Genomic DNA, 56,974 nt, shown 5'->3' with positions numbered 1-56,974 from the left:
CGCGGCTCATCTTCTCATGCAGCTTGATCGCCTCGCCGATCTGGTCGCCGATCGTCATGACCGGGTTCAGCGAACTCATCGGCTCCTGGAAGATCATCGCGATGTCGCGGCCGCGGATCTCGGGCAGTTTCGTCTTCGGCAGATCGAGAAGGTTGACGCCTTCAAGCTCGATACGCCCCTCGGCGATGCGGCCCGGCGGATTGGGGATGAGCCCCATGATCGCCAGCGACGTGATCGACTTGCCCGAGCCGGATTCGCCGACGATACCGACCGAACCGCCCGCCTCGATTTCGAAGGAGACGCCGTTCACGACGCGGATCGGAGAAGCCTTCGGGCCGAATTCGACGGCGAGGCCCTCGACCTTGAGCAACGGTGTCTGTGTTTTGGACGTCATTGGCTCGTCTCCGGATCCAGCATATCTCGCACCGCATCGCCGATCAGGTTGAAGGACAAAACCACGCAGGTGATGGCGAAGCCGGCGGCGATGATCGGCCAGGGTGAGCCGAAGAGGTTGTTGAGGCCATCGCGGATGATGTTGCCCCAGCTCGGATTGGGCGCGCGCGTGCCGATGCCGAGGAAACTCAGCGAGGCTTCGAGACGGATGGCTGAAGCGACCCACAACGTCATCAGCACGACGATGGGGGCGGCAATATTCGGGATGATGTGCCGGAAGATGATGACGGGCGTGCGCACGCCGACGGCAATCGCGGCTTCCACGTAGGGTTCCTGCTTGACCGACAGGGTCGAGGCGCGGGCCACACGGGCGAATCCGGGAACGAAGGCAACGGTGATGACGGCGATGATGTTCCAGAAGGCGCCGCCGAGCACGGCTGCGATGATGATGGCAAGCAGCAGTTCCGGGAAAGCGAGCAGCAGGTCGATGAAGCGGCTGATGATACGGTCGATCAGCCCGCCGAAATAGCCGGCGGTCACGCCGAGCGCGGTGCCGAGCAACGCAGCGAGGGCCGGAGAGATCAGGCCGAAGAGCAGCGAATTGCGCGAACCGTGGATCATGCGCGAGAGAACGTCGCGCCCGAACTGGTCGGTGCCGAGCCAATGGGCGGCCGACGGCGCCTGGTTGATCGACAGGATGCTCTGGGCCAGAGGGTCATAAGGCGCGAGCCATGGTGCAAGCACTGCGACCAGAAAGAACACGAGCGCGATCGCCAGTGCGAAGATCGTCGAAGGCCGATGCAGAAGGGTTCTGGAAAATAGCGACAGCAGGCCGGGGGCGGGTGCCAGCAAGGGCTGCTCGGATGCCTGCAAGGCAGGGGCCGGCGTTTGAGTGACGATGCTCATTATTTCACCCGGATGCGAGGATCGATGACGATGTAGAGGAGATCCATCACCAGATTGATGAGAAGGACGAGGAGCGCGAAGACAACGACGCCGCCCTGGATCACGCCGTAGTCACGCTCGTTGATTGCCTGGATCAGCAGGCGTCCGAGACCGGGCCGGTTGAAGACCAGCTCGACGGCGACCGAGCCCGAGAGCGTGGCAAGCAGGCTGAGCCCCATGCCGGTCGACAGCGGCAGCAGCGCGTTGCGCAGGCCGTGGCGATAGATGACGCGTGGTTCGCGGGCACCCTTGGCGCGGGCGGTGCGGACATAATCCTTGCCGAGCGTTTCCAGAAGGGCTGTTCGCGACAGCCGGCCGATGAAGGCGGCCTTGACGAGCGCAAGCGTCAGCGCCGGCAGCACGATATGGTACAGGCGATCCATGAAACCTTCGCCGCCGCCGTTGATCGGGAACCAGCCGAGGTTCAGGGCGAAGCCGATCAGGAGCAGCGCACCGAGATAGAAATCCGGTATCGCGTAACCGAGCAGGGCAAAGACGCGCATGCCGGAATCCGGCAGCCGGTCACGATGGGTTGCGGCCAGCACGCCGAAGGGTACACCGGCGCCGACACCGATGATCATCGCCGCAACAGTGAGTTCGATCGTATAGGGCAGATTGGCGGCAATCAGCTTCAGCACCGGCTCGTCGTTCATGTAGGACTGGCCGAAATCGAGGCTGAGCACACCGACGAGGAAGTTGATGTATTGCTGCCAGAGCGACACATCGAGCCCCATCTTGTGGCGGAAGGCTGCAAGCTGCTCCGGGAGAGCCATGTCTCCCAGAGCCGCGATCGCCGGATCACCCGGCAGGATTCGCATCGCGATGAACACGAGCGTGAGCACCAGCCAGATTGTCGGAATGGCGTCCGCCAGCCGGAGGAGAAAATATCTAGCCATGTTCATTCACTCGCATTCATCGCGATCTGCGATCAGGCTGTCTTCGTGGCGCGGTGGAAACGCCAGCGCGCGTAACCGCTCTGCACCTTGTAACCGAGGTCGAGGCGGGCATTGCGGGCGACCGTGAAGGAGAGCGTGGACATGCCGATCAGCGGCAGGTCACGCAGAACCTGAAGTTCGATCTGCTTGCAGTAGTCGACATAGGCGTTGTAGTCGGTCGCCTGCAGCGCCTTGGCGAGCAGGTCGTCGATGCCGGGCATGGCGACGCCGTAGTGACTGTAGTTGATGCCGCCCGATCCGTCCGGCTTGACTTCCGCCTTCGTCGACAGCTGCTGGATATAGAGCTGGGTCGGGATCGGCGGATAGCTCGAGGAATGCAGGGCCAGCGTGTTCTTGTCGTGCTGGTTGTCGGCGTGATAGGCGGTGTGGTCGCCGATATGCAGGTTCATGCGCATGCCGACGGCCCGCAGTTGCTCCTGCACGATCAGCATGATCGACGCATAGTCTTCACGCTGGCTGATATTGCTTTCGAAGTCGAAACCATCGGGGAAGCCGGCTTCGGCCAGCAGCGCCTTGGCCTTGTCGGGATCGTAGTTGTACTGAAGCTCCGGCGGCAGGTCTTCGGTCTTGAAGCCGCCGGGGAAGAAATCGGGCTGCAGGCCGGCCGTAAAGCCGCCCATCGGCTTCAGCGCATTGCCGACCGCATGACGATCGACGGCGTACATGATCGCCTGACGCACCTTGATATTGTCGAAGGGCTTGCGCTTCAGGTTGATATGCAGCGTGTTGAACGAGCCCGGCGACGTCATGTCGAATTGCAGCGTGGAGTCGCGCTGCAGCATGGAATCGACCCAGCCCGGGGCGCGGACGGCTTCGATCATATCGACATCGCCCGACAGCAGCGCGAGCGTGCGGGCGGTCGTATCGGCAATATAGACCGACTCGACCTTGGCGACCTTCGCCTTCTCGCCCCAGTAGCCTTCATGGCGCTTCAGCGCCGTGCCCCACTGGCTGTCGAAACGGGTGAGTTCGTAAGGACCGGTGCCGACAGCGTCGGTCTTGAACTTGTCCGCGCCGATCTGATCGTAGGCCTTCTTGGAAACGATCGAGGTGTTGTTGAGGAAGATCGTGGTTCCCAGGAGGTTCACGTCGGAATTCTTCAGCGTGATGACGACCTCGTAGGGGCCGTTCGCGACCACATCGGCGACATTCGACAGGATCGGCTTGTTGGTGCCGTCGGCCATGGCGCGCTTGAAGGAAAAGACGACGTCTTCCGACGTCATTTCGCCGAAGCCCTTGTGGAACTGCACGCCCTGGCGCAGCTTGAAGGTCCAGGTCTTGGCATCGGGGGACGCCGACCACTCGGTAGCGAGCGTCGGACGATACTGGTCGGGCGTGGTGGCGAAAGTGCCGTCATCCGGGCGCACGAGCTGTTCGTACATCTGCTCGGTTGCCCAGTTGTCGCCGCCCTGCGTCGTGTAGTTCGGATCGCTGCTGCGCGGACCGCTCGCTGCGATGCCGATGCGGATCGTATCAGGATCGCTCGCAGCGCGCGCGAAAGCGGGTCCAAGCATGCTCATTGCAGCGGTGGCTGCAGTCAGTTCCAGAAACTGGCGTCTTCTCAGGTTCATGTCATTTCCTCCCATGTGTCAGAATATTCAGCTGCGCCGTCTGTCGAGCTCGGCATCGTTGACGATCAGGCCGAGACCGGGGCCGGACGGCACCTTGAACTTGCCGTCTTCCGGGATCGGCGGATTGGCGAAGCCGACATGCATGCGCGTCGACGGATCGGAGAATTCGGCGGGTTTGGTATTGTGCATCAGCGTGGCCAGCACGTGCAGGTTCGCCACATGCGCAATCATCGGCTGGGTCTGGTGCGGAACGAGCTCGACGCCGTGGGCAAAGCAGATTGCGGCGCACTGCATGAGGCCGGTAATGCCGCCCATCTTGACGATATCGGGCTGCACCATGCGCACGCCGGCATTGATCATGTCGACGACGGCCTGGGTCGTGTAGGACTGTTCGGCGGCCGAAACCGTGATGTCGAGACGCTGGGCAACCTCGCCCATGGCGCGAACGTTATAGTGCTGGACCGGCTCCTCGAACCAGATATAGCCGAGTTCCTCGAGCGCGCGGCCGACGCGGATGGCGCCGCCGACGGAATATTGGTTGTTGGCATCGAAGGCGAGCGGGAAATCGTCGCCCACGAGCTTGCGCACGGCCTTGGCCTTGGCGATATCGCCTGGAATATCATAGTCCTGACGGGTGCGGTCGCCATCCCAGCGGATCTTGATGGCGGCCGGCTTTTCGGCCTTCCACCGCTGCTCGACGACACGAACCGTTTCATCGACGGTGCGGCCGGCATTGTTGCCGACCGAAGCATAGAAGGGCAGCTCCGTGCGCCAGGCGCCGCCGAGCAGCTTGTAGACCGGCTGGTTGAAGTGCTTGCCCTTGATGTCCCAGAGGGCGATGTCGAGCGCGGCAAGCGCGCCGGTGACGGCGCCTTCCGGGCCGAGCTTCACATATTTATGCAGCAGCCGGTCGTAGATGACCGCCTGGTCGAGCGCATCGGCACCGACGAGCGAAGCGGCGAAATCCCTGACGACGCCGAGCGAATGCTCGCCGCCCATCATCGGCGAGGCCTCGCCGTGGCCGACAGTGCCGTCTTCGGTCGTCACCCGCACAAAAGCGGTGCGGCGGCCCGGCGGCTCATTGGGCTCCCATTTCACCTGAAAAGCTTCGACGGACTTGATGATCGTACCCACTGGCATTCCCTCAAAGAACGGACGTTTTAAGCGCCGGCATTGTCGTTGGAGGGAGCATCTTCCAATTTGCATCCGTATGCAACACGGTGATTGAATTGAAATTGGAACAGCTTTTATGTCAGAATCCGCAAAAATGACTTCGCACCGACATCATATATAAGAATGTCATACAATTCCTTATTTTATCGGCCATCCGAATGTTGCAGCGCATATAACACGCGCCACCATCAGGACGAAAAGCCGCCGAAAGAAGAATTGACGGCCAAGCGCAGGAAGCAGTTGAAATTGTTGCATCCGAATGCAAAAAGGGTGAGCAGGGTAGAGATTGGCAACGGGGAAGCACGATGCGCAAACAGGGATCGCCGTCCTTGCAGGGGGAGCCGCCCGGCGACGCACTGAGCCGAAAGCCGATTACGGCGCGCGAACTGGCGCGCATGCTCGGAGTGAGCCAGTCGGCCGTGTCGCGCGCCTTCACGCCCGGCGCCAGCATCGCGGCCGATCTGCGCGAACGCATCCTGAAATATGCGGCGGAAGTAGACTATCAGCCGAACGCAATCGCCAGCATGCTCTCGAAGAGCCGCACAAACATCATCGGCATCGTCGTCTCCGATATGCAAAACCCCTTCTATCCGGGCCTGATCGAGAAACTTTCCCGCTCGCTGCAGCGCATCGGCCTGCAGAGCCTTCTCTTCAACATCACGAAGGGGTCCAATCTCGAGGAGCAGCTTTCGGCGCTGCGACGTTACAATGTGGATGCGGTCATCGTGATCTCAGCGACAATCCTGTCGGGCAGCACGCTGAGCTGGGCGACGGAAGGCAGGCCGGCCATCCTGATCAACCGCGTAATCGAAGACACGAACCTCAGCTGCGTCGCCTGCAACAATGTCGAGGGCGCGCGCGCCATCGCCGATCATTTCCACAGGCAGGGCGCCCGCAGGGTCGCCTATGTCGCCGGTCTCAGCCACACGACCACCAACCGCGAACGCCAGAACGGTTTCGTGACGCGCATTGCCGAACTCGGCATGACGCTGAGCGCCCAGATCGAGGGGCGGGAATACAGCTATAATGCCGGCCGCAGGGCCGCGCTTGAAATCGCCGCCAGGAAAAGCACCGACGCGATCTTCTTTGCCAACGACATCCTGGCAATCGGCGGCATCGACGCGCTCAGGGAGGAGGCCGGTTGCCGCGTGCCCGACGATATCCTCGTTGCCGGTTTCGACGATATCCCGATGGCCGGCTGGCCGCATTACAATCTCACCACCTTTCGCCAGCCGGTCGACGAGATCGTGCGCGTCGTCGTCGAAATGATCGAGGGCGATACGTCGGCGCTGCTCAGAGCCGCGACAACCATCCGCCTTTCGGGAGAGCTCATCGAACGGCGCTCGACCGGCGCGCAACCTGACGCACCGTAGCGCTGCTCAGACGTGAAGGGCGCTGCCCAGGGCTTTCAACGCCGCTTCCATGATTGCCTCGCTGCGTGTCGGATGCGCATGGATCGTGCCGGCGATATCTTCGAGCCGCGCGCCCATTTCGATGGCGAGCGCGAAAGCGGCGGAGAGTTCCGAGACTCCGGCCCCGACCGCATGCAGGCCGACCACCAGATTGGTGTCGGCCCGCGCCACGACCCGCACGAATCCCTCCTCCGAGAGCATGGTCATCGCCCGTCCGTTGGCGCTGAAGGGAAACTGGCCGGTCCTGATCTCATAACCCTGAGCGCGGGCTTCCGACGGGGACAGGCCGGCGCTGACGATTTCCGGATCGGTAAAGCAGATCGCCGGGATACAGCGCTTGTCCCAGGCTCGCTTCTTTCCGGCAACGATCTCCGCCACCATCTCCCCCTGCGCCATCGCCCGATGCGCCAGCATAGGCTCGCCGGTGACGTCACCGATGGCGTAGATACCGCGCATCGAGGTGCGGCAGCGATCGTCGATCCTCAGAAAGGGGCCGGCGCGGTCGAGATCGAGTTCCTCGAGACCGGAGCCTGTGGTTCTCGGGCGGCGTCCGACAGTGACGAGAATACGGTCGGCGGCAAGTGTCTGCTGCCGGCCGTCAGACGTTTCGACGACAAGGCCGTCGCCGGAACCGGAAAGGCCGATCGCCTTCGCACCGGTCAACACGCGGATGCCGCGCTCGGTCAGCTTGCGCATGACGGGCCGCACGAGATCGGCGTCATATTGCGGCAGGACCTGCTGCGTCGCCTCGACCACCGTGACCTGCGATCCCATCCTGGCGAAGGCCGTCCCAAGCTCCAGGCCGATATAACCGCCGCCGACCACGACAAGATTTTTCGGCAGCTCGCCCAACGACAGCGCCTCGGTCGAAGATATCACGCGGCCGCCGAAGGGCAGGTTCGGCAGTTCGACAGGATCGGAGCCGGTGGCGATGACGACGGTCTCGGCGCGAATGATCTGCTGGCCGGTCTCCGTCTCGACCTCGACAGTCTTGCCGTCGCGAAAATGCGCGCGGCCGTGGACGATCTTCACGCGGGCCTTCTGCAGCAGGCCGGAGACGCCGGCGGTCAGTCGCCCGACAATGCCGTCCTTCCAGGCGATCGTTCGCGCAAGATCGATGGAGGCACCTTCGACACGGATGCCCATCGGGTTCCTGCCCGCCAGCATCCGCTGTGCGGCATCGAATTCCTCCGCCGCATGGATGAGCGCCTTGGAGGGAATGCAGCCGACGGTCAGGCACGTGCCGCCCGGCTTGCCTGCCTCGACGATGACCGTGTCGATTCCGAGCTGGCCGGCACGGATGGCGCAGACATAACCACCTGGGCCGGCACCGATGACGAGGAGCTTGCAGACAATCTCTTTCATGACTCAGCCTTCGATGAAAATGAGCGCCGGCGTTTCGAGCAGCGTGCGGATGCGCTGCACGAAGGTCGCCGCGTCCCAGCCGTCGATGATGCGGTGGTCGAAGCTGGAGGACAGGTTCATCATCTTGCGCGGCACGAATTGCGTGCCGTCCCAGACCGGCCGTGTCGCGATCTTGTTGACGCCGATGATCGCCACTTCCGGGTGATTGATGACAGGCCTGGAAACGATGCCGCCGAGCGCGCCGAGCGAGCTGATCGTGATGGTCGAACCGGAGAGTTCATCTCGCGTCGCCGTGCCGGAACGCGCCGCATCCGCCAGCCGGTTCATCTCGACGGCGCAATCGAAGATGCCGCGCGCCTCGGCATGACGCACGACGGGTACGGTCAGGCCCGCCGGCGTCTGCGTGGCAATGCCGATATGCACGGCGCTGTGGCGCGTGATGATGCCGGCGTCGTCATCAAAGGTGGCATTGACCTCGGGCTGTTCGGAAATCGCCTTGACCAGAGCCCGCATCAGAAAGGGCAGCACCGTCAGCTTGGGATGCTCGGCCTTGCGGTCGGCATTCATGGTGGCGCGCAGCTCCTCGAGCGCGGTCATATCCACCTCCTCCACATAGGTAATGTGGGGAATACGCGAGGTGGAGAGCACCATTTTTTCGGCAATCCGGCGGCGAAGACCGGTCAGCTTGATTTCCTCGGTCGCCGTCTTCCTGCCGAGAACCGCCCTTGCCGGCGCGGCCGCCGCCCCCTGGGTCAGGAACTGCTCGATATCTTCGCGCAGGATGCGGCCGGCCGGCCCGCTGCCTTGCACCTGCCGCAGATCCACCCCGCTCTCGCGCGCAAAGAGCCGCACGGAGGGGGCGGCAAGCGGCTTTTCGGCAGGTGCGGGACGGGGCGGCAGTGCGGATGCGGGCGCCTTCGGCGCGGGTTTGGGCGCGTCCACCTTCACCGGCTCGACCGGTTGCGGCGGCGGAGCCGCTGCGGGCTCTGCCACGCTCACCTCCCCCGATGTCTCGATCCTCACCAGCGGCGCCTTGACCGCGATGCGGTCGCCGACCTCACCGGCAAGCCAGGTCACGGTGCCGCTGACGGGAGACGGGATCTCGACGGTTGCCTTGTCGGTCATGACCGCGGCGATGACCATGTCCTCGCGCACGGGATCGCCCGTCTTCACATGCCATTCGACAAGCTCGGCCTCCGCGACGCCTTCGCCGACATCCGGCATCTTGATGATGAATTCGCCCATGATTCAGGCCTCCATCACTTCGGCAAGCGCACGTCCGACGCGGCCGGGTCCGGGGAAATAATCCCATTCCTGCGCATGCGGATAGGGCGTGTCCCAGCCGGCGACGCGCACGATCGGGGCTTCGAGCTGATAGAAGCAATGTTCCTGCACCAGCGACACGATCTCGGCGCCGAAGCCCGAGGTCAAGGTCGCTTCGTGCACGACGACGCAGCGCCCGGTCTTGGCCACGGATCTGACGATCGTGTCGAGGTCGAGCGGCAGGAGGCTCCTGAGATCGATCACCTCGGCATCGATGCCGGCATCCTCGGCGGCGGCGAGCGCCACATGCACCATCGTGCCGTAGGCGACCACCGTCACAGCCGAGCCCGCACGCCGTACCTCCGCCCTGCCGATCGGGATCGTATAATGTCCTTCCGGCACCTCGCCGAGGTCGTGTTTCGACCAGGGCGTCACCGGCCGCTCGTGATGGCCGTCGAAGGGTCCGTTATAGAGCCGCTTCGGCTCCAGGAACATGACCGGATCGGGATCCTCGATCGCCGCAATCAGCAGGCCCTTGGCGTCATAGGGGTTGGAGGGCACCACCACTTTCAGGCCGCAGACATGGGTAAACAGCGCCTCCGGGCTCTGGCTGTGCGTCTGGCCGCCGAAAATGCCGCCGCCGGTCGGCATGCGCACGACGATCGGGCAGGTGAAATCGCCGTTGGAGCGATAGCGGATGCGGGCCGCCTCCTGCGTCAGCTGATCGTAAGCCGGATACATATAATCGGCGAACTGGATTTCGACGCAGGGCTTCAGCCCATAGGCGGCCATTCCGATCGCCGTGCCGACAATGCCGGATTCGCTGATCGGCGTGTCGAAACAGCGCGTCGTGCCGTATTTTGCCTGCAGGCCCTGGGTGCAGCGGAAAACGCCGCCGAAATAACCGACGTCCTCACCGAAGACCACGACATTGTCGTCGCGCGCCATCGAGACGTCCATGGCGCTGCGCACGGCCTCGATCATCGTCATCCGGGCCATGTCAGTACCCCGCCTTCTGTCGCTGGCGACGGATGTGCGGCGGCATTTCGGCATAGACGCCCTCGAAAATATCGCGCACCGAGGGCTTGCCGCCGTCATGCAGCGTGCCGTGCTGTTCGGCCTGGCGTTGGGCCTCGATCACCTCGTCCATGATCTCGGCCTCGGCCTGGGCATGGCGCTCTTCCGACCAGACGCCCCTGACGATCAGGTGTTTCTTCAATCGCAGGACAGGATCGCCGAGCGGCCAGGCTTCCGATTCCGTCTTCGGCCGATAGGCGCTCGGATCGTCCGAGGTGGAATGAGCGCCGACGCGGTAGGTGACATATTCGATCAGCGTCGGGCCGAGATTGCGCCGTGCCCTTTCCGCCGCCCAGCGGGCAACGGCGTGGACGGCGAGATAGTCGTTGCCATCGACGCGCAGCGCCGGAATGCCGAAACCGAGGCCGCGAGCGGCAAACGTGCCGGAACCGCCACGGGCAATGCCCTGGAAGGTGGAGATTGCCCACTGATTGTTGACGATATTGAGGATGACGGGCGCCTTGTAGGTGGAAGCAAAGACCAGCGCCGAATGGAAATCCGATTCCGCCGTCGAGCCGTCGCCGATCCAGGCGGCGGCGATGCGGCTGTCGTTCTTGATCGCGGAGGCCATGGCCCAGCCGACCGCCTGCACATATTGCGTGGCGAGATTGCCCGAGATTGTGAAGAAGCCATGCTCCTTGGACGAATACATGATGGGGAGTTGGCGCCCGCGCAGCGGATCGCTCTCGTTCGAGTAGATCTGGTTCATCATCTCGACCATCGGATAGTCGTCGGCGATGAGCAGGCCAGCCTGGCGATAGGTCGGAAAATTCATGTCGCCCTTGCGCAGCGCCTTGCGGAAGGCGCAGCTGACCGCCTCTTCGCCGAGATGCTGCATGTAGAAGGAGGTCTTGCCCTGCCGCTGCGCCATCAGCATGCGGGCATCGAAGGCGCGCAGCTTCATCATGTTGCGAAGCCCGACCAGCAGTTCCTCGTCGGTCAGCGATCCGGCCCACGGGCCGACGGCCTCACCCTCCCGGTTCAACACGCGGATGATCGAATAGGCGAGCTCGCGAATGTCCTCGGACGCGACATCCACTTCCGGGCGCGGCACCGATCCGGCCTTGGCGATCTTGACGTTGGAGAAATCGGGATGGCCGCCCGGACGGACGGCGGGTTCGGGAACGTGCAGGCTCAAACGAGCAGATTCCACCATATGGTCTTTTTCCTCCCATTATCGGCCCCGCTCCTCTCCTCCAGAAGCAGGACCCACTTGTTACAGGTTGCGGGCTATCACCATGCGCTGCACGTCGCTCGTTCCCTCATAGATCTGACAGATGCGCACATCGCGATAGATGCGCTCCACCGGATAGTCGGCCATGTAGCCGTAACCGCCATGGATCTGGATCGCGTCGGAGCAGACGCGTTCGGCCATTTCGGAAGCGAACAGCTTGGCCATCGAGGCCTCCGACAGGCAGGGCAATCCCGCCTCTCGCAGCGAGGCCGCGTGGAACACCAGCTGGCGCGCCGCCTCTATCCGCGTCGCCATATCGGCGAGCCGGAAAGCGACCGCCTGGTGCTCGACAATCAGCTTGCCGAAGGCGCTCCGTTCCCGGGCATAATCGCGAGCCGCCTCGAAGGCTGCTTTCGCCATGCCGACGGCCTGTGCGGCGATGCCGATCCGCCCACCTTCGAGATTGGCAAGCGCGATACGATAGCCCTCCCCCTCCCCGCCGAGGCGGAACTCAGCGGGAATGCGCATATTGTTGAAGGCGATCTGGCAGGTGTCGGAGGAATGCAGGCCGAGCTTTTCCTCGACCCGGATCACCTCATAGCCCGGCGTATCGGTCGGCACGATGAAAGCCGTGATCCCTTTCTTGCCGGCATCGGGATCGGTGACGGCAAAGACGATAATGACCTGGCCGTTCTTGCCGGAGGTGATGAACTGCTTGGCGCCGTCGAGCACATAATGATCTCCGTCGCGCCGCGCCCGCGTCTTCAGGTTCGAGGCGTCGGAGCCCGCCTGCGGCTCCGTCAGCGCAAAACCGCCGATCCATTCGCCGCTTGCAAGCTTCGGCAGAAAGCGCTGGCGCTGCTCTTCATTGCCGAATTTCAGGATGGGCACGCAGCCGACCGAACTGTGCACGCTCATGATGGTGGAGCAGGGACCGTCGCCGGCAGCGATCTCCTCAAGGGCCGCGGCATAGGCAATGACACCGGTATCCGATCCGCCATAGGCCTCCGGCACCAGCATGCCGAGCAGCCCGAGTTCGCCCATCTCCCGCAATTCCTCACGGGGGAAGAGAGAGTCCCGGTCGCGTTTTGCCGCGCCAGGCGCGAGCCTTTCGCGGGCGAAGTCGCGGGCGAGATCGCGGATCTGCTGCTGAAGTTCGGAAAGGATCATGGGCCTTGCCCTCCCCTAATGCCGCTCGATGGCAACGGCGGTTGCCTCGCCGCCGCCGATACAGAGTGCCGCCATGCCGCGCTTCAGGTCGTAACGGTCGAGCGCCGACAGAAGCGTCACCAGAATACGGGCACCGGACGCGCCGATCGGATGGCCGAGCGCACAGGCGCCGCCATGCACGTTCACCTTGTCATGCGGCAGGTCGAGGTCGCGCATGGCCGCCATGGCAACGACGGCGAAGGCCTCGTTGATTTCGAAGAGATCGACATCGGAGAGCGGCAGGCCGGTCCGGTCCGAAAGCTTCTGCAAAGCACCGATCGGCGCCGTGGCGAAGAGATTGGGCGCCTGCGAATGCGTGGCATGGCCGAGGATGGTGGCGAGCGGCTTGAGGCCACGGCGTTCCGCCTGCGAGCGGCGCATGAGGATAAGGGCGGCCGCACCATCGGAAATCGAACTGGAATTTGCCGCCGTCACCGTACCGCCGTCGCGGAAAGCGGGCTTCAGTGTCGGGATCTTGTCAGGTTTTACCTTACCCGGCTGCTCGTCGCGGCTTGCCACCAGTTCGGCCCTGCCGGATTTTATCGTGACGGGCACGATTTCCTTCTCGAAACAGCCCTCGGCAATCGCCTTCTGCGCCCGCGTCAGCGAGGTCACGGCATAGGCGTCCTGCGCCTCGCGCGTGAACTGATAGGCTTCGGCGCAATCCTCCGCGAAGCTGCCCATCAAGCGCCCCTTGTCATACGCATCCTCCAGCCCGTCGAGGAACATATGGTCCACGACCCGCCCATGGCCGAGCCTGTAACCCGCACGGGCACGATCAAGGAGATAGGGCGCATTGGTCATGCTTTCCATGCCGCCGGCGACCGCGATCGAGCCGCTGCCGGCCGCGATCAGGTCATGGGCCATCATGACCGCTTTCATGCCGGAGCCGCACATCTTGTTGACCGTGCTGGCGCCCGTCGCAAAGGGCAGGCCGGCATGGATCGCCGCCTGACGGGCCGGCGCCTGCCCCTGGCCAGCCGGCAATACGCAGCCGAAAACGACCTCATCGATCGCATCGGCCGCAACGCCGCTGCGCAAAAGCGCTGCGCGGATTGCCACGGCGCCCAGTTCCGGGGCGGCCGCATCCCTGAGTTCACCCTGAAAGCTGCCGATCGGCGTGCGGGCCGCGCCGACGATGACGATAGGATCCTGCAAGGTCATGTTTCCTCCTTCGGGCGAGGCGCTCAGCGCGCGCCCATGCGCAACGCGCCGTCGAGGCGGATGACCTCGCCATTCAGCATGTTGTTTTCCAGGATGTGGCGCACCAGCGCGGCAAACTCGGCCGGGTGTCCAAGGCGCGGCGGGAAAGGCACGCTCCTGCCGAGCGCCTCGCGCACTTCCGCCGGCATAGCTGCCATCATCGGCGTTTCGAAGATGCCGGGCGCGATCGAGACGGTGCGGATGCCGTGGCGCGCAAGCTCGCGGGCAATCGGCAGCGTCATCGCTGCAACCCCACCCTTGGAGGCGGCATAGGCGGCCTGACCGATCTGGCCGTCGAAGGCGGCGGCAGAAGACGTATTGACGATTACGCCGCGCTCGCCTTCCGCATCCGGCTCCGCCGTCTGGATGGCGGCGGCGGCAAGCCGGGTCATGTTGAACGTGCCGATGAGATTGATGGCGATCGTCCGGGCAAAGCTCTCCAGCCGGTGCGGCCCTTCGCGACCGAGTACTTTCTCCGCAGGCGCAACGCCGGCGCAATTGATAAGCCCGCGAAGCGGGCCGAAGGCGTCGACGGCCGTGGCAATGACGGCCGCGCCGTCTTTTTCATCGGTCACATCGGCCTTGACGAAACGTGCCCCCTGCCCGAGTTCGCCGGCGATCGCCGCGCCGGCATCGGGATTGAGATCGGCAATCGTCACGCAGCCGCCTGCTTCGACGAGCATGCGCGCCGTTGCGGCTCCAAGCCCGGAGCCGCCGCCGGTAACGATGAAATTTGCGCCGCGGATCTGCACGGAACGCTCCTCCCTGCCCGGCAGACACTCCTCCAGAGCCCGCCTGAGACACGATTCTAGTCCCTCACCCTATTGCAAGCGATGACAGAACTGCCCCATTATTGCGGCCAGTTTTGCCATAGATAGCGGAGCGGCGATGGCTGAGATCGAGCGACGCATGATTGCCCCCGGCTTCGTCGAGGAAGCCCTCGACAGCCTGCGACGGCTGGGAAGGCCGACGGCACCGCTCCTGGCCAAGCTCGGCCTGCCGTCAAAGATCGATCAGCCGGTGTCGGCCGAGACCTATGGCGCGCTCTGGCTGGCAATCGCCGCCGAGCTGGACGACGAGTTCTTCGGCATGGGCGGTCGGCCGATGCGCAGCGGCAGCTTCACCTTGCTCTGCCATTGCGTTCTGCACGCACCGACACTCGGCCACGCGCTCAGGCGCGCCTTGCGTTTCCTCGATGTCGTGCTGGACGATCCGCGCGGCACACTGCTTGTCCGCGACGGCCTGGCACAGGTCGAGCTTCGCGATGCCGGCGAGCCGCGTTCCGCCTTTGCCTACCGCACCTACTGGATCATCCTGCACGGCATCATCTGCTGGCTGGTCGGCCGGCGCATCCCGATCCGTCTCGTCGATTTCCGCTGTGCGGAACCCGGCCAGGGCGCCGACTACCGTCTCTTCTTCGGCGCGCCGGTGCGTTTCTCGCAGCCGATCAGCCGGCTCGGTTTCGACAGCGCCATGCTCGACCTGCCGATTTCACGCAGCGAACAGTCCCTCAAGCAGTTCCTGCGCGGCGCCCCTGCCAATATCCTCGTGCGCTACCGCTACGATGCCGGCATCGCCGCCGCCCTGCGCCGCCGCCTCTCCCAAAGCTCTCCCGCAGCCTGGACGAGCTTCCAGACGCTCGCCAGGGATATGCGCATCCCCTCCTCGACCTTGCGCCATCGCCTGCACGACGAGGGTCAGAGCTATGCCGGCATCAAGGACGATATCCGCCGCGACCTTGCCATCGACATGCTGATGAATACGCAGAAGACTATCGGCGAAATTGCCGTGCAGCTCGGCTATTCCGAGCCCAGCGCCTTCTTTCGTGCGTTCAAGAAATGGATGGGCAAAAGTCCCGAGGCCTATAGGCGCGACGAGGCAAAATCGCCCCGCTGGGAATAGACTTCGATCAAGGGAGCTTTGAACCGGCCGCAACCCGCGCTACATATTTTGGCGGGAGGAATGCCATGTTTGATTTTTCGCTCGGCGAAACCGCGGACGCGATCCGCGAGGCGACGGCGCGATTTGCCGCCGACAATATTGCTCCGATCGCAACGGAGATCGACGAAAGCAACACGTTTCCACGCCAGCTCTGGCCGCAGATGGGTGCGCTCGGCCTGCACGGCATCACCGTCGAAGAGGAGTTCGGCGGGACGGGTCTCGGTTATCTCGACCATGTCGTCGCCATGGAAGAGGTTTCGCGTGCCTCTGCATCCGTGGGCCTGAGTTACGGCGCCCATTCCAATCTCTGCGTCAACCAGATCCGCCGCTGGGCGACGGCGGAACAGAAGCATCGCTATCTGCCGAAGCTGATTTCCGGCGAGCATGTCGGTTCGCTTGCCATGTCCGAAGCCGGTTCGGGCTCGGATGTCGTTTCCATGCGGCTGAGGGCCGAGCGCAAGGGCGATCGCTTCATTCTCAACGGCACGAAATTCTGGATCACCAATGCGCCGCATGCCGACGTGCTCGTCGTCTATGCCAAGACCGACCCGGCCGCCGGGCCGAAGGGTATTTCGGCCTTCATCATCGAGAAAGGCATGCCCGGCTTCAGCGTTTCCAAGAAGCTCTCAAAGCTCGGCATGCGCGGCAGCGATACGGCCGAACTCGTTTTTCAGGATTGCGAGGTGCCGGCGGAGGCGCTGATGGGGCGCGAAGGCGACGGCGTGAAGATCCTGATGTCGGGGCTCGACTATGAGCGCGCCGTGCTTGCCGCCGGGCCGCTCGGCATCATGCAGGCCTGCCTGGACGTGGTGCTGCCCTATGTGCGGGAGCGCAAGCAGTTCGGCAGGGCCATCGGCGACTTCCAGCTGATGCAGGGCAAGATCGCAGACATGTATGTCGCGCTGAATGCGTCGCGCGCCTATGTCTATTCGGTAGCGCGTGCCTGCGATGCCGGCCGCACGACCCGCTCGGATGCGGCGGCGGCAATCCTCTTTGCCAGCGAGAATGCCGTGAAAGTGTCGCTGGAGGCCATCCAGGCGCTCGGCGGTGCCGGATATACCAAGGAATGGCCGGTCGAGCGCTTCCTGCGCGATGCCAAGCTCTACGATATCGGGGCCGGCACCAACGAAATCCGCCGCTATCTGATCGGCCGGGAGCTCATCGCGTCATGACGGTGATTTCCTCTGACATCGATCGCGACAGCGAGACCTTCAAGGCCAATAGCAGCAAGAACAAGGCACTGATCGACGAGCTCTACGACCGCTCGGCAAAGATCCGCGAAGGCGGTTCGCCATCGGCACGCGACCGCCACACCGGAAAGGGCAAACTGCTGCCGCGCGACCGCATCCAGCTCCTGCTCGACGCGGGGAGCCCCTTCCTGGAGATCGGCACGCTGGCGGCGAACGGCATGTACGGCAACGAGGCGCCCGGGGCAGGGATCATCACCGGCATCGGCCGCGTTCGCGGCCGCGAGGTCATGATCGTCGCCAACGATGCGACGGTAAAAGGCGGCGCCTATTTTCCGATGACCGTGAAGAAACATCTGCGGGCGCAGGAAATCGCCATGCAGAACAGGTTGCCCTGCCTGTATCTGGTCGATAGCGGCGGCGCCAATCTTCCGCATCAGGCCGAGGTCTTTCCCGACCGCGATCATTTCGGGGCGATCTTCTACAATCAGGCGCAAATGTCGGCCGAAGGCATTCCGCAGATCGCCTGCGTCATGGGAAGCTGCACGGCAGGCGGCGCCTACGTGCCCGCCATGTCCGACGAGACGGTCATCGTGCGCAATCAGGGCACCATCTTCCTGGCCGGCCCGCCGCTGGTGAAGGCTGCGACCGGAGAGATCATTTCGGCCGAAGAGCTCGGCGGCGCCGAAACCCATGGCCGCCGTTCGGGTGTCGTCGATCACGTCGCCGAAAATGACGAGCACGCGCTGCTTCTCGTGCGCGATATCGTCGCCAGCCTCAACAGCGTGAAATCACTCGATATCGACATCCAGCCGCCGCGCCCGCCGAAGCTCGATCCGGAAGATCTCAACGGCATCATCCCCGAGGATGTGCGCTCGCCCTATGACGTTCGCGAGGTCATCGGCCGCATCGTCGACGGGTCCGAACTGCACGAGTTCAAGCCTCTTTACGGCACGACGCTGGTCTGCGGCTTTGCCCGAATCTGGGGCATGCCGGTCGCCATCGTCGCCAACAACGGCGTGCTGTTTTCCGAGAGCGCCCTGAAAGGCGCGCATTTCATCGAGCTTGCCTGCCAGCGCCGCGTGCCGCTGCTGTTCCTGCAGAATATATCGGGTTTCATGGTCGGCGGGCGTTATGAGGCCAGCGGCATCGCCAAGGACGGGGCGAAGCTGGTGACTGCGGTTGCGACCGCCAGCGTGCCGAAAGTCACGGTCATCATCGGCGGCAGTTTCGGCGCTGGCAATTATGGCATGTGCGGCCGCGCCTACCGTCCCCGCTTCCTCTTCACCTGGCCGAACAGCCGCATCAGCGTCATGGGCGGCGAACAGGCGGCTTCCGTGCTTGCCACGATCCGCCGTGATGCCATGGAAGCGCGCGGCGAGACATGGTCGGCAGAGGACGAGGAGGCCTTCAAGGGGCCGATCCGCGCCGGCTACGAGGCCGAGGGCAATCCCTACTATGCCACCGCCCGCCTTTGGGACGACGGCATCATCGATCCGCGCCAGACGCGCGACGTCCTGGGCCTTGCCTTTTCTGCCTGCCTGAATGCGCCGATCCCTCGCGGGACCCGCTTCGGTCTCTTCCGGATGTGAGGTGGCGCGATGATGGAGAGCCTTCTCATTGCCAACAGGGGCGAAATCGCCCGCCGGATCATCCGCACGGCAAAAAGCCTCGGCATCCGCACCATTGCCGTCCATTCCGAAGCCGATGCCGGCCTGCCCTTCGTGGCGGAGGCGGACGAGGCCGTGGCCATCGGCCCGGCGCCTGCACGCGAGAGCTATCTTTCGCAGGCGCGCATTCTGGAAGCCGCCCGCAGGACCGGTGCGGCAGCCATCCATCCCGGCTACGGCTTCCTGTCGGAAAATGCCGAATTTGCCGAAGCCGTCGAGAATGCCGGCATCATCTGGGTTGGGGCGCCGCCGGCGGCCATCCGCGCCATGGGGCTGAAGGATGCAGCCAAGCAATTGATGCAGACGGCCGGCGTGCCCGTGACACCGGGCTATATGGGCGCCGACCAGAGCGACGAGAGGCTTGCGGCCGAAGCGGACGCGACAGGCTATCCCGTGCTTGTCAAAGCCGTCGCCGGCGGCGGCGGCAAGGGCATGCGCCGCGTCGATCGGCCGGAAGACTTCGCCGAGATGCTCGCTTCCTGCCGCCGCGAGGCGGCCTCCTCCTTCGGCTACGATCGCGTGTTGATCGAGCGCTATATCGCCAATCCGCGCCATATCGAGGTACAGGTCTTCGCCGACCGTTTCGGCAATTGCGTTCATCTCTTCGAGCGCGACTGCTCGCTGCAGCGCCGGCACCAGAAAGTAATCGAGGAAGCACCCGCACCCGGCCTCGATGCCGAAACCCGCGCCTCGATCTGTGAGGCGGCGGTCAGGGCTGCAAAGGCGGTGAACTATATCGGGGCCGGCACTATCGAATTCATCGCCGACGCTTCCGAGGGCCTGCGTCCGGACCGCATCTGGTTCATGGAGATGAATACAAGGCTGCAGGTGGAGCATCCCGTCACCGAGACCATCACCGGTGAGGACCTGGTATTCTGGCAATTGCAGGTCGCCGCAGGCCAGCCGCTGCCGAAGGGGCAGGACGAGATAACCATGCAAGGCTGGGCTTTCGAGGCTCGCCTTTACGCCGAAAACCCTGCTGCCGGCTACCTGCCGTCGATCGGGCTCCTGGATCATCTGCGCCTGCCCGCAGACGCCAGGGTCGATAGCGGCGTCGAGGAAGGCAACGAGATCACCGCCTTCTACGATCCGATGATCGCCAAGATCATTACCCATGGCCCCAATCGTCAGACAGCGCTCTCCAAACTCGTCAAAGCCTGTGAAAGCATTGAAATCTGGCCGGTAAGATCCAATGCCGGCCTTCTCGCCCGCGTCGCCGCCGATGCGGACTTCCGCGCGGCAAGGGTCGATACCGGCTTCCTCGACCGCCACGGCGAGACCCTGCTGCCGAAAGAGCCGGATGCGGCGACAATCGACCGGGCGGCGACGGCCCTGGCCATGATTGGCGAAACCGATCCCTGGTCGGCGCTCGCCGGACTGCGCATTGCGGGCGCAAGCGATGGCCGCACGCGTGTGCGCGTCGGCGATCATCTCTACTGGGGGCATGTCCGCCCCGCTCCCGGCATCAATGCCGTCCGCATTGGCGAAACCACCGTTCTCTTCGATGCCGGCAATGCCTGGCCGATCGGCCCTGCCGCGGCCAGCGAAATCGAAGCGCATCAGGGCGCGGGCGACGGTGCGATCCTCTCGCCGATGCCGGGCCTCGTCATTTCCGTCGATGTCGCGGAAGGCGACCGCGTCGCCAGGGGCGACCGCCTGCTGACGGTCGAGGCGATGAAGATGGAGCATACGCTGCGCGCCCCATTTGACGGCGTCGTCGGCAAGTTGCCGGTTTCGGTGGGCGCCAGGGTTTCAGAAAACCAGCTCGTCGTCAGCGTCATGAAGGGAGAGGATTGATGGCCGGCCGCTACTTCGACGAATGGGCTGTCGGCGACCGCATCGCCCATGAGATCCGCCGCACGGTCACGGAAACCGACAACCTGCTCTTCACCGCGCTCTCCCATAACCCGCAGCCGCTGCATCTCGATGCCGACTATGCGGCGGGCACGGAATTCGGCCGCATCGTCGTCAACGGAACTTTCACCTTCGCGCTTACCGTCGGGCTCTCGGTTGGCGACACGACACTTGGCACGCTTGTCGCCAATCTCGGCTATGACAAGGTGACGATGCCCAAGCCCGTCTTCATCGGTGACACGCTTCGGGTGGAGACCGAGGTGACGGAACTCCGGCGTTCCAACTCCCGGCCCGATGCCGGGATCGTCACATTCCGGCATATCACGCTGAACCAGCGAAACGAGATCGTCTGCCAGTGCCTGCGCACGGCCATGCTGCAGGTGAAGCCATCATGAGGCTGCGCTCGCTGCTTTTCGTGCCCGGCGACCGGCCGGAGCGTTTCGACAAGGCGGTCGCCTCCGGCGCCGATGCCGTCATCCTCGATCTGGAGGATTCCGTTTCTGCGCCGAACAAGCCGCTGGCACGGGAGGCCGTGCGCGACTTCGTCACGCGCCGCGCCGCCGATGCAAAGCTCGTCGTTCGCATCAATCCCCTCGCCACGCCAGCCTGCGATGACGACCTCATGGCACTTGCGGATATCAACGCCTTCGCGATCATGTTGCCGAAGGCCGAAGGCGCATCGTCAGTGCGCCGGCTCGCAAGCCGCCTGTCATCCGCCGTCCCCATCCTGCCAATCGCGACGGAGACACCGGCTGCCATTTTCGAGATCGGCAGCTACAGGGATGTCGCCTCTCATCTTTGCGGACTGACCTGGGGCGCGGAAGATTTGCCGGCCGCCATCGGTGCCGCCGCCGCCCGCGAGGCAGACGGACGCTACACCGCCCCCTATGAACTCGCCCGCTCACTGGTGCTGTTTGGCGCCCATGCCGCCACGGTTCCCGCCATCGAGACCGTCTATCCCGACTTCCGAGATCTCGGCGGCCTCGCGACCTATGCCGCGCGTGCGCGGCGCGACGGGTTCTCGGGCATGATGGCGATCCACCCGAGCCAGGTCGAACCGATCAACCACGCTTTCACACCCGACGCTGCGGAGATCGCCTGGGCGGAAAAAGTCGCGAGCGCCTTCGCGGCTTCGCCTGACAGCGGCGTCGTCCAGATCGACGGACGCATGCTCGACCTGCCGCATCTGAAACTGGCAAAACGCATTCTGGAGGCGGGAAAACGATCAGATGAAGGATGACTGTCCTTCTCGGCTCTGCCGGGCGACCGCGAGAAACCGGCAGACGCAGGGACATGGGACACCGTTCGCGGGGTCTGAAGCGCCCAATAAATAGGCAAAATAACCCATATGTCGTAAATTGAACATCATATGTCGCATTTATTCGGCTCAACGCACAGCTGTGCAAAGCTATTTCCGATGTCGAATTCTCTTGATAGCAGGTTCTTTCCGATGGAACTTCCGAGTGAATTTTGAAATCAATCAATAATAACGACAATTAATAGAATTGAATAGGCACATAGTCATCTCAAATCCTAGCTATATTTCATATATAATTGGAATATAGGCCACCGCAGCGACCAAGATGCCAGAAAGTCAAGCATCGATATTCAACGAAAATTTCGCGAAATTTGGACATGAATATTTTATGACAGAAACTTTCTACTCTTTTCATGTCATAGAAACTTCATTGGTGGCCGCAAATTGAACCAGTTAATAGGGCGTGCGCTCAAGAGGGGGCGCGTCCTATTTTTCGAGGGTTCTCATGCAAGCCAAGCTTCTCGGCGCCGTAGGCGCCCTTCTCGCTTCAGCTTTCGTCGCTGCTGGTCCCGCCGCTGCTGCCGAAAAGACCAAGATCGACTTCTGGTTCGGTAACTCGGGCGATATCGCCACGCGCGTTCAGGAACAGTGTGACCGTTTCAACAAGTCGCAGAACGACTACGAAGTCGTCTGCACCAGCCAGGGTTCTTACGACGCCTCGCTGCAGAACACGATCGCCGCTTTCCGCGCCGGCAAGCAGCCGACCATCGCACAGGTTTCCGACGCCGGCACGCTCGACATCATGCTGTCGGGCGCCTACTACCCGGCCAATAAGCTCATGACCGACATGGGCTACAACGTTGACTGGAACGACTACTTCTCCGGTATCGCCGGCTATTACGCAACGTCGAAGGGCGACATGTACTCGTTCCCCTTCAACTCCTCGACCGCCCTCCTCTACTGGAACAAGGACGCCTTCGCCAAGATCGGCAAGGACCATGCTCCGGCCACCTGGAAGGAAGCTGGCGAAGATTTCAAGGCCCTGAAGGACGCAGGTTACGCCTGCCCGCTCGGCTTCGACATCTCCAACAACGAAGTCTGGCAGTTCATCGAGCAGTTCGAAGCCGTCAACGGCGAGCCCATCGCTACCAAGAAGAACGGCTTTGAAGGCCTCGACGCCGAGCTGGTGTTCAACAAGAACCCGATGCTCGTCAACTTCGTCAAGGACCTGAAGGGCTGGTACGACGCCAAGGAAGCCGTCATCAAGAACAAGGCTGTCGGCCAGACCTTCGTCGAAGCCTTCGCCGCCGGCGATTGCCAGGTCATCCTGACCTCGGTCGGCGACCACGGCAATATCGGCCGCACCGCCAAGCAGGGCATGAACTGGGGCGTTGCCATGCTCCCGACCTACGGCGATGCAACCCGTCACAGCTCCTATGTTGGCGGCGCTTCGCTCTGGGTTCTGAAGGGTCATTCGGACGCCGAATACAAGGCTGCCGCTGCCTTCTTCAACTTCATCGCAAAGCCGGAAGAAGCTCTCACCTGGTCGACCGTCACCGGCTACATCCCGGTTCGTAACTCGGGCTTCGAATACCTGAAGAAGCAGGGCTTCTACGACAAGGCTCCCTATGCCGGTCGCGAACTCGCCATTCAGAGCCTGACCGCCTCCCCGGCCGGCGACACGTCTGCCAAGGGCATCCGCCTCGGCGGCCTGCTCCAGGTCCGTACCGAAATCGCCAACGGCCTGCAGGCAATCTTCGTCAACAATGCCGACGTACAGGCTTCGCTCGATTCCGCTGCCGACCGCGGCAACCAGCTGCTGCGTCGCTTCCAGCAGACCTACAAGGGCGTTCAGCTGCCCTAATCGACTGATATGAGCCGCACCCGGCCCGCTTCTGGCGCGCCGGGTGCGTCTTTGTAAACTCCCTACCGGCTGCGGCGGTGCGATCGCCGTCCGCGCCAGAACCAAACCAGGGCGAAAACGACCACTCATGGAAAAGCGCGTCACTTTCTCCTCGACGACGATCGGCCTTCTCTTCGCATTTCCGATGCTGCTGCTGATCTTCGTCTTCTTCTACTGGCCGAGCGCGCAGGCGCTGTATTGGGCGTTCACGCTCGAGCAGCCATGGGGCGGCGGCAATGCCTGGGTCGGTTTCGACAATTTCAAGCAGCTGCTGAGCGACCCGATCTACTGGGATTCCATCACCCGCAGCATGATCTTCGGTTTCGCCTCGACCGCCATTGCCATGGGCCTGGCGCTCATTCTGGCGCTTCTGACCGATCGTGAACTGCGCGGCCACAAGATCTATCGCTCGGTCTTCATCTGGCCCTATGCGATCGCCGCTCCCGCGCTCGGTCTTGCCTTCCGCTTCATCCTGGCGCCGGAAGCCGGCCTTCTGTCGGTCATCAACCATGTCTGGCCCGGTCTCTGGAACCCCGCTTTCGACGGCAAGGATGCGATGATCGCCGTCATCATCGCCTTCTCCTGGAAATATATCGGCTACAACTTCATCTTCTTCCTGTCGGCGCTGCAGGGCATCCCCCGCTCGCTGATCGAGGCGGCCGCCATGGACGGCTCCGGGCCGATGCGCCGCATGCGGGATATCCAGCTGCCGCTGCTGACCCCGACATTGTTCTTCCTGCTCGTCATCAACATTACCGAGAGCTTCCAGGATTCCTTCGGTATCGTCGACGTCATGACCCAGGGCGGCCCGGCGCGCGCCACCGAACTCATGGTCTACAAGATCTATTTCGACGGCTTCAAAGGCCTCGATTATTCGGGCGCCGCAGCCCAGTCCATGATCCTGATGGGCCTCGTCATCCTGCTTACCATCTTCCAGTTCCGCTTCATCGAGCGGCGCGTGCACTACAAGTGAGGTCGCGGACATGATCGAACGCACGCCAATCTTCAATTTCGTCTGCTACACCCTGCTGGCTCTCGGCCTGGTGATCGCACTTCTGCCCTTCCTGATCGTCATCGTGGCATCGACGCTCGATCTCGAGACGGTCAACCGGGTGCCGCTGCCGCTCATTCCGAGCAGCCATTTCTGGGAGAACGTGCAGACCGCCTGGGTTCGCGCCGATCTCGGCAACAAGCTGTTCCACAGCATCATCTTCGCCGCCACGGTCGGCGCCGGCAAGGTGATCCTCTCGGCCATGGCCGCCTTCTCGATCGTCTATTTCCGTTTCCGCGGCCGCTACCTGATCTTCTGGATCATCTTCATCACGCTGATGCTGCCGCTCGAAGTGCGTATCGTGCCGACCTACTCGATCGCCGCCAATGCGCTTCAGCCCTTCCAGTCCATCCTTGATGTGACCGGCATCACCTGGCTGATCGCACAGATCACCGGCATCCAGGTCAAGTTGGAATGGGGCCTGCTGAACTCCTATCCGGGTCTGGTCCTGCCGATGGTGGCAACGGCAACCGGCACCTTCCTCTACCGCCAGTTCTATCTGACGGTTCCGGACGAGCTGGCCGAGGCATCGAAGATGGACGGGTCCGGCCCGGTCCGCTTCTTCTGGGACGTGCTTCTGCCGCTGTCGCGCCCGAACATGATCGCGCTTTTCACCATCATGTTCGTCTGGGCCTGGAACCAGTATCTCTGGCCGCTTCTGATTACCACCGATCCGAGCTTCGGTATCGCTGTTACCCAGCTGAAGACGCTCATTCCCTCCGAATTCGGCCTGCCCGACTGGAACGTCGCCATGGCCGGAACATTGATCATCATGTCGCCGCCGCTGATCCTCGTCATCCTGATGCAGCGTTGGTTCGTGCGCGGCCTAATCTCCACCGAGAAGTGAAAGGAACAGACCCTTGGCACCGATCTCCATCCGTGGCGTGAAGAAAAGCTATGGCAAGAACGCCGTCGTTCACGGCGTCGATCTCGAAATCCAGTCGGGCGAATTCATCGTCATCCTCGGCCCGTCCGGCTGCGGCAAGTCCACGCTTCTGCGCATGATCGCCGGCCTGGAAGAAATCACCGGCGGCGAAATCGCCATCGACGGCCGCGTGGTCAACCAGCTTGAGCCGCGCGAACGCGGCTGCGCGATGGTCTTCCAGAACTATGCGCTTTATCCGCACATGAGCGTTGCCGAAAACATCGGCTACGCGCTCAAGGTTTCGGGCGTGCCGAAAGCCGAGCGCGACCGCCGCATCGCCGAAGTCGCCAAGGCGCTCAGCCTCGAGCCCTTCCTGGAACGCCGACCGGCAGCCCTGTCCGGCGGCCAGCGCCAGCGCGTCGCCATGGGCCGCGCCATGATCCGCGAGCCGAAGGTTTTCCTCTTCGACGAACCTCTGTCCAATCTCGACGCCAAGCTGCGTATCGCCATGCGCGCGGAAATCCGCCGCCTGCACCGCCGCCTCGGCGCCACCTCGATCTTCGTGACCCACGACCAGAACGAGGCCATGACGCTGGCCGACCGCATCATCGTCATGAATGCCGGCAATGTCGAACAGGTCGGCACGCCGGAAGAGGTCTACCACTATCCCGCAAGCCGCTTCGTCGCCGGCTTCGTCGGTACCCCGGCCATGAACCTGCTGGAGGGCCGCGTCAACGAAAACGGCACCTTCATCTATGACGAAGGCCGCAGCGTCGCGCTTCCGGCCGAACGCGGCAAGCAGCTTGCCGGCCAGCGCGTCGTGCTCGGCGTGCGTGCCGAAGCCGCCCGCCTCGTTTCCCCGGATGCACCCGGCGCACTCGTCGCCACCGCCGATTTCATCGAAGAACTGGGCGCGAGCCGCGTCGTGCATGCCGATTTCGATGGCCTGCCCTTCGCTGTCGCGATGACCGGTTCGGTCTCGCTGAAGACCGGCGACCGGATCGGCATCGCGATCGATCAGGATTCGATCCATCTCTATTCGGCCGACACCGGCGCAGGCCTCGTCGCCCCGGCTCGCGCGAACGCCAAGACCGTCGACGCCTGAGCCTGCCAGCCATGAGCAATTTTTCCGATCTCGCCACCGGCGACCGCAACCTTGTTGCGGTTGCCGTGGAAGCGCTTGCCGCCCCGTCAGCCGCCTTCTTCGACGAGGCACGGGCCGCAGCATTGACGCGAGCCGAACATGACCGGCTGGCTGCGACGCAGCCGGCCCTCTCGACGATCGAAGTGGTCCATGCCGATAGCGGCATTGAAGCGGCCAGCGGCATCGTCGTCGCTGCGTGGAATGCCGAACGTCTGAAGTACCACGCGCCTTCGGTCGAACTCGTTTCCCAAAGTGGTGCCGATATCCTGCTGCTGACCGAGGCCGATCTCGGCATGGCACGCGCCGGCAACCGCCATACCGTTGCCGATCTCGCCCGCGATCTTGGCATGTCCTATGTCTTCGGCGTGGAATTCATCGAGCTCGATCTCGGGGATTCGCGCGAGCGCGAATGGCACAAGGGCGAAACGAACGCAGTCGGTTTTCACGGCAATGCGCTGCTGTCGCGCCTCCCGCTGACGGACGCCGCACTCATCCGCCTCGACGATGGCGGCAATTGGTGGACGGACGCGAAGGACGGTCAGGGCCGGATCGGCGGACGCATGGCGATTGCTGCGAGGATCGAGACTTCACTCGGGCCGATCCTCGCCGTCAGTGTGCATCTGGAAAGCAAGACCGATATCGAAGATCGCGCTGGGCAGACGCGCAGGCTGATCGCGGCCGTTGAAAAGCTGGCCGGAAACCTGCCTGTGGTGATCGGCGGCGACTTCAACACCAACAGCCTTCCGGCCGGCACGCGCGAACCGGAAGCCCACGAGCCGCTGTTCGGCCTGCTTGCCGAAGCCGGCTACCGCTGGGAGGCAGCCAACGACTTCGCGCTCACGCAGCGCACGCGCCCGGACGGCACTCCGCAGCCGCCTTTCGCCCGGCTTGACTGGCTGTTCACCCGCGGGCTCACGGCAAGCCAAGCCGTGACCGTTCCCGCCGTCGATGCCGACGGTGCAGCGATCTCGGACCACGACCTCGTCAGGGCCCGGTTTTCCACGCGCTGATCAGCCACGGACAAAGAGCCGCAGCCCGGCAGGCCCGCCGAAAGGCGGCCTGCCGTTTCCCCGAATTCCCTGCGGAATGTCTCCCCGACGATGCTTCTGCCAGAGAGGTCCTCTTCGCTGCGACTTTGGGGAAAGATGTCGTGAAATTGAGAAAGCGAGCGCCTATATAGTCGCCGAGTCTGTTTGAAAGGAAATCCGTCATGACTATCAATGGAAGCCTGCTCGTCGCGGGATCGGAAAAGCGCGGCACGCGCGGGGAACTCTACGGCATCGAGGCAGCCACCGGGACGCCCTTGCCCGTTTCCTTTGGCGGCGCCTCTGCCGAAGACGTCGAGGAGGCGACCAGGGCTGCATGGGAAGCCTTCGCCTCCTACCGGGAAACCGATCTCGAAACGCGGGCGGCCTTCCTTGAAACGATCGCCAGCGAGATCGAAGCGATCGGTGACGAACTGATCGTGCGGGCGATGGCGGAGACCGGGCTCCCACGCGGGCGCCTGGAAGGCGAACGTGCCCGCACCACCGGACAGCTTCGGCTGTTTGCGAAGGAGGTCCGGGACGGCCGCTTCCAGGAACTTCGTTTCGACGGTGCCGATCCCTCCCGCAAGCCGGTTCCGAAGCCGGATCTGCGCCTGCGCAACGTTCCCCTTGGCCCGGTCGCCGTTTTCGGCGCATCGAACTTTCCGCTCGCCTTCTCGGTCGCCGGCGGTGACACGGCGTCTGCGCTGGCGGCAGGATGCCCTGTCGTCGTCAAGGCGCATTCCGCCCATCCGGGCACATCGGAACTGGTCGGCCGCGCCGTGCAGCGCGCCGTCGCCAAGGCTGGCCTGCATGCCGGCACTTTCGCGCTTCTTTTCGATACCGGCTTCGAGGTCGGGCAGAAGCTGGTGGCCGATGCCAGGATCCGAGCCGTCGGCTTCACCGGCTCACGCCGGGGCGGCACGGCGCTGATGAAGATCTCGTCCGAGCGCAAGCAGCCGATCCCGGTTTATGCAGAAATGAGCAGCATCAACCCGGTCATCTTCTTCCCCCATGCGCTGAAGACCCGCGCGGCAGAGATCGCGACCGCCTTCGTGGGCTCGCTGGTTCTGGGTGCGGGACAATTCTGCACCAATCCCGGCCTCATTCTTGCCGTCGATGGCGAGGGTCTGGATACTTTCATTGCCAGGGCACGCGAGCTTCTGCCTGACGTCAGCGCCCAGACGATGCTGACGGGCTCCATCGCCAAGGCATTCTGCGATGGTGTCGCCCGGCTGGAAAAACATCCCGAAGTCCGCCTTGTCGCCAATGGCAAGCCCGGCAGCGAATTCGAAGGCACGGCCGCTCTCTTCGAGACGACGGCTGCGGCATTCCTGGCGCATCATGAGCTTCAGGACGAAATTTTCGGTGCAGCCGGTCTCATCGTGCGCTGCCGCGATTTCGCTGAACTCGAACGCGTCCTCGACGGTCTCGAAGGTCAGCTGACCGTTGCCCTGCATATTGCGAGCGAAGACGAGCCGGACGCGAAGCGCCTCGTTCCCAAGCTGGAAATGCTTGCCGGACGCCTGCTCGTGAATGGCTTCGGAACCGGTGTGGAAGTATCGCCCGCGATGGTCCACGGCGGCCCCTATCCGGCAACGGCCGACGGCAGGTCGACGTCGGTCGGGACGCTCGCCATCTACAGGTTCCTGCGCCCGGTTTCGTATCAGGACTTTACGACCGAGCTGCTTCCGGCTCCGCTGCGGTGATCGGCCGGGGCCTGCCGGCCTCCATAGGGCAGTCTCCTTGGAAGAGACTGTCGAAAGGCCGGCAAGCCCCAGCACGGCTGGAAAGAGACATCCATCTTAAGGCCGGTGCAGCGTCAGCATGCGCGGATCCGCATTCGCAAAACCGTCATTTTGCCAGTGACATTGGCTCCATTCTCTGCAAGAAAGAGTGCCGTTGAGAGACAGGGGCGCCCGTTTGCACGAACGGGCTGAGAAGCACCCTTCGAACCTGAACCGGATAATGCCGGCGGAGGGAGTCGCTCGGGTCACAATCTGCTTCATCGCATGATCGTTCCCGCGCCTGCCCCGCCTGAAAGGGGTACGATGGAGAACAAGACACCCGGGGCACTGTTGACGGCGATGCGCGCAAAGCCGCCGCTCGTGCAGTGCATCACCAATTATGTCGCCATGAACATCGCCGCCAACGTGGTGCTTGCTGCCGGAGCGTCGCCCGCCATGGTTCACGCCGCCGAAGAGGCGGGCGAATTTGCGGCGATCGCCGGAGCTTTGACGATCAATATCGGCACGCTTTCCACCCAATGGATCGACGGCATGCAGGCGGCGGCAACGGCCGCGAATGCGGGCGGCAAGCCGTGGGTCCTTGATCCGGTCGCTCACTACGCAACGTCCTTCCGCCGCAAGGCGGTTGCCGATCTGCTGGCGCTTCGCCCGACGATCATCCGCGGCAACGCCTCCGAGATCATCGCTCTCGCCGGCGGCGAAAGCCGCGGCCAGGGCGTCGACAGCCGTGACCCGGTCGAACAGGCCGAGGCATCCGCGCGGCTGCTTGCCGAACGGCATGGAACGGTCGTCGCCGTTACCGGCGTCGTTGATTTCGTGACCGACGGAGCGCAGGCGCTGCGCATCGAAGGCGGTTCGCCGCTGATGCCGCAGGTGACCGCGCTCGGCTGCTCGCTGACCTGCCTGACCGGCGCCTTTGCTGCCACCATTCCGGCAGATCCTTTCGCAGCCGCTGTCGCAGCGCTTGCCACTTTCGCGGTCGCCGGCGAGGAGGCCGCGAAGGAAGCGACCGGCCCCGGCTCGTTCTCGTGGCGCTTCCTCGATGCGCTTTGTGCGCTCGATGGCAAAACGCTGGACGCAAAAGTCAGGATCGGTGGCGCATGAAACGCTTCGATCTTTCCCTTTACCTGGTTCTCGATCCCGATCTCTGCGCTGGCATCGGCATGGTCGAGACGACACGGCTTGCCGTGGCCGGCGGCGCGACGATGGTGCAGCTTCGCGACAAGCATGGCGGGACGGCAAGGCTGATCGAGACCGGTCTTGCCCTGAAGGAGGTCTTGAAGGGCACCGACGCATTGCTGATCGTCAACGACGACGCGGAGGCGGCGATTGCGATCGGCGCCGATGGATTGCATATCGGCCAGGACGACATGGGACCGGCCGCCGCGCGCGCAATGATCGGACCGGACATGATCCTCGGCCTGTCGGTGGAGACGGAGGCTCTGGCAGCGGCCATTGATCCAGGGATCGTCGATTATGCCGGTATCGGGCCGGTCTTTGCCACCCCCACCAAGACCGACCACAAGCAGCCGATCGGCTTCGACGGGTTGGCGAAGTCGGTGGAAGCGGCACCGGTTCCCACGGTTGCGATCGGCGGCCTGAAGAGCGAACATGTCGCTTCCGTCTTTGCAGCAGGCGCCGATGGGCTTGCCGTCGTCTCGGCGATTTGCGGTACGCCGGACCCGAAGGCCGCGACGATCCGTATCGCCAAAGAAATCAGAAAGGCCGGCCGATGATCCGCAACGTCCTGTCCATCGCAGGTTCCGATCCTTCCGGCGGCGCCGGCATCCAGGCCGATCTGAAGGCTTTCTCCGCCCGCGGCGTCTATGGCATGGCGGCGCTGACGGCACTGACGGCGCAGAACACGCGGGGTGTAACCGGTGTGCATCTCGTGCCGCCGCAGTTCGTTTCCCAGCAGATCAAGGCGGTCTTCGCCGATGTGCGCGTCGATGCGGTCAAGATCGGCATGATCGCCAATGCCGGCATTGCCGAAGCGGTCGCCGAGGCGCTGGCGCCTCATCGCGGCATTCCCATCGTCGTCGATCCGGTCATGATCGCCAAAGGCGGAGCGGCACTTCTCGACCCCCAGGCTGTCGATGCGCTGACGCGGCACCTGCTGCCGCTTGCCACGCTGCTCACGCCCAACCTGCCGGAAGCCGCAGCCCTTCTGCACGAGGAAGTTGCCGAAAGCCGCGAGCGGATGGCCTCGCAGGCTGAGCGTCTGCGCGCTATCGGCCCGGCCGCGGTGCTGGTCAAGGGCGGGCATCTCGAGAGCGACGAAAGCCCCGATGTTCTGTCGACTGCCTCCGGTCTGCATTGGTTCGAGGCGAAACGTGTTCCTACGAAGAATACGCACGGAACGGGCTGTACCCTTTCCAGTGCGCTTGCTGCCGAACTCGCGAAGGGTGTTTTGCCGCAAGCGGCTGTCGCGACTGCAAAAACCTATCTTGCTCAAGCAGTCGCCGCCGCGGGCGAGTTGACGGTCGGCTCCGGCCATGGGCCTGTCCATCATTTCCACGCCCTGTGGAAAGACGCCGCACTCTAATCCCGATCACAAATCCGATAATAGACAGCGGCCCGGTCAATCCGGGCCGCTTTGTTTTGCCTACCCTCAGTTGAGCAGGGGCATCAGGCAAAAAAGCCTGTTGACATGGCCGCTCAGATATCCAAAGCTATCTCATTAAAAGGGGATACATTCCGCAATAACGGAATAATTGGAGGAATTCGGGTGTCGGACCTGCTTGTGAGCTTATATTCCGCAAAGCTCGCCGAACTGAAAGGCAAAGCCGGCTCCGTCGGCATCACCATCCGCCCGGCCCTGCCGCCGGAACTTCACGTCGTCATCGGCTGGGTGCGCGAACATTTCAGCGAAAACTGGGCGAGCGAAGTGGCGGTCGCCTTTTCCCGCCAGCCTGTCGCCTGTCTCATCGCCGTCGAGAACGGCAAACTTCTCGGCTTTGCCTGTTACGACACGACCGCCCGCGGCTTCTTCGGCCCGACCGGCGTCGATCCCGCAGCGCGCGGCAAGGGCATCGGCCTCGCCCTCTTTTCCGCCTGCCTGCAGACCATGAAGACGCTGGGGCACGCCTATGCCTTCATCGGCGATGCCGGCCCCGTCGATTTCTACGTCAAGACCGCCGGCGCGGTCGAGATTCACGCCCCCGACAAGGGCATTTACGAAGGCATGCTGCGAAGCCAGCCGAAATGATCATCTGATACCGGAGTTTGAAATAGTGTCCTCGACCCCGCTCGCTCTCTTCGTCGGCCTTCCCAATCCGACGCTTTCGGACGACGAATTCGCCCTCTTCCGCGAGACCAATCCGCTCGGCCTCTTCGTCGGTCGCCGCAACCTGCGCAATCCGGAACAGGCAAAGATCCTGATCGAGCGTTTCCGCGAGGCCGTCGGCCGCGACGATGCGCCCGTCTTCACTGACCAGGAAGGCGGCCGCGTGCAGCATCTCGATGCCGGCCCCTGGCCGCTCTTCCGCAGCTTCGGCCAGTTCGCCGAGCTTGCACGCCGCGACCTCGACCTCGGCAAGAAGGCACTGCGTCTTTCCACCCAGGCGATGGGCGCGATGATGAGCGAACTCGGCCTTTCGAGCGGCTGCTCGCCGGTTCTCGACCTCGTGTTTGAGACGACGAGCGCTGTTATCGGCGCCCGCTCCTTCGGTCCGGATCCGGATTTCATCGCGGCCCTCGGCCGCGAAGTCGTGGATGGCCTGCTCGAGACCGGCAACATGCCGGTCATGAAGCACATTCCGGGCCACGGTCGCGCCACGCTCGATTCCCACAAGGAGCGCCCTGTCGTCGATGCCTCGCGCGAGACGCTCGTTTCCACCGACTTCAAGCCTTTCGTAGCGCTGAAGGATACGCCCTGGGCCATGGTCGCCCATGTCGTCTACTCCGCTTACGATGCCGAGCTTCCGGCCTCCATCTCGCCGATCATGCATGACGTGATCCGCAACGACATGGGTTATGACGGCGTCCTGATTTCCGACTGCATCTTCATGGAGTCGCTGCGGGGCACCCTGCCGGAACGCGTCGCCCAGGTTCTCGATGCCGGTTTCGACATCGCCCTGCACAGCCACGGCGACCTCAAGGAAAGCGAAGCTGCTGCCAAGGCTGCGCGCCCGCTGACCGAGGCTGCGCAGAAGCGTATCGCCGCAGGCCAGGCTCGCCTCGGCAATCTCAGGATCGACTATCGCGCTGCCCACGCGGAGGTCGAAGCCATGTTTGCAAGCGCGCTGGTCTCCTGACCGGCGCCATTATTTTTCACCGCATAAGAAAAGGGGAATTTGACATGAAGAAATATCTTTTGGCCGCTGCCGCTCTGACCATGCTGTCAGGCTCGGCCATGGCGCAGACCATCCTGACGGCCAATATCGAGCCGGCCACGACCTGGGTGCGCAACTTCAACCCGTTCAACCAGACCTCGTCGCGCCAATCGACGCTCGACTTCATTTACGAGCCGCTGGTCATCTTCAACCGCTTCGACAGCAACAAGCCGGTTTATCGCCTGGCTGAAAGCTTCAAGCTTTCCGACGACCTGAAGAGCATCGATTTCAAGCTGCGCCCGAACCTGAAGTGGTCGGACGGCCAGCCGCTGACCTCTGCCGACGTCAAGTTCACCTACGACTATCTGAAGAAGTTCCCGGCGCTCGACTTCGTCAGCATCTGGACCTTCATCACCGACGTTCAGGCGGTCGATGCCCAGACGGTACGCTTCACGCTCGCCAACCCAAGCTCGCTTGCCGCCGAGCAGCTGTCGCAGCTGCCGATCGTGCCCGAGCATGTCTGGAAGGACGTTGCCGATCCGGTCACCTATGCAAACGAAAACCCTGTCGGCAGCGGCCCGCTGACGGAAGTGCCGCGCTTCACCGGCCAGACCTACGACCAGTGCCGCAACCCGAACTACTGGGATGCCGAGCACCTGAAGATCGACTGCATGCGCTTCCCGCAGCTTGCGGACAACAACCAGATCCTGGCCGCGACCGCCGACGGCACGCTCGACTGGGGCGTCTCCTTCATTCCCGATATCGACAATGTCTACGTATCGAAGGATCCGGCCCACTATCACTACTGGTATTCGCCGAGCAGCATGGTCGCCTTCCTGTTCAACCTCGAAACCTCCAACGAGGGCAACAAGAAGGCCTTCAACGACGTGAAGTTCCGTCGCGCGGTCTCCATGGCGCTGGACCGCAAGACGATGATCGATGTTGCCGGCTACGGCTATCCGACGCTGAACGAAGACCCGGGCCTGATGGGCGAACTCTACAAGAGCTGGGCGGACCCGTCCGTCAAGGCCGACTTCGGCAAGTTCGGCGCCTATGACGCCGATGCCGCCAAGGCATTGCTCGACGAAGCCGGCTATGTCGACAAGGATGGCGACGGCCTGCGCGACAATCCGGACGGCTCGAAGATCTCCTTCTCGATCATCGTTCCGAATGCCTGGACGGACTGGATCGACACTGTCAACATCGCCATCGAGGGCATGCAGGCCGTCGGCATCGATGCCAAGATCGAGACGCCGGAAGAAGCCGTCTGGACCTCCGACCTCATCGACGGCAAGTTCGATGCGGCGATCAACAGTCTGCCGGCATCGGCTTCGCCCTACTACCCCTACAAGCGCGCCTTCAGCGCTTCGGACAAGGGCAAGACCCGCTTCACCGCCCAGCGCTGGTTCAGCCCGGAAGTGGAAGATCTGGTGACCCAGTTCACCCACACGGCTGATCTCGACAAGCAGAAGGAAGCGATGAACAAGGCTCAGCGCATTGTTGCCGAAAACATGCCTGTCATTCCGGTCTTCAACAATCCGAACTGGTATCAGTACAACACCAAGCGCTTCACCGGCTGGTCCACGAAGGAAAACCCCTTCGTCAATCCGTCCATCTCGCGCACCAACCCGGCACGTCTCCTGAACCTGCTGGCGCTCGAGCCGGTCAAGTAAGCCATTAGCAAAGGCGGGAGCGGCGCGGCAGGCGCCGCTCCTGTTTTGACGGAGTCCCCATGGCCTTTCTGCTTCGCCGCCTCGCCTTTTACCTGGCGGCCTTCATCGCGGCAGCGACGATCAATTTCTTCCTGCCCCGGCTGATGCCGGGCGATCCCGTGCGCATCATGTTTTCGAGTGCGGGCGCCGAACTGCCGCCGGAAAGCCTGCAGGCGCTGAAGCTCACCTTCGGCTTCGTCGATGGGCCGCTCTGGCAGCAATATCTCACCTATCTCGGCAGCATCTTCACCGGCGATCTCGGCCGCTCGATCAAATATTTCCCCCTGCCGGTCACATCTGTTCTCGGCCACGCGCTGGTGTGGACTGTCGGCCTGATGGGCACGGCAACGATCATCAGCTTCGCGCTCGGCACCTTCCTCGGTATCGTCGCCGCCTGGCGGCGCGGCAGCAAATTCGACGTCATTGTCTCGATCGGCGCGATCTTCGCGACATCGGTACCGGCCGTCGTCACCTCCCTGATCGTGCTGTTTTTCTTCGGTTTCACGCTCGGCTGGTTCCCGAACGGCTATGCGGCCGATCCCTCGCTCGATCCGGCCTTCAGCCTCCAGTATATCGGAAGCGTCGCCTATCACGGCATCCTGCCGATGATCACGCTCTGCACCGTGCTGGTCGGCGGCTTTACCGTGACCATGCGCAACAACATGATCAACCTGCTCGGCGAAGACTATATCGTCATGGCCCGCGCCAAGGGCCTCTCCGACCGGCACGTGATGCTCTGGTATGCGGCCCGCAACGCATTGCTGCCGACCGTCTCGAGCCTCGCGATCGCCATCGGCACCATTCTCGGCGGCTCGCTGGTGACGGAGGTCGTCTATAACTATCCGGGTCTCGGCAACATCCTTTATCAGGCGATCCTTGCCCGCGATTATCCCGTCATTCAGGGACAGCTTCTCATCATGACCGCGACCATGCTGATCGCCAATTTCATCGTCGATGTCAGCTACGTGCTGCTCGATCCGCGGCTGAAGGGAGCGTGAGATGAAGAGCCTTCTGCGCAACCGCAAGGCGCTGATCGGCCTTGCCATCATCGCCTTCATCGTCATCGTGGCGATCGCCGCGCCGCTTCTGACGCATTACGATCCCGCCGCCCGCACGGGCCGTCCGCACCAGCCGCCGTCGGCCGAACACATTCTCGGCACGACGCGCATCGGCCAGGACGTCTTTGCCCGGCTGATCTATGGCGCGCGCACTTCGCTTGCCGTCGGCTTCGGCGCAGGCCTGCTGATCACCGCCGTCGGCACCGCGCTCGGCATCATCTCCGGCTATCGCGGCGGCAAGACGGACGAGGTCATCAGCTTCTTTACCAACATGGTGCTGGTCGTGCCGAACCTGCCGCTGCTGCTCGTCCTCGCAGCCTTTATCGGCCAGGCGAGCCCGCTGGTCATCGCCCTCATCCTCGGCGCCACGTCCTGGGCCTGGGGTGCGCGCGTGACGCGCGCCGAAACGCTCTCCGTCAAGCAGAAGGACTATGTCAAATCGGCCGAGATGATGGGCGAACCGCAATGGCGCATCATGACGTCAGAGATCTTCCCCAACGTGATTTCCATCGTCGGCATCAATTTCATCGGCAGCGTCATCTTCGCGATCATCACCGAAGCGACGCTGGAATTCCTCGGCCTCGGCGATCCCCGCGTCGTGTCCTGGGGCACCATGCTCTACAACGCGCAGAAGGCCTCGGCGCTTTCAGTCGGCGCCTGGTGGGATATTCTCACGCCCTGCTTCGCACTCGCCTTCCTCGGCATCGGCATGTCGCTCCTCAACTTCGCCGTCGATGAGATCGCCAATCCGCGGCTGCGCACCGGCAATCATCTGAAACGCTGGTCCCTGCTCATCCGCGCCGGGGAGGGTCGCCTGTGAACCAGCCGCTGCTTTCGGTCAAGAACCTCACGATCGACTATATCGGCGAGGAAAAGGATTTTCGCGCCGTCGATGACGTCAGCTTCGACGTCGCGCCGGGCGAAGTCTTCGGCCTTGCCGGCGAATCCGGCTGCGGCAAGAGCACGATTGCCTTTGCCATCAGCCGCCTGCACAAGCCGCCGGCGCTGATCCGCAGGGGCAGCCAGATCCTGCTTGCCGGCCGTGACGTGCTGGACCTCGACCCGAAGGCGCTCGCCGCCTTTCGCTGGCGCGAGGTCGCCATGGTCTTCCAGAGCGCCATGAATTCGCTGAACCCGGTGCTGCGCATCGAGGATCAGTTCTATGACGTGCTGCGCACCCACAAGGGCATGACGAAGGCCGAGGCGCGCGAGCGCACGGCCGAAATGCTGCGGCTCGTCGATATCGCGCCGGATCGCATGCGCAACTATCCGCATCAGTTTTCCGGCGGCATGCGCCAGCGTATCGTTATCGCCATCTGCATGGCGCTCGATCCGAAACTCGTCGTCATGGACGAGCCGACGACGGCGCTCGACGTGGTGGTGCAGCGGGAAATCCTGCAGCGCATCAACGAATTGCGCAAACAGTTCGGCTTCTCCGTGCTCTTCATCACCCACGATCTCGGGCTGATGGTGCAGTTCTGCGACCGCATCGGCATCATGCTCCAGGGCAAGCTCGTCGAGCAGAACGGTGCCGAGGCGATCTACAAGACGCCGCAGCACGACTACACCCGGAAACTCTGGGCCTCCTTCCCCTCGCTTCACGGAGGCGTGCTGCTATGACCGATGCCATTCTCGCCCTCGACAAGGTCACCAAGACCTTCGGCCACGGCGCTTCCACCGTTCACGCCGCCCGTGCCATCTCGTTTTCGCTGCATGCCGGCCGCGCGCTGGCGCTCGTCGGCGAATCCGGCAGCGGCAAGACGACCTGCGCCCGCATGGCGATGCGCGAATATTCGCCGACCGCAGGACAGATCCTCTACAAGGGCCGGCCCGTCGAAGGTGCCAAGGCGGACGAGATCGCCCGCTACCGGCGTTCCGTGCAGATGATCTTCCAGGACCCCTTCGCCTCGCTGAACCCGGCCCACACGATCGCTCACCATCTGCAGCGGCCGCTGAAGCTGCATCGGCCCGATATTCGCGGCAGCCGGATCGGCGCGACGGTGCGCGAACTGCTCGCGCGCGTGAAGCTAGACCCCGATATCGTGGCGTCGAAATACCCGCACGAGCTTTCGGGAGGCCAGCGCCAGCGCGTCAACATCGCCCGCGCGCTTGCAGCCCAGCCGGAAGTGATCGTCGCCGACGAGCCGACCTCGATGCTCGACGTTTCCGTGCGCCTCGGCGTCCTCAATCTCCTGAACGAGATGAAGAAGGAAATGAATCTGGGCCTGCTCTATATCACCCACGATATCGCCACCGCCCGTTATGTGGCAGAGGACATCGCCGTCATGTATTCCGGCCAGATCGTCGAATGGGGCAATACGGCCAAGGTGATCGACAATCCGCTGCATCCCTATACCCGCCTGCTGCTCTCGGCAGTCCCCGATCCGGACGTGCGCTTCGACGATCCGCGCACGCGGCTGCAGCCGCAGGAGGTGGACGATATCCGCCGCCGTTCCGCCGCGCCGCAGGAACAGGTGGTGGAACATGAGCCGGATCATTTCGTGCGCATGATCTAGCTTTTTTGTTTCGACGCAATTCCGGACGCGAAACGGCTGCACAGTTCCGCTGGAATTGCTCCTGGCAAGGCTTGCTGGCCCCGACCGTCACACTATGCTAGGGGACGGTCCCTTTCAGCGAGACGAACCGCCATGCTTCCCTGGATCCAGCTCGATTCCGCGACCATTCCCGGCGAAGGCGGGCAACTGCGGCTGAAGCAGCGCGGCAGTGAATTTTCCATCATGCTCGGCACCAACGAACTGATGAACAGCCGCCTCAGCGGCTCGGAAGAAGCGCTCGCCACCCTGTCCTTCGAGCGGATCAGATCGCATCCCAAGCCGAAGATCCTGATCGGCGGGCTCGGCATGGGTTTTACCCTGCGCGCTGCCCTTGCCATTGTGCCCGAGGATGCCAGCGTCGTCGTTGCCGAACTGATCCCGGAAGTCGTCGCCTGGGCGCGCGGTCCGATGGCAGAGGTCTTCAAGGGGTGCCTCGACGATCCGCGCGTCTCGATCCATCAGGGCGACGTGGGTGAGGCGATCCGTGCGGGAAGAGCCGGTTATGACGCCATCCTGCTGGATGTCGATAACGGTCCTGACGGCCTGACCCGCAAATCCAACGACCGGCTTTACGACTATGCTGGCCTGAAATCGGCCCGCGAAGCCTTGCGGGCCGGCGGCGTGCTTGCCGTCTGGTCGTCGGGTCCTGACACTTCCTTCACCCGCCGGCTGAAGGATAGCGGTTTTGCAGTCGATGCCGTCAATACGCGCGCCAACGGCAAACGCGGCGGCGCGCGGCACGTCATCTGGCTCGCAATCAAGCCCGGCCGCTGATCGCCGATCCACGGCCGATCCCATCCTCATGGCCGCCCGGCAACAAAATGCATCTTTCTCAGGCAGGGGGGACGAAAGCGGACCCGAGAGAGCTTGAGATTGGTGCGATAATAATCGTATCCCATAAGCCAGGGATCGCGAAGACGAGGAGGTCTCGCGGACTTTCATCGGCTGGAAGCTGACGCGCCAGCCTTCGATTGGATAGAAGTATGCGCCTTTCAGATTGCCACAACTTTCATGACTTCCGCCGCTTGGCCAAGAGACGCCTGCCCGGCCCGATCTTCAACTATATCGACGGTGCCGCGGACGACGAAGTGACCTACAGGCGCAATACGTCTGCCTTCGAAAGCTGCGATCTCCTGCCGAGCGTGCTGCGCGGCGTGAGCGAGGTCGATATGTCCGTCACCGTCATGGGCCAGAAGCTCGCCATGCCGGTCTATTGCTCGCCGACGGCGCTGCAGCGGCTCTTTCATCACGAAGGCGAGCGCGCTGTCGCCCATGCCGCCGGCAAGTTCGGCACGATGTTTGGCGTTTCCTCGCTCGGCACGATCAGCCTGGAAGAGGCGAGGCAGATCAGCAGCGGGCCGCAGGTCTACCAGTTCTATTTCCACCGGGATCGCGGCCTCAACAACGAAATGATGGCGAGGGCCAAGCAGGCCGGCGTGCAGGTGATGATGCTGACCGTCGACAGCATCACCGGCGGCAACCGCGAGCGCGACAAGCGCACCGGTTTTGCCATCCCTTTCAAGCTCAATCTTTCAGGCATGGCGCAGTTCGCCGTCAAGCCGGCCTGGGCGATCAACTATTTCACCCATGAAAAATTCCGCCTGCCGCAGCTCGACAGCCATGTGGATATGGGCAGCGGCACGATGTCGATCAGCCGCTACTTCACCGAGATGCTCGATCCCGCCATGAACTGGGACGATGTGGCCGGAATGGTCAAGACCTGGGGCGGGCAGTTCTGCCTGAAGGGCATCATGACGGTCGAGGACGCCAGGCGCGCCATCGATATCGGCTGCACCGGCATCGTGCTGTCCAATCACGGCGGGCGTCAGCTCGACGGTTCGCGCAGCGGTTTCGACCAGCTGGCCGAAATCGTCGATGCCGTCGGCGACAGGATCGACGTCATGGTCGATGGCGGCATACAGCGCGGCACGCATGTGCTCAAGGCCCTGTCGCTCGGCGCCAAGGCTGTCGGTGTCGGTCGCTACTATCTCTTCCCGCTTGCGGCTGCCGGCCAGGCCGGCGTCGAGCGGGCGCTGCTGCAGATGCGAACGGAAATCGAGCGCGGTATGAAGCTGATGGGTTGCTCCTCGGTCAGCGAACTTTCGGCCGGCAACCTGCGTTTCCGCGCCTCCTGAGAGCGAGAATATCGCCGCACCCCATCTGGGCGCGGCCCTCTCAGGCGTTGACGATCTCGCGAGGCGCAAATGCGCCGGCATTCTGCTGGCGCTGGCGGATGATTGCCGATGCCTCGCCCGGATCGGGCGGCAACACCGCGTTTTTCAAGGCGATCGAATATTCGTGCTGCGGATTGTCGAGCACCGTGCGCGCATCGCCGCTTTCGACCACCACGCCCTTGCGCATGATGATGACCCGGTCGGCGATGTAATAAGCGGTAGCGAGATCGTGAGTGATGTAAATGATCGAAACTTTCAGCGCATCACGCAACTCGCGGAAGAGATTGACGATCGACATGCGCAGCGATGCGTCCACCATCGAGACCGGCTCGTCGGCGACGATGAGCTTGGGTTCGGGAATGAGAGCTCGCGCCACCGCTATGCGCTGGAGCTGGCCGCCCGACAATTCGTGCGAATAGCGGCCGCGGATCTCCGCAATGGAGAGGCCGACCCGCTGCAGCGCCACATCGGCAAGCGCCTCCCTGTCGGCGCGGCTCTTGGCGCCCTTGAAGCGATAGGCAGTGGCATACAGGTATTCGTCGATGCGCGTCAGCGGATTGAAGGCCTCGAACGGATTCTGGAAAACCGGCTGAACCTTGGTCATGAAGGCCTCACGGGCCTTGCGGCTGCGGATATCGCCGATATCGGCGCCATAGAAGCGGATCGTGCCACGATCCGCCGTCTCGCTGCCGAGGATCATCTTGGCAAGCGTGGATTTGCCGGAGCCGGATTCGCCGACGATGGTGAAAATCTCGGGCCTGTCAGCCTCGAGCACGAAACTGACGTCGCTGACCGCCGTCATCCTGGCGCGCGAGAAGAAGCCCCCGATCGGAAAGAACTTGCTGACGCTTTCCAGCTGGAGAAGGTGTTCGCCACTCATTGGATCTTGTACTCCCCTGCCCTGAAACAGGCGACACGCCCGCCCGTCGCGCTCGGCTGCATGGCCGGCACTTCTTTCGAGCACCTCTCGATCGCAATCGGACACCGCGGATGAAAGCGGCATCCTGTCGGCGGGTTGGAAAGCGCCGGCGGTTTGCCCTGCAGGCTCTTTCTGGTTTTCGTATCGCCGATGCGCGGCAAGCTGCCGATCAGGTGAACCGTATAGGGATGCTGCGGATTGTCGAAGATTGCCTGGGTCGGCCCCTCCTCGGCCAGCCGCCCGGCATACATGATCGCCAGCCGGTCGGTGATCGCGGCATGAACGGACATGTCGTGTGTCACGAAGATGACCGAGGCCTGCATGCGCATCTGGACCTCCTTGATCAGCGCGAGAACATCCTGCTGCACAAGTACGTCGAGCGCCGTCGTCGGCTCGTCGGCAATGATGAATTCCGGTTCGCAGACGGTCGCGAGCGCGATGGTCAGCCGCTGGCGCATGCCGCCGGAGAGCTGGTGCGGAAATGCTTCGAGAACGTGCGGGTCGAGCTGCAGGCGGGCAAGATGCGCCTCGACGCGCTGGCGAAAGGCGGCTGCATCCAGGCCCATATGCCGCGCGGCAAAATCGTTGAAGGCGTGCTTCACGCGCCGAACCGGATTCAGCACGTTCATCGACCCCTGCATGATATAGGAAAGATGCCGCCAGCGGGCGGCCCGCATCTTCTGCGGCTCACCGTAGACGTCGATCGGCCTGCCGTCGAAATTGAAACTGACGCTGCCGCCGACCACCCGCATCGGCGGGCGGATGGCGCCGGCGAGCGTCTTGATCAGCGAGGTCTTGCCGCTCGAGGATTCCCCGGCAATGCCGTAGATTTCGTTACGGCGCACCGTCAGGCTGATATCGTCGACGGCGCGGATTTCGCGCCGGACTCCGAAATAATCGTTGACGTAATAGCATTTCAGCCCGTCGATCGTCAGCGCGTCCCGGGAATTCTCGACGAGGGTCAAAGGTGCTTTCCTCAAAAGGTTCTGCATCGTCTCAAGCTCCCATCCGGGCAAGCCGCGATCGGGGATCGATATATTCGTTGACCGACATGGCGAGCATGAAGAGGCCAAGGAAGAGGATCACCACGAAGAGCATCGGAAAGGCCACCCACCACCAGATGCCGGCGACCATGGCGGAATGGGCGTTCGCCCAATAGATCATGCCGCCGACCGTCGGCCGGTTGATGTCGGAGAAGCCGAGCACGGAGAGCGTCACTTCCAGGCCGATCGCCCAGATCAGGTTGTTCATCGTCGTGAAGAAGACGATCGGCATGACATAGGGAAGATGCTCGCGGATCAGGATCTGCGGCGTGCGCATGCCGGAGAAGACGGCATGGCGCGTAAATTCCCGATGGCGGAGCGAAAGCGCCACCGAGCGGATCAGCCGGCTGTCATGCGTCCAGCCGAGCAGGGCTGCGACGATCGCCAGCATCGACCATGTCATCTGGTCGCGCAGCACGAAAACCAGAAGAAGCAGGATCGGGATATTGGGCAGTGCGCCGAGCGTATCGTTGATGCCCATGATGATCTGGTCCGTGCGCCCGCCGATGTAGCCGGAGACCAGGCCGACGACGAGGGCGATGAGGCGGCTGATGACGGCAACGATGATGCCGAAGAGCAGCGTGTTACGCAGCGACGCGGCGATCTGCCAGAAGACGTCCTGACCGCGCGACGTCGTGCCGAACCAGAACTCGGCCGAGGGCGGCATGTCGGGGATCACGACATAGATGGCGTTCTCGTCATAGGGCGAAAAGAAGGAGGCGACGATCAGCCCGACGATGACCAGGATCAGGATCGTCCCGAACAGGAATTCGTGATTGTAGCGGAGCAGGTCTCTGAGGATCTTGAACATCGCAATTATCCCAGTTTCACGCGCGGATCGATCAGCGGGTAGATGATGTCGATCACGAAGACGGCGGAGGCGACAGCAATGATGGCGATCGTCGTGACACCGAGCACCAGGCTGTAGTCACCGGAATAGATGCCTGAAATCAGCAGCTTGCCGATGCCGGGGTAGTTGAAGACGAATTCGACGATGACGGCGCCGCCGAAAACGTTGCCGAGGCTGAGCGCCAGTCCCGTCACCTGCGGCAGCATGGCGTTGCGCGCCACATAGTGCGAAAAAATGCTGCGCGAACGCACCCCGCCAAGCTCGGCATAGACGACATGATCGTCGGTGACGATGTTGGAGACGAGCGAACGCATGGAGATGAACCAGCCGCCGATGCCGACGAGCACGAGCGTCAGCGCCGGCAGGATGCCGTGTTCGATGACCGAACTGATGAAGGCCCAGTTGAAGGCCGGCGCAAGATTGACCTGCGCGCCGTCGCTGATCGGCAGGATCGGCCAGATGAAGCCGAAGAGGATGACGAGGCTGAGGCCGATAATGTAGGTCGGGATCGGCTGCAGCGCCATGATGACGATGCCGGCCAGCTTGAGCAGCCGGCTGTTGCGGAAATAGCCGGCAAGGGCGCCAAGCAGGTTGCCGATAATCCAGGCGATGATGGTTGCGAGCGTCAAAAGGCCGACGGTCCAGGGCAAGGCGCGGCCGATGACGGTCATGACCGGCGTCGGGAAGGACGACAGCGACGGACCGAAATCACCGGTCAGCACCCGCCCCCAGAAGGTAAAATACTGGTCGAGGAGGGGGCCGCCCGTTCCGTAGAGTTCCCGCAGCGACTGGCGCAGGATTTCGACCGCCTGCGGATCGGTCGAGCCGAAGCTCGTCAGAAGCGACACGGTCTGCTCCACCGGATCGACCGGCGAAAAATGCGCGATCAGGAACGCAAGCGTGATGCCGGTGAAGACGACGAAAAGGAACTGCAGGAAACGCTTGCCCGCATAGATCAGAAAGCCATTCATGGCATTCACCCTCCAAAAGCATGAGGGGAGCGGCCGGTTGCCCGGCCACTCCCCATATCGACGCGATCAGTTCTTGGGAGCGTCCGGATTGGCCTTCAGGCCCGTCACCATGTAGCGGATATTCGACCAGTTCGGCCCGGAGGCGGAATAGGGGTTTTCGGCGCTCGGATAATTGGTCCAGTAGGTCGTGTCGAACGGCGCGAACTTGTTGTAGGCCATCAGCGGGATCATCGGCATCTCCTCGACGGCGAGCTTCAGGAAATCCTGCCCGACCTTGACGACATCGGGAGAGTCGAAGGCGATCGACCGGTTTTTCGCAATGATCTGGTCGAGGCGCGGATCCTGCCAGCGTTGCAGGTTGCGCGGCGGCTGGATCTGGCCGAGCGGCTTGATGAATTCCGAATGATAGCTGTCCAGGAAGAAGGACAGATCCGGATGACCGCCCCAGGTCTCGATGCTCCAGTAGATCGCCGCTTCGAAATCGCCGGTGCTGAGGCGCTGGCCGTTGGTCGGGCCGGCAACATCGACCTTGGTGGCAATGCCGTTCTGGCTCCACTGCTGGGCAATGACCGTGCCGGCACGGGCAAGCGTGGGAATGGCATCGCCCTCGACCTGCAGGCGGATCGTAAACGGCGTGCCGTCAGGCTTCAGCCATTGATTGCCGCTCTTCTTGAAACCGGCCTTCTGCAGGAGTTCGGCTGCGGCCTGCACGTCCTGCTTCCACCAGCCGAAACCGAAGGTGCGCTGCAGCTGTTTCGGATCGGTCGGGATCTGGTCGCCCCATTGGCCGCGAACCATGGCGGCGATCTGGGTGGAGATATTGGGATCATAGGGCTTGATCTTGCGGCTGCCGGTATCAAGCTCGAAATTGGTGAGCCAGTCCTGCATCGGCGCATAATAATCGTCCGGCGCCGAACCGGTGGGCGGCGTGGCGAGCGCGGCGAGATTGGCCGCACCACGATAGGAACCGAGCGCCACGGCGCGGATATCGATCATCAGGGCGAGCGCCCAGCGCACATCCTTGTTGTCGAAGGGCGGCTTCTTGGTGTTCAGCAGCACGGACGGCAGGGTCGGATCCGGATGGGCGAAGGGGAAGCCCTTGAGCCATGCGGCAACGCTCTTGCTGTCGCGCATCATGGCGAACATGCCTTCCGGCGCCATGTCGTTGATGACGTCGAGATTGTGATTGCGCTGCTCGATGACCCGGGCTTCCGGATTGCCGGCGGCACGATAGACGACATATTTGACCTGCGGCGGCTCCTTGGCGGCCATGCCGATCGAGGTGCGCTGCCAGTCGTCGCGCAATTTCCAGATGGTCCAGTTACCGGCCTTGTCGTAGCTCTGCAGCACATAGGCGCTGAGCGAGACCGGCGGATTGTTCTTGAACGCCAGGGGATCGCCGGCCTTTTCGAAGACGTGCTTGGGCATGATCCAGGCGGCGTTCCAGCGCACGGTAAACAGCGTGTGGAAGCGCGAATTGGGCTTCTTCAGATGGAAGATCACCGTCTGCGGATCGGGGTTTTCCATGCTGGCGACATTGACGGTGAAGGGCGCGCTCCAGGACATGCCCGGATGGTCGATCTGCGTCTGGACCGTATAGACCACGTCGTCGCTGGTGAATTCGACGCCGTCGCTCCAATAGATGCCCTTGCGCAGCTTGACCGTCATTTGGGTGAAATCGGCATTATAGGCCGGCGGTTCGCTGGCCAGCGCATTCTGCCAGGCGTCAGGGCCGCCCTCCGGGTTGATGAACCACAGCGTGTCGGTCGTCAGCTGCTGCAGGCCGTTGACATTGGCCGCCCCGCCGCCGCCCGGCGCCCAGACGTTGAACCAGTCTGCATTCTGTTGCGGCGTGCCCTGAATGATCAGCGTTTCGTTACGCGGAATGCCGGCAATGAAATCCTGCGCGTAGGCAGGCAGAGCGGCGAGAGACAATAGGGCAATCATTGCAAATCTAGGGAACTTCATCGGGCGCTCCTCCTCCTTGGCCCGCAGGCGCGGGCGCTTCCCGTAGTCCGTTATCGATCGCGTTCCGGCGAAAGCGTCCGCATAGGGGTCAGACGACCCTTATGACTCCTCCGGACGTCCAGCTTCGCCTCAGCAGTTATCGACAATTTTTCACCTGACGGCAACAAGAAATTTTTAGAATGTCAAAAAACTCTCGCAATTTCGGCATTTTTTCCATCTTCCGGAAAGTGTCATTTTTTATATTATTGACAAAATGACCATTTCGCATAGCTTTTGCGACGAGCGCGGCACCCTCCCAAGACAGCCGCACCTCATCACCACATTGGTCGGTTGGCCTTCGGGAGGAGGCTGAGGCATGACCGTTCAAGAGGAAAGACGATGACGAGTTCCCATGACGTGACCATCAACGTTCACGCCGCAAGACCGACCGGACCCTACAAACCGTTGTGGAACTGGTTCGGTTATGACGAGCCGAACTACACATATTCGCCGCACGGAAAGAAGCTTCTGAAGGAGCTGACCGAGCTCAGCCCCGTCGCGCCGCGCATCCGCGCGCATAATCTTTTGACCAGCGGCGACGGCAAGCCGGCCCTGAAATGGGGTTCGACCAATGCCTATACAGAGGATGCAAACGGCAATCCGGTCTATGACTGGACCATCATCGACCAGATTTTCGACGCCTATGTCGAGGCCGGCAACGTCCCGCTGATCCAGATCGGCTTCACGCCCGAAGCGCTTTCCGATTTCGACGGTCCCTACAAGCATCATTGGGAGCCGGCCGACAAATATGCGACGATCACGACCGGCTGGACCGCGCCGCCGAAGGACCTGAAGAAATGGGGCGACCTGATCGAGGCCTGGGCACGGCATCTGGCCGATCGCTACGGCGAGGACGTCGTATCCTCCTGGCCGTGGGAAGTCTGGAACGAGCCTGACGGTCACTACTGGACCGGCACCATCCCGGAATTCTGCGCCATGTATGATGCGAGTGCCCGCGCCGTAAAGCGCGCCCTGCCGAAGGCACGCGTCGGCGGCCCGCACACGTGCGGAGCATTTGCCAACGAAAAGGCACAGACCTTTCTGCGCGCCTTCCTGCGCCATGTCGTCGAGAACAAGCCGCCGCTCGATTTCATCGCCTTCCACGCCAAAGGCAATCCCGTCATTTTCGACGGGCACGTCCGCATGGGCCTGCACAAACAGCTGCGCGACATCGAGACCAACCTTGCCATCATCAACGAGTTCCCGGAGCTTCGGCACCTGCCCGTCATCATCGGCGAATCCGATCCGGAAGGCTGCGCCGCCTGCTCGGCCCGTGTCCACCCGCAGAACGGCTACCGCAACGGCCCGCTCTACGGCGTCTATGTCGTCGAAAGCATGATCCGCACATACGAACTCTCGCGCCGCGCCAATATCGAAATCGAGGGCGCGGTGACCTGGGCCTTCCTCTTTGACGACCAGCCCTATTTCGACGGTTTCCGCGATCTCGCGACCAACGGCATCGACAAGGCCGTACTGAACGGCTTCCGCATGCTCGGCAAGCTCGGCGGCGAATGGCTGGAATCGGAGAGCGACTATCGCCGCGACATCGAGGACATCATGAGCCACGGCGTTCGCGACAAGCCCGACGTCAACGTCGTGGCGACGCGCGACGACAAGGGAGTCTCGGTTCTCGTCTGGCACTATCACGATGACGACGAGGCTGGCCCGGCCGCCAATGTCAGCCTTTCCATCGACGGATGGGGCAGCCGGCCGGCCTCGCTGAAACACTTCCGCATGGACGAGCAGCATTCCAACTCCTTCCGCGTCTGGAAGGAAATGGGCAAGCCGCAGGATATCGGGGGCGCCGACTACGCCCGGCTCGAAGCCTCAGGCAAACTCGCCGAGATCCGCAGCGAGGCATCGGTTTCCGTCAGGGACGGCAGGATCGGTCTCAACTTCACCCTGCCGCGTCAGGGCGTGTCTCTCCTGCGCCTGGACTGGTGAGACGGCAGGCCAAAGGGAGCGCAACCCTCCAAGTTGCGCTCCCTGATCCCCGAAGAGATCGGACAAGCGCCCTTCCCCTTGATCCCGCGCACCGCGACAGCCGTTCGCTGACGGAAAGATAGACCGTCCGCCGGCCGATCCACGCCTTTGCCGCACATGGCCTGTCGCGCGCCACATCGTAATGCGCCCTGACATACCGGCCTGTTCGCGGCCGCACCGGCAATGCCCCCCTGAACGCGGCGGCAATCTGCCCCGACAATCCACAGCCCTCACCTCGACATCTGCCATTCACGACAAAAAGGTTTACAGTCGACAACTGACATGTTAGCCATTCGATACTGACATGAAGGAGATTTATTGGTGACGGGGTTTGGTTTGTCGGTCGCGTTGGCGACGCCTTTTGAAGACGACGGCGCGATTGCCGCCGAGGTCATGCTCGCTCAGGCAAAGGGGAGCCTGGATTCGGGCTGCGCCAGCGTCACGCTGTTCGGAACGACCGGCGAAGGCGCCTCCATCGGCAGCCAGGAGCGGCAGCGCATCCTCGACACTTTCATCGCCGCCGGCATCCAGCCGCGGCAGATCGTCGTCGGCGTGCTGGTCGATGCCGCCGAAGATGCGGCGGAGCAGGTTTCGCAGGCCTTGTCGAAGGGCGTGCGCAATATCCTGCTTGCCCCACCCTCCTATTTCAAGAATGTGAGCGACGACGGCATCTTCGCCTGGTTTGCGGATGTGTTTGCGCGTGTGGGCGATACGGCGCGTGACGTGCTGGTTTATAACATTCCTTCAGTAACGATGGTCGCGTTGAGCGTCGATCTGGTCAGCCGTCTGCGAAAGGCCTTCCCCTCCGTCGTCACAGGCGTCAAGGATTCGTCCGGTGACTGGCCCTATACCGAAGCGCTGCTGCGCCAGCACGGCGACCTCATCATTCTGATCGGTGACGAGCGCCACCTCGCCAAGGGTGTGCGCATGGGCGGTCAGGGCGCGATTTCCGGCATGGCAAACTTCGCGCCGCACGAAGTCCGCGCCATGGCTGTCGATGGCCATGACGATCCGCGCGTCGAACACTTTGTCGCAGAGCTTCTCAAGCACCCCGTCACGCCAGCGGTGAAAGTCATGGTGTCAAAGATGACGGGCGATGATACATGGCTTGCGGTTCGCCCGCCCTTGACGTCGATCTCGGCTGACGGTCGGCGCGAGCTTACCCTTGCCTTTGACGCACTTTTCCGCACAAAGGCAGCGTAGCGCTTATGTACGAGGAGAGCCCGATGGATGGAGCCGACGAACAGCCGACGCTGAGAGAGAAAGCTTACGAGAGCTTTACCCGGCATCTGCTGGCGCGCGACGTCCGCCCCGGGCAATTCGTCTCCCAGCGCAGGCTGGTCGAACTGACCGGACTGACGCTCGGCGCCATCCGCGAACTCATTCCGCGGCTCGAAGCCGAGGGGCTCATCAAGACCGTGCCGCAGCGCGGTCTGCAGATTGCCCATATCGACCTCAATCTCATCCGCGAAGCCTTCCAGCTCCGGCTTTTTCTCGAAAAGGAAGCTGTCGGGATCTTCACGGAAACGGCAAGCGACGAGACCATTGCCGCACTTCTGAAGGAACATCGCGAGATCGTCGCGGCGATCGAAGGCGGCAATCATTCGCATGAACTGGAAGTCCACGCCCAGGCTGTGGACTGGGGCATGCATGACGCCTTTATCGATGCGTTGGGCAACACCATCATTTCCAACGCCTACCGCGTCAACTCGATCAAGATGCGTCTGATCAGCCAGGAGCGCTTTCGCATCGACGGGCGCGTCGGCCCGGTCATGGGCGAGCATCTTCGCGTGCTGGAGGCGATCGAACAAAGGAACGCGCAAGAGGCCGTCGATGCGCTTGCCGCACATATCAACCACGCACGAAGCCGTGCGCTGAGAATTTAGACCGACGCCTGCGGTGAGGAGATCGCAGGCCACACAGAGGAGGAGAACAGCATGTCATCATCATTCATTCGTCCGACGCGTCGAAACTTCCTGGCGGGTTCCGCAGCCATTGGTGCTGCCGGCCTGCTCGGCATCAAGCCCGCTTCGGCAGCCGTCGACTGGAAGCGCTTTGCCGGAACGACGCTCGAGGTCAACCTCGTCAAGAGCCCGCGCAGCGAAACGATCCTGAAATATCTGAGCGAATTCGAAGAGCTGACCGGCATCAAGGTCAATGCGGAGGCCACGCCCGAGCAGCAGCAGCGTCAGAAGACGACGATCGAACTCAGCTCGGGCAAGCCGAGCTTCGACGTCGTCCACCTCAGCTACCACGTCCAGAAGCGCCAGTTCGAAAAGGGCGGCTGGCTTGCCGATATCAGCGGCTTCGTCAAGGATCCGTCGCTGACCGACCCGTCGCTGGTCGAGAGCGACTTTGCCGAAGCCGGCCTTCAGTTCGCCAAGGATTCGCAAGGCGTGCTGCGCTCGCTTCCCTTCTCGGTGGACTACTGGATCGTCTACTGGAACAAGGAACTCTTCGAGAAGAAGGGCCTCTCCTACCCCTCGACCTTCGATGAGATGGTCAGTGCCGCCGAGGCGCTGACGGACCCGTCGTCCAATACCTACGGCTTCGTCGCCCGCGGCCTCAAGAATGCCAACGTCCCCGTCTGGACGACCCTGCTGCTCGGCTATGGCTCGACGCCTCTCGGCCCGGACGGAAAGCTGCGCACGACCTCGGACGAAGCTGTCGAAGCGGCAAAACTCTATCAGCGGCTGATGACGAAGGCCGCACCGGTCGGCGTTTCCGGATTCAACTGGGCGGAAGCGCAGTCGGCCTTCCTGCAGGGCAAGGTCGGCATGTGGCTCGACGGCGTCGGTTTTGCGCCGCCGATCGAGAACCCGGAAAAGTCGCGGGTTGTCGGCAAGGTCGGTTACGGCGTCATGCCGAAGGGGCCGAAGGCGCAGGCGGCCGCAACGACGGGCGACGGCATCGGCGTGACGGCGGCGAGCAAGAACAAGGAAGCAGCCTATCTCTTCTGCCAGTGGGTCATTTCCCACGATATGGGCGCGCGGCTGCTGCAGGCAGGTGCCGGCGTTCCGTTCCGCAACTCGGTTCTCGAGGACCCCAAGGTTCGCGAAGGCGTTACCATGCCGAGCAGCTGGGTCGATGCCGTCGCCGGCTCGGCAAAGGTTTCGCAGCTCGCGCTGCCGGTCATCATCCCGGTTACAGAGTTCCGCGACATCTACGGCGTCGGCCTGACCAACATGATCGGCGGCGCCGATCCGGCAGCGGAACTGAAGGCGGCAACGGCGCAGTTCGAACCGGTACTGGCCCGAAGCGAGGGATAATGGCATCCGTGAGCATGGACACCGCGCGGTCTGAAGACACCGCACATGGAAGGAGCAAGCCTGGAAGGCTTGCTCCGAACTACTGGCCCTTCGTTGTCCCGGCGCTGGTCGTCATCGCCGCGGTCATCGTATTTCCCTGGGTGTTCACGCTCTGGATGAGCGTGAACAGCTGGACCCTGGGCCAGCCGGTGGTTTTTGCCGGCCTGGACAATTACACCCGGCTGCTGGTGGACATGCGCTTCTGGGAGTCCTTGTGGCACACAGCGCTCTATACGCTGCTTGCCGTCGTTGCCCCGCTGTTTTTGGGCACGCTCGCCGCCCTGATCTTCGACGCGCAGTTTCCCTTCCGGGGATTGCTGCGCGGCGTCTTCGTCATGCCGATGATGGCGACACCCGTTGCCATCGCACTCGTGTGGACCATGATGTTCCATCCGCAGCTCGGCGTGCTGAATTACCTTCTGTCGCTTGTCGGCATCGGGCCGCAGGAATGGATCTACAACCAGAAAAGCGTCATCCCTTCGCTCGTGCTCGTCGAGACCTGGCAGTGGACGCCGCTGATCATGCTCATCGTCCTGGGCGGGCTCGCCGCCGTTCCGCGCGAGCCCTATGAAAGTGCCGAAATCGACGGGGCAAACGCCTGGCAGAAGTTCCGCTACCTGACCCTGCCGATGATCGCGCCCTTCCTGATGATCGGCGTCATCATCAGAAGCATCGATGCGGTGAAAAGCTTCGACATCATCTACGCGATGACGCAGGGCGGCCCCGGCACGGCGTCCGAAACGATCAACATCTACCTCTACAACACGGCCTTTTCCTACTACGACATCGGCTATGGATCGGCGATGGCGGTTGTCTTCTTCATCATCATCGTCGCGCTTTCCTTCGTGCTGATGATGGTCCGGCAGCGCGCCAACTGGTCCGACACGGAGACACGCTGATGAAACGCAAGACGATCGACCGTCTCGGGCTGCTGTTTGTCGCCCTCGTCATGGTCTCCCCGGTCATCCTGTTTTTCCTCTGGATGATTTCGCTCTCGCTCAAATATGAAATCGACAACGGCGCCTATCCGCCGATCTTCCTTCCCGAGCGTTTCGCATGGTCGAATTATGTGAAGGTGTTCGAGGAGAACAATTTCTTCCTCTATTTCTGGAACTCGATCCTCGTCACCGGTGGCGCAACCCTGCTTGCGCTGCTGATCGGCGTGCCCGCCGGCTACGGCATCGCGCGGCTGAAGGCCGAACGCTCTGCCATGGTCATCATGATCGCGCGCATGACACCCGGCCTGTCCTTCCTCATTCCCCTGTTCCTGCTGTTCCAGTGGCTCAACCTGCTCGGCACGCTCTGGCCGCAGATCATCATCCACCTCGTCGTGACCGTGCCGATCGTCGTCTGGATCATGATCGGCTATTTCGAGACGACGCCGATGGAGCTTGAGGAGGCAGCCAGCATCGACGGGGCGACGTCCTGGCAGGTATTCCGTCTGGTGGCGCTGCCGATCGCCAGGCCCGGCATCGTCGTCGCCTTCATCCTCTCCGTCATCTTCTCCTGGAACAACTTCGTCTTCGGCATCGTGCTTGCGAGCCGCGAAACCAGAACCCTGCCCGTGGCCGTCTACAACATGCTGTCCTTCGAGCAGGTCAGCTGGGGGCCGCTCGCCGCAGCCGCGCTCATCGTCACCCTGCCCGTGCTGGTGCTGACGATGTTTGCGCAAAAGCAGATCGTGGCCGGCCTGACGGCTGGTGCCGTCAAGGGCGGCTGACGCGGGCACTGAAAGGACCATCAACATGGCAAATGTGAATATTCGAAACGTCCAGAAGCGCTTTGGTGCCATCAACGTCATCAGGGACATCAGCGTCGATATTGCCGACGGCGAATTCGTCGTGCTCGTCGGCCCGTCCGGCTGCGGCAAGTCCACCCTGCTGCGCATGATCGCCGGCCTTGAAGAAATGAGCGACGGCGAAATCCGGATCGGTACTCGTGACGTCAGCAACCTGCGGGCGCGCGACCGCGATATCGCGATGGTTTTCCAGAACTATGCGCTCTATCCGCATATGAGCGTCGCCGACAATATGGGCTTTGCCCTGAAGCTGAAGAAGGCCGATGCTTCGGAGATTTCCGAGCGTGTCAACAAGGCCGCCAACATTCTCGGCCTCGAAAAGCTGCTCGACCGCTATCCGAAGCAGCTTTCGGGCGGTCAGCGTCAGCGCGTGGCCATGGGCCGGGCGCTGGTGCGCGATCCGCAGGTCTTCCTGTTCGACGAGCCGCTTTCCAATCTCGACGCCAAACTGCGCGTGCAGATGCGCGCCGAAATCAAATCGCTGCATCAGCGCATCAAGACCACCACGATCTATGTCACCCATGACCAGATCGAGGCAATGACGATGGCCGACAAGATCGTCGTTCTGCACGATGGCGTCATCGAACAGGTCGGCGCGCCGCTGGAACTCTATGACCGCCCCGCCAATCTCTTCGTCGCCGGCTTTATCGGCTCGCCCTCGATGAACTTCATCGACGGCAAGATCGAGGAGGGCGTGTTCCGCACGCAGAAGGGCCTCGTCCTGCCGCTGCCGGAAAACATCAAGAGCGCACCGCCCGCAGGTGAGCTCGTCTACGGCATCCGTCCCGAACATATCCGCGCCGGCCAGGGCGGAATTGCCGGCCGCGCCGAGATCGTCGAGGGAACCGGATCGGAAATCTTCGCCAAGCTCGACTGCGGCGGCGAAGAGATTTCCTGCCTCTTCCGCGAACGGCTGGCGATTGCTTATGGCGATACCGTCTCGATCTCCATCGATCCGGCAAGTGTGCACCTGTTCGACAAGTCGACTGGCCGGCGCATTTGAACACGACTTTTCCCGATCCGGACCGCAGGCAGCGCCATGTGCTGTGCGTCGGCGCGGCCGTGCTCGACACGCTGTTTCGTGTCCGCACGATTCCGCAGGCGCCGGGCAAGGTCCTGCCTCATGAGATGCTGCAGGTGGCCGAGGGCATGGCGTCCAGCGCGGCCTATGCGATTGTCCGCCTCGGGGGCCTGGCAAGCCTGTGGGGCGCCGTCGGCGGCGATCAGGCCGGCCAGCAGATCCTGTCGGAACTGGAACAGGCCGGTATCGATGTCAGCGGCAGCGCACGGGTGGTCGGCGCCCGCTCGGCCGTTTCGTCGATCCTCATCGACGACGATGGGGAAAGGCTGATCATCCCCTTCTACGATCCACGCCTGCATGAAGATGTCAGGACGGTCACGGCCGGCGATCTCGCGGCATTCGATGCCGTCATGGTCGACGTGCGCTGGCCGGCTCTCGCCCTCAAGGTCCTTCAGGCTGCGCGGGCGGCGGGAAAGCCTGCGATCCTCGACGGAGATGTCGCTCCGCCTGATATCATCGATATGCTGGCGAGACATGCCGACCATATCATCTTTTCGGAGCCGGCCGCCTGCAGCCTTTCGCAGGTCGACGATCCGGCCGGCATGGTGCCGTTCCTCAAAAGGCAATATCCGCAGGCATTGGTCGTCGTCACGGCCGGAGAGCGGGGCAGCTACTGGTGGAACGACGAAACCGCAGGCGTCGCGCATGTGCCCGCATTTCGGGTCAGGACGGTCGATACGCTCGCGGCCGGAGACATTTTCCACGGCGCCTATGCGCTGGCGATCACAGAGGGATTGGCGACCGATGCCGCCATCCGGATGGCCTCTGCCGCCGCCGCATTGAAATGCAGCACCTTCGGCGGGAGGCTTGGCGCGCCGGAACGCGCCGCGGTCATGGCCCTCCTTGGCGAGGGAACGCATGGCCCGCTGGCGTCGGCCGGTACGATCGCCGGCCCACCCGGTTAGGCCGTCAGTTTTCGCTCACATAGGCAAGATAACGCTTCTTGCTGGGCTGCAGGTGATCGACGCAGAGCTGTGCGAGGACCCAATTGTCCCTGCCCTTCAGCATCTCGATCATCAGCCGGTGATGCTCGTGCGAGATGCGCAGCGATTCCTTGCTGGACATGGAGTTGGCGCGCACCGGCAGGCTGAGGCGCATGTAAAGCTCGATCGACTGGACGAGATGGGAATTGCCGCAAGCGCTGAACAGCGTCAGGTGAAACTTGTCGTTCGTCTCGTGTACGCCGCGCAGGTAGCCGGATTCGACGTGCCGGCCGTGCTCCTCGTGCAGCGCCGTCAGCTCGGCGATCAATTCGTCGGGCGCGGGCAAGGGAATCCAGAGGGCGGCCTGACGCTGCAGCAACTCGCGCACGTCGTAGATTTCCTGCACCTGCCGCGGGGTCAGGGAGCGCACGGTCGCCCCCTTGTTGCGCTCGCGCACGACGATGCCCATCGTCTCCAGCTGGACGATCGCCTGGCGGGCGAAATGGCGGGTGACGTGGAAGCGCGCCAGCAGCGTATCTTCGGTGAGCCGCGTGCCGGGCGCCAGCCGCCCGAAGATGATGTCTTCCTCGAGCGCACGCGCGATGCTCAAATCGTCGTGTTCGATCTCGTCCTCTCTGATATCGTCAAGCGTCTGCATCCATAATCCTCCGGCGGCAAGCCATCTTATCGCGGTTTGTGTCGAGCGTCGAACCGGCTCAGCCGGTAGATGTCCTCGACCAGCGCCAGCGTCCTGATATTGTCGGCAGGCATCGTCTCCATCACCACACGGCCATCCAGCCCGTCGAGGAAATGGGCAATCGTTGCGTCATAGGCGCCTTGATAGACGGCATCCGCATCGAACTCTTCCTCGCGCTCGGCCCGGCCCCTGGCCGACAGACGGCTTCCATACAATTCCAGCGTCGCCTGCGTC

52 protein-coding genes and 1 riboswitch (1 of these 53 cut by a window edge) are annotated in these 56,974 nt (G+C 62.9%); of the genes, 33 read left to right on the top strand and 19 right to left on the bottom strand.

Annotation, left to right across the window (positions count from 1 at the left end):
• From ACFPWW_RS20020 to ACFPWW_RS20000, 5 genes are all read right to left on the bottom strand, one after another.
• The coding region (locus ACFPWW_RS20020) for an ATP-binding cassette domain-containing protein (RefSeq protein ID WP_377313035.1) at positions 1–394 on the bottom strand (394 nt) is incomplete at its 3' end.
• Positions 391–1,299, bottom strand: a complete 909-nt coding sequence (locus ACFPWW_RS20015) for an ABC transporter permease (protein WP_377313034.1) — start codon at positions 1,297–1,299, stop codon at positions 391–393. The genes ACFPWW_RS20020 and ACFPWW_RS20015, both read right to left, overlap by 4 nt.
• The gene (locus ACFPWW_RS20010; protein ID WP_112571336.1) at positions 1,299–2,234 is read right to left on the bottom strand and encodes an ABC transporter permease; all 936 of its coding nucleotides are present in this window, start codon (positions 2,232–2,234) and stop codon (positions 1,299–1,301) included. The genes ACFPWW_RS20015 and ACFPWW_RS20010 overlap by 1 nt, the downstream gene beginning before the upstream one ends.
• Before the next feature lie 32 nt (positions 2,235–2,266).
• On the bottom strand, positions 2,267–3,865 hold the full coding sequence (locus ACFPWW_RS20005; protein WP_162702940.1) for an ABC transporter substrate-binding protein: 1,599 nt from the start codon (positions 3,863–3,865) through the stop codon (positions 2,267–2,269).
• Positions 3,866–3,892: 27 nt separating this feature from the next.
• Positions 3,893–4,999: a mandelate racemase/muconate lactonizing enzyme family protein gene (locus ACFPWW_RS20000; protein ID WP_162718933.1), complete on the bottom strand. Its 1,107-nt coding sequence runs from the start codon at positions 4,997–4,999 to the stop codon at positions 3,893–3,895.
• A 344-nt stretch (positions 5,000–5,343) separates the two neighbouring features.
• Between ACFPWW_RS20000 and ACFPWW_RS19995 the strand changes: the two genes are divergently transcribed.
• Positions 5,344–6,411 carry a LacI family DNA-binding transcriptional regulator gene (locus ACFPWW_RS19995; RefSeq protein WP_162712679.1) on the top strand — a complete coding sequence of 356 codons (1,068 nt, stop codon included), beginning with the start codon at positions 5,344–5,346 and terminating at the stop codon, positions 6,409–6,411.
• Between the two features lie 6 nt (positions 6,412–6,417).
• Here ACFPWW_RS19995 and lpdA read toward each other — a convergent pair whose 3' ends face one another.
• From lpdA to ACFPWW_RS19960, 7 genes are read right to left on the bottom strand one after another with little or no spacing between them, the layout of a single operon-like run.
• Positions 6,418–7,815: a dihydrolipoyl dehydrogenase gene (lpdA, locus tag ACFPWW_RS19990; protein ID WP_377313033.1), complete on the bottom strand. Its 1,398-nt coding sequence runs from the start codon at positions 7,813–7,815 to the stop codon at positions 6,418–6,420.
• Positions 7,816–7,818: 3 nt separating this feature from the next.
• On the bottom strand, positions 7,819–9,060 hold the full coding sequence (locus ACFPWW_RS19985) for a dihydrolipoamide acetyltransferase family protein (RefSeq protein ID WP_377313032.1): 1,242 nt from the start codon (positions 9,058–9,060) through the stop codon (positions 7,819–7,821).
• Between the two features lie 3 nt (positions 9,061–9,063).
• Positions 9,064–10,077 (bottom strand): alpha-ketoacid dehydrogenase subunit beta, encoded by a 1,014-nt coding sequence (locus ACFPWW_RS19980; protein WP_112703083.1) that lies wholly within the window; start codon positions 10,075–10,077, stop codon positions 9,064–9,066.
• Position 10,078: 1 nt separating this feature from the next.
• Positions 10,079–11,311: a thiamine pyrophosphate-dependent enzyme gene (locus ACFPWW_RS19975; protein WP_377313031.1), complete on the bottom strand. Its 1,233-nt coding sequence runs from the start codon at positions 11,309–11,311 to the stop codon at positions 10,079–10,081.
• Positions 11,312–11,371: 60 nt separating this feature from the next.
• Positions 11,372–12,499: an acyl-CoA dehydrogenase family protein gene (locus ACFPWW_RS19970; RefSeq protein WP_112703081.1), complete on the bottom strand. Its 1,128-nt coding sequence runs from the start codon at positions 12,497–12,499 to the stop codon at positions 11,372–11,374.
• A 15-nt stretch (positions 12,500–12,514) separates the two neighbouring features.
• Positions 12,515–13,702 (bottom strand): acetyl-CoA C-acyltransferase, encoded by a 1,188-nt coding sequence (locus ACFPWW_RS19965; protein WP_112756301.1) that lies wholly within the window; start codon positions 13,700–13,702, stop codon positions 12,515–12,517.
• A gap of 23 nt (positions 13,703–13,725) precedes the next feature.
• Positions 13,726–14,493, bottom strand: a complete 768-nt coding sequence (locus ACFPWW_RS19960) for a 3-hydroxyacyl-CoA dehydrogenase (protein WP_112756303.1) — start codon at positions 14,491–14,493, stop codon at positions 13,726–13,728.
• A gap of 136 nt (positions 14,494–14,629) precedes the next feature.
• Here ACFPWW_RS19960 and ACFPWW_RS19955 point away from each other — a divergent pair, with 136 nt between their 5' ends.
• From ACFPWW_RS19955 to ACFPWW_RS19840, 24 genes are all read left to right on the top strand, one after another.
• Positions 14,630–15,643 (top strand): AraC family transcriptional regulator, encoded by a 1,014-nt coding sequence (locus ACFPWW_RS19955; protein WP_113499757.1) that lies wholly within the window; start codon positions 14,630–14,632, stop codon positions 15,641–15,643.
• Positions 15,644–15,708: 65 nt separating this feature from the next.
• Entirely contained in the window at positions 15,709–16,854 is a 1,146-nt protein-coding gene (locus ACFPWW_RS19950) for an isovaleryl-CoA dehydrogenase (RefSeq protein ID WP_112703077.1), read from the top strand.
• Positions 16,851–18,461 carry a carboxyl transferase domain-containing protein gene (locus ACFPWW_RS19945; RefSeq protein ID WP_377313030.1) on the top strand — a complete coding sequence of 537 codons (1,611 nt, stop codon included), beginning with the start codon at positions 16,851–16,853 and terminating at the stop codon, positions 18,459–18,461. The genes ACFPWW_RS19950 and ACFPWW_RS19945 overlap by 4 nt, the downstream gene beginning before the upstream one ends.
• Positions 18,462–18,470: 9 nt before the next feature.
• A complete protein-coding gene (locus ACFPWW_RS19940) occupies positions 18,471–20,336 on the top strand; it encodes an acetyl/propionyl/methylcrotonyl-CoA carboxylase subunit alpha (protein WP_377313029.1) in 1,866 nt (621 codons plus the stop codon).
• Positions 20,336–20,788: a MaoC family dehydratase gene (locus tag ACFPWW_RS19935; RefSeq protein WP_112571095.1), complete on the top strand. Its 453-nt coding sequence runs from the start codon at positions 20,336–20,338 to the stop codon at positions 20,786–20,788. Before ACFPWW_RS19940 ends, ACFPWW_RS19935 begins: the two co-directional genes overlap by 1 nt.
• Complete coding sequence (locus ACFPWW_RS19930) at positions 20,785–21,633, top strand: HpcH/HpaI aldolase/citrate lyase family protein (RefSeq protein WP_112703073.1); 849 nt, start codon at positions 20,785–20,787, stop codon at positions 21,631–21,633. The genes ACFPWW_RS19935 and ACFPWW_RS19930 overlap by 4 nt, the downstream gene beginning before the upstream one ends.
• 523 nt (positions 21,634–22,156) lie before the next feature.
• Positions 22,157–23,515, top strand: coding sequence for an extracellular solute-binding protein (locus ACFPWW_RS19925; protein WP_112703072.1), 1,359 nt, complete (start codon positions 22,157–22,159; stop codon positions 23,513–23,515).
• 127 nt (positions 23,516–23,642) lie between these two features.
• Positions 23,643–24,527, top strand: coding sequence for a carbohydrate ABC transporter permease (locus tag ACFPWW_RS19920; protein WP_112571102.1), 885 nt, complete (start codon positions 23,643–23,645; stop codon positions 24,525–24,527).
• Between the two features lie 10 nt (positions 24,528–24,537).
• The gene (locus tag ACFPWW_RS19915) at positions 24,538–25,452 is read left to right on the top strand and encodes an ABC transporter permease subunit (RefSeq protein WP_377313028.1); all 915 of its coding nucleotides are present in this window, start codon (positions 24,538–24,540) and stop codon (positions 25,450–25,452) included.
• 13 nt (positions 25,453–25,465) lie between these two features.
• Positions 25,466–26,575 carry a sn-glycerol-3-phosphate import ATP-binding protein UgpC gene (locus ACFPWW_RS19910; protein ID WP_112571106.1) on the top strand — a complete coding sequence of 370 codons (1,110 nt, stop codon included), beginning with the start codon at positions 25,466–25,468 and terminating at the stop codon, positions 26,573–26,575.
• Between the two features lie 11 nt (positions 26,576–26,586).
• Positions 26,587–27,624: an endonuclease/exonuclease/phosphatase family protein gene (locus tag ACFPWW_RS19905; protein ID WP_377313027.1), complete on the top strand. Its 1,038-nt coding sequence runs from the start codon at positions 26,587–26,589 to the stop codon at positions 27,622–27,624.
• A 200-nt stretch (positions 27,625–27,824) separates the two neighbouring features.
• Positions 27,825–29,348 (top strand): aldehyde dehydrogenase (NADP(+)), encoded by a 1,524-nt coding sequence (locus ACFPWW_RS19900; RefSeq protein ID WP_112571110.1) that lies wholly within the window; start codon positions 27,825–27,827, stop codon positions 29,346–29,348.
• Positions 29,349–29,540: 192 nt separating this feature from the next.
• Positions 29,541–29,639: riboswitch (TPP riboswitch) on the top strand.
• 51 nt (positions 29,640–29,690) lie between these two features.
• A complete protein-coding gene (gene thiM / locus ACFPWW_RS19895) occupies positions 29,691–30,491 on the top strand; it encodes a hydroxyethylthiazole kinase (protein ID WP_112571112.1) in 801 nt (266 codons plus the stop codon).
• Positions 30,488–31,123 (top strand): thiamine phosphate synthase, encoded by a 636-nt coding sequence (gene thiE / locus ACFPWW_RS19890; protein WP_377313026.1) that lies wholly within the window; start codon positions 30,488–30,490, stop codon positions 31,121–31,123. The genes thiM and thiE overlap by 4 nt, the downstream gene beginning before the upstream one ends.
• Positions 31,120–31,932 carry a bifunctional hydroxymethylpyrimidine kinase/phosphomethylpyrimidine kinase gene (thiD, locus tag ACFPWW_RS19885; RefSeq protein WP_377313025.1) on the top strand — a complete coding sequence of 271 codons (813 nt, stop codon included), beginning with the start codon at positions 31,120–31,122 and terminating at the stop codon, positions 31,930–31,932. The genes thiE and thiD overlap by 4 nt, the downstream gene beginning before the upstream one ends.
• 183 nt (positions 31,933–32,115) lie before the next feature.
• Complete coding sequence (locus ACFPWW_RS19880; RefSeq protein WP_112703067.1) at positions 32,116–32,595, top strand: GNAT family N-acetyltransferase; 480 nt, start codon at positions 32,116–32,118, stop codon at positions 32,593–32,595.
• A 25-nt stretch (positions 32,596–32,620) separates the two neighbouring features.
• The gene (locus tag ACFPWW_RS19875; RefSeq protein ID WP_112756320.1) at positions 32,621–33,643 is read left to right on the top strand and encodes a glycoside hydrolase family 3 N-terminal domain-containing protein; all 1,023 of its coding nucleotides are present in this window, start codon (positions 32,621–32,623) and stop codon (positions 33,641–33,643) included.
• A 44-nt stretch (positions 33,644–33,687) separates the two neighbouring features.
• Positions 33,688–35,334: an ABC transporter substrate-binding protein gene (locus ACFPWW_RS19870; RefSeq protein ID WP_112756322.1), complete on the top strand. Its 1,647-nt coding sequence runs from the start codon at positions 33,688–33,690 to the stop codon at positions 35,332–35,334.
• A 59-nt stretch (positions 35,335–35,393) separates the two neighbouring features.
• Positions 35,394–36,371 carry an ABC transporter permease gene (locus tag ACFPWW_RS19865; protein WP_112756324.1) on the top strand — a complete coding sequence of 326 codons (978 nt, stop codon included), beginning with the start codon at positions 35,394–35,396 and terminating at the stop codon, positions 36,369–36,371.
• A gap of 1 nt (position 36,372) precedes the next feature.
• Entirely contained in the window at positions 36,373–37,251 is an 879-nt protein-coding gene (locus ACFPWW_RS19860; RefSeq protein WP_113412808.1) for an ABC transporter permease, read from the top strand.
• Positions 37,248–38,051 carry an ABC transporter ATP-binding protein gene (locus ACFPWW_RS19855; RefSeq protein ID WP_377313024.1) on the top strand — a complete coding sequence of 268 codons (804 nt, stop codon included), beginning with the start codon at positions 37,248–37,250 and terminating at the stop codon, positions 38,049–38,051. Before ACFPWW_RS19860 ends, ACFPWW_RS19855 begins: the two co-directional genes overlap by 4 nt.
• Positions 38,048–38,947: an ABC transporter ATP-binding protein gene (locus ACFPWW_RS19850; protein ID WP_377313023.1), complete on the top strand. Its 900-nt coding sequence runs from the start codon at positions 38,048–38,050 to the stop codon at positions 38,945–38,947. The genes ACFPWW_RS19855 and ACFPWW_RS19850 overlap by 4 nt, the downstream gene beginning before the upstream one ends.
• Before the next feature lie 132 nt (positions 38,948–39,079).
• Entirely contained in the window at positions 39,080–39,760 is a 681-nt protein-coding gene (locus ACFPWW_RS19845) for a spermidine synthase (RefSeq protein WP_377313022.1), read from the top strand.
• A gap of 209 nt (positions 39,761–39,969) precedes the next feature.
• Positions 39,970–41,121, top strand: coding sequence for an alpha-hydroxy acid oxidase (locus tag ACFPWW_RS19840; protein ID WP_112753115.1), 1,152 nt, complete (start codon positions 39,970–39,972; stop codon positions 41,119–41,121).
• A 40-nt stretch (positions 41,122–41,161) separates the two neighbouring features.
• Here the strand turns inward: ACFPWW_RS19840 and ACFPWW_RS19835 are convergent, their stop codons facing one another.
• The 5 genes from ACFPWW_RS19835 to ACFPWW_RS19815 all read right to left on the bottom strand — a co-directional run bounded on the left by ACFPWW_RS19835 (position 41,162) and on the right by ACFPWW_RS19815 (position 46,911).
• Positions 41,162–42,040, bottom strand: coding sequence for an ABC transporter ATP-binding protein (locus tag ACFPWW_RS19835; protein WP_377313021.1), 879 nt, complete (start codon positions 42,038–42,040; stop codon positions 41,162–41,164).
• A complete protein-coding gene (locus ACFPWW_RS19830) occupies positions 42,037–43,071 on the bottom strand; it encodes an ABC transporter ATP-binding protein (protein WP_112703058.1) in 1,035 nt (344 codons plus the stop codon). Before ACFPWW_RS19830 ends, ACFPWW_RS19835 begins: the two co-directional genes overlap by 4 nt.
• A gap of 4 nt (positions 43,072–43,075) precedes the next feature.
• Complete coding sequence (locus ACFPWW_RS19825; RefSeq protein WP_112571140.1) at positions 43,076–43,933, bottom strand: ABC transporter permease; 858 nt, start codon at positions 43,931–43,933, stop codon at positions 43,076–43,078.
• A gap of 5 nt (positions 43,934–43,938) precedes the next feature.
• Positions 43,939–44,943 (bottom strand): ABC transporter permease, encoded by a 1,005-nt coding sequence (locus ACFPWW_RS19820; RefSeq protein ID WP_112571142.1) that lies wholly within the window; start codon positions 44,941–44,943, stop codon positions 43,939–43,941.
• 66 nt (positions 44,944–45,009) lie between these two features.
• The gene (locus tag ACFPWW_RS19815; RefSeq protein ID WP_112571144.1) at positions 45,010–46,911 is read right to left on the bottom strand and encodes an ABC transporter substrate-binding protein; all 1,902 of its coding nucleotides are present in this window, start codon (positions 46,909–46,911) and stop codon (positions 45,010–45,012) included.
• 378 nt (positions 46,912–47,289) lie between these two features.
• Between ACFPWW_RS19815 and ACFPWW_RS19810 the strand changes: the two genes are divergently transcribed.
• The 8 genes from ACFPWW_RS19810 (at position 47,290) to ACFPWW_RS19775 (ending at position 56,025) form a co-directional block, all read left to right on the top strand.
• Positions 47,290–48,894: a GH39 family glycosyl hydrolase gene (locus ACFPWW_RS19810; RefSeq protein WP_377313020.1), complete on the top strand. Its 1,605-nt coding sequence runs from the start codon at positions 47,290–47,292 to the stop codon at positions 48,892–48,894.
• Positions 48,895–49,251: 357 nt separating this feature from the next.
• Entirely contained in the window at positions 49,252–50,136 is an 885-nt protein-coding gene (locus tag ACFPWW_RS19805) for a dihydrodipicolinate synthase family protein (RefSeq protein ID WP_377313019.1), read from the top strand.
• A 23-nt stretch (positions 50,137–50,159) separates the two neighbouring features.
• Complete coding sequence (locus tag ACFPWW_RS19800) at positions 50,160–50,819, top strand: GntR family transcriptional regulator (protein WP_112571150.1); 660 nt, start codon at positions 50,160–50,162, stop codon at positions 50,817–50,819.
• Positions 50,820–50,870: 51 nt separating this feature from the next.
• A complete protein-coding gene (locus ACFPWW_RS19795; RefSeq protein ID WP_112703054.1) occupies positions 50,871–52,202 on the top strand; it encodes an ABC transporter substrate-binding protein in 1,332 nt (443 codons plus the stop codon).
• Positions 52,202–53,140: a carbohydrate ABC transporter permease gene (locus tag ACFPWW_RS19790; protein ID WP_112571154.1), complete on the top strand. Its 939-nt coding sequence runs from the start codon at positions 52,202–52,204 to the stop codon at positions 53,138–53,140. Before ACFPWW_RS19795 ends, ACFPWW_RS19790 begins: the two co-directional genes overlap by 1 nt.
• Positions 53,140–53,961 carry a carbohydrate ABC transporter permease gene (locus ACFPWW_RS19785; protein ID WP_377313018.1) on the top strand — a complete coding sequence of 274 codons (822 nt, stop codon included), beginning with the start codon at positions 53,140–53,142 and terminating at the stop codon, positions 53,959–53,961. The genes ACFPWW_RS19790 and ACFPWW_RS19785 overlap by 1 nt, the downstream gene beginning before the upstream one ends.
• A 25-nt stretch (positions 53,962–53,986) precedes the next feature.
• Positions 53,987–55,042, top strand: a complete 1,056-nt coding sequence (locus tag ACFPWW_RS19780) for an ABC transporter ATP-binding protein (RefSeq protein WP_377313017.1) — start codon at positions 53,987–53,989, stop codon at positions 55,040–55,042.
• Positions 55,039–56,025, top strand: a complete 987-nt coding sequence (locus tag ACFPWW_RS19775; protein WP_377313016.1) for a PfkB family carbohydrate kinase — start codon at positions 55,039–55,041, stop codon at positions 56,023–56,025. Before ACFPWW_RS19780 ends, ACFPWW_RS19775 begins: the two co-directional genes overlap by 4 nt.
• Positions 56,026–56,029: 4 nt before the next feature.
• On the opposite strand, the gene ACFPWW_RS19770 is transcribed toward ACFPWW_RS19775, so the two are convergent.
• Positions 56,030–56,701: a GntR family transcriptional regulator gene (locus ACFPWW_RS19770; protein ID WP_112703051.1), complete on the bottom strand. Its 672-nt coding sequence runs from the start codon at positions 56,699–56,701 to the stop codon at positions 56,030–56,032.
• A 26-nt stretch (positions 56,702–56,727) separates the two neighbouring features.
• Positions 56,728–56,974: the 3' end of a Gfo/Idh/MocA family protein gene (locus ACFPWW_RS19765; protein WP_112571164.1), read on the bottom strand. It continues 779 nt past the right edge of the window; only the last 247 of its 1,026 coding nucleotides appear in the window; its start codon lies beyond the right edge, outside the window — the gene reads right to left on this strand; it ends in the stop codon at positions 56,728–56,730.

The sequence above is a fragment of the Rhizobium sp. GCM10022189 genome (assembly GCF_042656325.1).
GTDB lineage: Bacteria > Pseudomonadota > Alphaproteobacteria > Rhizobiales > Rhizobiaceae > Rhizobium.
This window is presented reverse-complemented; position numbering and strand designations above follow the sequence as displayed.

Bases quoted from the DNA above. Each gene is read 5' to 3' on its own strand.
- ACFPWW_RS20015 (WP_377313034.1), bottom strand. From the start codon at position 1,299: ATGAGCATCGTCACTCAAACGCCGGCCCCTGCCTTGCAGGCATCCGAG.
- ACFPWW_RS20010 (WP_112571336.1), bottom strand. From the start codon at position 2,234: ATGGCTAGATATTTTCTCCTCCGGCTGGCGGACGCCATTCCGACAATC.
- ACFPWW_RS20005 (WP_162702940.1), bottom strand. From the start codon at position 3,865: ATGAACCTGAGAAGACGCCAGTTTCTGGAACTGACTGCAGCCACCGCT.
- ACFPWW_RS19995 (WP_162712679.1), top strand. From the start codon at position 5,344: ATGCGCAAACAGGGATCGCCGTCCTTGCAGGGGGAGCCGCCCGGCGAC.
- lpdA (WP_377313033.1), bottom strand. From the start codon at position 7,815: ATGAAAGAGATTGTCTGCAAGCTCCTCGTCATCGGTGCCGGCCCAGGT.
- ACFPWW_RS19985 (WP_377313032.1), bottom strand. From the start codon at position 9,060: ATGGGCGAATTCATCATCAAGATGCCGGATGTCGGCGAAGGCGTCGCG.
- ACFPWW_RS19980 (WP_112703083.1), bottom strand. From the start codon at position 10,077: ATGGCCCGGATGACGATGATCGAGGCCGTGCGCAGCGCCATGGACGTC.
- ACFPWW_RS19975 (WP_377313031.1), bottom strand. From the start codon at position 11,311: ATGGTGGAATCTGCTCGTTTGAGCCTGCACGTTCCCGAACCCGCCGTC.
- ACFPWW_RS19970 (WP_112703081.1), bottom strand. From the start codon at position 12,499: ATGATCCTTTCCGAACTTCAGCAGCAGATCCGCGATCTCGCCCGCGAC.
- ACFPWW_RS19965 (WP_112756301.1), bottom strand. From the start codon at position 13,702: ATGACCTTGCAGGATCCTATCGTCATCGTCGGCGCGGCCCGCACGCCG.
- ACFPWW_RS19955 (WP_113499757.1), top strand. From the start codon at position 14,630: ATGGCTGAGATCGAGCGACGCATGATTGCCCCCGGCTTCGTCGAGGAA.
- ACFPWW_RS19950 (WP_112703077.1), top strand. From the start codon at position 15,709: ATGTTTGATTTTTCGCTCGGCGAAACCGCGGACGCGATCCGCGAGGCG.
- ACFPWW_RS19945 (WP_377313030.1), top strand. From the start codon at position 16,851: ATGACGGTGATTTCCTCTGACATCGATCGCGACAGCGAGACCTTCAAG.
- ACFPWW_RS19940 (WP_377313029.1), top strand. From the start codon at position 18,471: ATGATGGAGAGCCTTCTCATTGCCAACAGGGGCGAAATCGCCCGCCGG.
- ACFPWW_RS19935 (WP_112571095.1), top strand. From the start codon at position 20,336: ATGGCCGGCCGCTACTTCGACGAATGGGCTGTCGGCGACCGCATCGCC.
- ACFPWW_RS19930 (WP_112703073.1), top strand. From the start codon at position 20,785: ATGAGGCTGCGCTCGCTGCTTTTCGTGCCCGGCGACCGGCCGGAGCGT.
- ACFPWW_RS19925 (WP_112703072.1), top strand. From the start codon at position 22,157: ATGCAAGCCAAGCTTCTCGGCGCCGTAGGCGCCCTTCTCGCTTCAGCT.
- ACFPWW_RS19920 (WP_112571102.1), top strand. From the start codon at position 23,643: ATGGAAAAGCGCGTCACTTTCTCCTCGACGACGATCGGCCTTCTCTTC.
- ACFPWW_RS19915 (WP_377313028.1), top strand. From the start codon at position 24,538: ATGATCGAACGCACGCCAATCTTCAATTTCGTCTGCTACACCCTGCTG.
- ACFPWW_RS19905 (WP_377313027.1), top strand. From the start codon at position 26,587: ATGAGCAATTTTTCCGATCTCGCCACCGGCGACCGCAACCTTGTTGCG.
- ACFPWW_RS19900 (WP_112571110.1), top strand. From the start codon at position 27,825: ATGACTATCAATGGAAGCCTGCTCGTCGCGGGATCGGAAAAGCGCGGC.
- thiM (WP_112571112.1), top strand. From the start codon at position 29,691: ATGGAGAACAAGACACCCGGGGCACTGTTGACGGCGATGCGCGCAAAG.
- thiE (WP_377313026.1), top strand. From the start codon at position 30,488: ATGAAACGCTTCGATCTTTCCCTTTACCTGGTTCTCGATCCCGATCTC.
- thiD (WP_377313025.1), top strand. From the start codon at position 31,120: ATGATCCGCAACGTCCTGTCCATCGCAGGTTCCGATCCTTCCGGCGGC.
- ACFPWW_RS19870 (WP_112756322.1), top strand. From the start codon at position 33,688: ATGAAGAAATATCTTTTGGCCGCTGCCGCTCTGACCATGCTGTCAGGC.
- ACFPWW_RS19865 (WP_112756324.1), top strand. From the start codon at position 35,394: ATGGCCTTTCTGCTTCGCCGCCTCGCCTTTTACCTGGCGGCCTTCATC.
- ACFPWW_RS19860 (WP_113412808.1), top strand. From the start codon at position 36,373: ATGAAGAGCCTTCTGCGCAACCGCAAGGCGCTGATCGGCCTTGCCATC.
- ACFPWW_RS19850 (WP_377313023.1), top strand. From the start codon at position 38,048: ATGACCGATGCCATTCTCGCCCTCGACAAGGTCACCAAGACCTTCGGC.
- ACFPWW_RS19845 (WP_377313022.1), top strand. From the start codon at position 39,080: ATGCTTCCCTGGATCCAGCTCGATTCCGCGACCATTCCCGGCGAAGGC.
- ACFPWW_RS19840 (WP_112753115.1), top strand. From the start codon at position 39,970: ATGCGCCTTTCAGATTGCCACAACTTTCATGACTTCCGCCGCTTGGCC.
- ACFPWW_RS19835 (WP_377313021.1), bottom strand. From the start codon at position 42,040: ATGAGTGGCGAACACCTTCTCCAGCTGGAAAGCGTCAGCAAGTTCTTT.
- ACFPWW_RS19830 (WP_112703058.1), bottom strand. From the start codon at position 43,071: ATGCAGAACCTTTTGAGGAAAGCACCTTTGACCCTCGTCGAGAATTCC.
- ACFPWW_RS19825 (WP_112571140.1), bottom strand. From the start codon at position 43,933: ATGTTCAAGATCCTCAGAGACCTGCTCCGCTACAATCACGAATTCCTG.
- ACFPWW_RS19820 (WP_112571142.1), bottom strand. From the start codon at position 44,943: ATGAATGGCTTTCTGATCTATGCGGGCAAGCGTTTCCTGCAGTTCCTT.
- ACFPWW_RS19815 (WP_112571144.1), bottom strand. From the start codon at position 46,911: ATGAAGTTCCCTAGATTTGCAATGATTGCCCTATTGTCTCTCGCCGCT.
- ACFPWW_RS19810 (WP_377313020.1), top strand. From the start codon at position 47,290: ATGACGAGTTCCCATGACGTGACCATCAACGTTCACGCCGCAAGACCG.
- ACFPWW_RS19800 (WP_112571150.1), top strand. From the start codon at position 50,160: ATGGATGGAGCCGACGAACAGCCGACGCTGAGAGAGAAAGCTTACGAG.
- ACFPWW_RS19795 (WP_112703054.1), top strand. From the start codon at position 50,871: ATGTCATCATCATTCATTCGTCCGACGCGTCGAAACTTCCTGGCGGGT.
- ACFPWW_RS19790 (WP_112571154.1), top strand. From the start codon at position 52,202: ATGGCATCCGTGAGCATGGACACCGCGCGGTCTGAAGACACCGCACAT.
- ACFPWW_RS19785 (WP_377313018.1), top strand. From the start codon at position 53,140: ATGAAACGCAAGACGATCGACCGTCTCGGGCTGCTGTTTGTCGCCCTC.
- ACFPWW_RS19780 (WP_377313017.1), top strand. From the start codon at position 53,987: ATGGCAAATGTGAATATTCGAAACGTCCAGAAGCGCTTTGGTGCCATC.
- ACFPWW_RS19770 (WP_112703051.1), bottom strand. From the start codon at position 56,701: ATGCAGACGCTTGACGATATCAGAGAGGACGAGATCGAACACGACGAT.